General features: G+C 34.5%; 58 protein-coding genes and 2 riboswitches (2 of these 60 cut by a window edge). Of the genes, 48 read left to right on the top strand and 10 right to left on the bottom strand.

What is annotated here, in order from left to right:
• Together HP569_RS02665 and HP569_RS02660 are read right to left on the bottom strand one after the other, a co-directional pair.
• Positions 1–373: the start of a YqhG family protein gene (locus HP569_RS02665; protein WP_182199551.1), read on the bottom strand. Its footprint begins 443 nt before the window's first position; the window shows 373 of its 816 coding nt (coding positions 1–373); its start codon is at positions 371–373; the stop codon falls past the left edge of the window.
• Positions 351–2,015, bottom strand: a complete 1,665-nt coding sequence (locus HP569_RS02660; protein ID WP_182199549.1) for a DEAD/DEAH box helicase — start codon at positions 2,013–2,015, stop codon at positions 351–353. The genes HP569_RS02665 and HP569_RS02660 overlap by 23 nt, the downstream gene beginning before the upstream one ends.
• A gap of 145 nt (positions 2,016–2,160) precedes the next feature.
• A riboswitch (glycine riboswitch) is annotated at positions 2,161–2,250 on the top strand.
• A gap of 3 nt (positions 2,251–2,253) precedes the next feature.
• Positions 2,254–2,341, top strand: a riboswitch (glycine riboswitch).
• A gap of 149 nt (positions 2,342–2,490) precedes the next feature.
• On the opposite strand from HP569_RS02660, the gene gcvT reads away from it, so the two are divergent.
• The 3 genes from gcvT to gcvPB are packed head-to-tail and all read left to right on the top strand — an operon-like array spanning position 2,491 to position 6,414.
• Entirely contained in the window at positions 2,491–3,594 is a 1,104-nt protein-coding gene (gene gcvT / locus HP569_RS02655) for a glycine cleavage system aminomethyltransferase GcvT (RefSeq protein ID WP_182199548.1), read from the top strand.
• 17 nt (positions 3,595–3,611) lie between these two features.
• Positions 3,612–4,964 (top strand): aminomethyl-transferring glycine dehydrogenase subunit GcvPA, encoded by a 1,353-nt coding sequence (gcvPA, locus tag HP569_RS02650; protein ID WP_182199633.1) that lies wholly within the window; start codon positions 3,612–3,614, stop codon positions 4,962–4,964.
• Entirely contained in the window at positions 4,951–6,414 is a 1,464-nt protein-coding gene (gene gcvPB, locus HP569_RS02645; protein WP_182199546.1) for an aminomethyl-transferring glycine dehydrogenase subunit GcvPB, read from the top strand. The genes gcvPA and gcvPB overlap by 14 nt, the downstream gene beginning before the upstream one ends.
• A gap of 47 nt (positions 6,415–6,461) precedes the next feature.
• On the opposite strand, the gene HP569_RS02640 is transcribed toward gcvPB, so the two are convergent.
• The gene (locus HP569_RS02640; protein ID WP_182199543.1) at positions 6,462–6,857 is read right to left on the bottom strand and encodes a rhodanese-like domain-containing protein; all 396 of its coding nucleotides are present in this window, start codon (positions 6,855–6,857) and stop codon (positions 6,462–6,464) included.
• Positions 6,858–7,073: 216 nt separating this feature from the next.
• Between HP569_RS02640 and mntR the strand changes: the two genes are divergently transcribed.
• The 8 genes from mntR (at position 7,074) to HP569_RS02600 (ending at position 13,931) form a co-directional block, all read left to right on the top strand.
• The gene (gene mntR / locus HP569_RS02635; RefSeq protein WP_182199542.1) at positions 7,074–7,502 is read left to right on the top strand and encodes a transcriptional regulator MntR; all 429 of its coding nucleotides are present in this window, start codon (positions 7,074–7,076) and stop codon (positions 7,500–7,502) included.
• Positions 7,503–7,603: 101 nt separating this feature from the next.
• Positions 7,604–9,313 carry a DNA-binding protein gene (locus tag HP569_RS02630; protein WP_182199541.1) on the top strand — a complete coding sequence of 570 codons (1,710 nt, stop codon included), beginning with the start codon at positions 7,604–7,606 and terminating at the stop codon, positions 9,311–9,313.
• Between the two features lie 174 nt (positions 9,314–9,487).
• Entirely contained in the window at positions 9,488–9,883 is a 396-nt protein-coding gene (locus tag HP569_RS02625) for a VOC family protein (protein WP_182199538.1), read from the top strand.
• 295 nt (positions 9,884–10,178) lie between these two features.
• Complete coding sequence (locus HP569_RS02620) at positions 10,179–10,685, top strand: GrpB family protein (protein WP_182199536.1); 507 nt, start codon at positions 10,179–10,181, stop codon at positions 10,683–10,685.
• A 178-nt stretch (positions 10,686–10,863) separates the two neighbouring features.
• Positions 10,864–11,406: an MBL fold metallo-hydrolase gene (locus tag HP569_RS14390; protein ID WP_246366874.1), complete on the top strand. Its 543-nt coding sequence runs from the start codon at positions 10,864–10,866 to the stop codon at positions 11,404–11,406.
• A gap of 372 nt (positions 11,407–11,778) precedes the next feature.
• Positions 11,779–12,246: a GNAT family N-acetyltransferase gene (locus HP569_RS02610; RefSeq protein ID WP_182199535.1), complete on the top strand. Its 468-nt coding sequence runs from the start codon at positions 11,779–11,781 to the stop codon at positions 12,244–12,246.
• Positions 12,247–12,299: 53 nt separating this feature from the next.
• Positions 12,300–12,794: an LURP-one-related/scramblase family protein gene (locus tag HP569_RS02605; protein WP_182199533.1), complete on the top strand. Its 495-nt coding sequence runs from the start codon at positions 12,300–12,302 to the stop codon at positions 12,792–12,794.
• A gap of 246 nt (positions 12,795–13,040) precedes the next feature.
• Complete coding sequence (locus tag HP569_RS02600) at positions 13,041–13,931, top strand: patatin-like phospholipase family protein (RefSeq protein ID WP_182199531.1); 891 nt, start codon at positions 13,041–13,043, stop codon at positions 13,929–13,931.
• 24 nt (positions 13,932–13,955) lie between these two features.
• On the opposite strand, the gene HP569_RS02595 is transcribed toward HP569_RS02600, so the two are convergent.
• Positions 13,956–14,327 (bottom strand): SA1362 family protein, encoded by a 372-nt coding sequence (locus tag HP569_RS02595; protein ID WP_182199529.1) that lies wholly within the window; start codon positions 14,325–14,327, stop codon positions 13,956–13,958.
• A 208-nt stretch (positions 14,328–14,535) separates the two neighbouring features.
• Between HP569_RS02595 and HP569_RS02590 the strand changes: the two genes are divergently transcribed.
• The 11 genes from HP569_RS02590 (at position 14,536) to HP569_RS02540 (ending at position 22,089) form a co-directional block, all read left to right on the top strand.
• Positions 14,536–15,033: a YqhR family membrane protein gene (locus tag HP569_RS02590; RefSeq protein WP_182199528.1), complete on the top strand. Its 498-nt coding sequence runs from the start codon at positions 14,536–14,538 to the stop codon at positions 15,031–15,033.
• A gap of 112 nt (positions 15,034–15,145) precedes the next feature.
• Complete coding sequence (locus HP569_RS02585) at positions 15,146–16,207, top strand: M24 family metallopeptidase (RefSeq protein ID WP_182199526.1); 1,062 nt, start codon at positions 15,146–15,148, stop codon at positions 16,205–16,207.
• Between the two features lie 51 nt (positions 16,208–16,258).
• A complete protein-coding gene (gene efp / locus HP569_RS02580; RefSeq protein ID WP_182199524.1) occupies positions 16,259–16,816 on the top strand; it encodes an elongation factor P in 558 nt (185 codons plus the stop codon).
• 166 nt (positions 16,817–16,982) lie between these two features.
• The gene (gene spoIIIAA / locus HP569_RS02575; protein WP_182199632.1) at positions 16,983–17,978 is read left to right on the top strand and encodes a stage III sporulation protein AA; all 996 of its coding nucleotides are present in this window, start codon (positions 16,983–16,985) and stop codon (positions 17,976–17,978) included.
• The gene (gene spoIIIAB, locus HP569_RS02570; protein ID WP_182199522.1) at positions 17,902–18,414 is read left to right on the top strand and encodes a stage III sporulation protein SpoIIIAB; all 513 of its coding nucleotides are present in this window, start codon (positions 17,902–17,904) and stop codon (positions 18,412–18,414) included. The genes spoIIIAA and spoIIIAB overlap by 77 nt, the downstream gene beginning before the upstream one ends.
• Before the next feature lie 14 nt (positions 18,415–18,428).
• Entirely contained in the window at positions 18,429–18,635 is a 207-nt protein-coding gene (gene spoIIIAC, locus HP569_RS02565) for a stage III sporulation protein AC (protein ID WP_182199521.1), read from the top strand.
• A 7-nt stretch (positions 18,636–18,642) separates the two neighbouring features.
• Positions 18,643–19,032 (top strand): stage III sporulation protein AD, encoded by a 390-nt coding sequence (gene spoIIIAD / locus HP569_RS02560; protein ID WP_182199520.1) that lies wholly within the window; start codon positions 18,643–18,645, stop codon positions 19,030–19,032.
• A gap of 23 nt (positions 19,033–19,055) precedes the next feature.
• Positions 19,056–20,252: a stage III sporulation protein AE gene (gene spoIIIAE / locus HP569_RS02555; RefSeq protein WP_182199518.1), complete on the top strand. Its 1,197-nt coding sequence runs from the start codon at positions 19,056–19,058 to the stop codon at positions 20,250–20,252.
• Between the two features lie 19 nt (positions 20,253–20,271).
• Positions 20,272–20,883 carry a stage III sporulation protein AF gene (gene spoIIIAF, locus HP569_RS02550; protein WP_182199517.1) on the top strand — a complete coding sequence of 204 codons (612 nt, stop codon included), beginning with the start codon at positions 20,272–20,274 and terminating at the stop codon, positions 20,881–20,883.
• Positions 20,876–21,532: a stage III sporulation protein AG gene (gene spoIIIAG / locus HP569_RS02545; RefSeq protein ID WP_182199515.1), complete on the top strand. Its 657-nt coding sequence runs from the start codon at positions 20,876–20,878 to the stop codon at positions 21,530–21,532. Before spoIIIAF ends, spoIIIAG begins: the two co-directional genes overlap by 8 nt.
• Positions 21,532–22,089, top strand: a complete 558-nt coding sequence (locus HP569_RS02540; RefSeq protein WP_182199513.1) for a SpoIIIAH-like family protein — start codon at positions 21,532–21,534, stop codon at positions 22,087–22,089. The genes spoIIIAG and HP569_RS02540 overlap by 1 nt, the downstream gene beginning before the upstream one ends.
• 72 nt (positions 22,090–22,161) lie before the next feature.
• Here HP569_RS02540 and HP569_RS02535 read toward each other — a convergent pair whose 3' ends face one another.
• Positions 22,162–23,040, bottom strand: coding sequence for a vanadium-dependent haloperoxidase (locus HP569_RS02535; protein WP_182199512.1), 879 nt, complete (start codon positions 23,038–23,040; stop codon positions 22,162–22,164).
• A gap of 360 nt (positions 23,041–23,400) precedes the next feature.
• Here HP569_RS02535 and accB point away from each other — a divergent pair, with 360 nt between their 5' ends.
• The 23 genes from accB to HP569_RS02420 all read left to right on the top strand — a co-directional run bounded on the left by accB (position 23,401) and on the right by HP569_RS02420 (position 48,722).
• Positions 23,401–23,874 carry an acetyl-CoA carboxylase biotin carboxyl carrier protein gene (gene accB / locus HP569_RS02530; RefSeq protein ID WP_182199511.1) on the top strand — a complete coding sequence of 158 codons (474 nt, stop codon included), beginning with the start codon at positions 23,401–23,403 and terminating at the stop codon, positions 23,872–23,874.
• Between the two features lie 11 nt (positions 23,875–23,885).
• Complete coding sequence (gene accC, locus HP569_RS02525; RefSeq protein WP_182199510.1) at positions 23,886–25,241, top strand: acetyl-CoA carboxylase biotin carboxylase subunit; 1,356 nt, start codon at positions 23,886–23,888, stop codon at positions 25,239–25,241.
• Between the two features lie 45 nt (positions 25,242–25,286).
• A complete protein-coding gene (locus HP569_RS02520; RefSeq protein WP_182199509.1) occupies positions 25,287–25,682 on the top strand; it encodes an Asp23/Gls24 family envelope stress response protein in 396 nt (131 codons plus the stop codon).
• Positions 25,683–25,904: 222 nt separating this feature from the next.
• Positions 25,905–26,285, top strand: coding sequence for a transcription antitermination factor NusB (gene nusB / locus HP569_RS02515; protein WP_182199508.1), 381 nt, complete (start codon positions 25,905–25,907; stop codon positions 26,283–26,285).
• Positions 26,286–26,297: 12 nt separating this feature from the next.
• Positions 26,298–27,155 carry a bifunctional methylenetetrahydrofolate dehydrogenase/methenyltetrahydrofolate cyclohydrolase FolD gene (gene folD, locus HP569_RS02510; protein ID WP_182199507.1) on the top strand — a complete coding sequence of 286 codons (858 nt, stop codon included), beginning with the start codon at positions 26,298–26,300 and terminating at the stop codon, positions 27,153–27,155.
• A gap of 9 nt (positions 27,156–27,164) precedes the next feature.
• A complete protein-coding gene (xseA, locus tag HP569_RS02505) occupies positions 27,165–28,511 on the top strand; it encodes an exodeoxyribonuclease VII large subunit (RefSeq protein ID WP_182199506.1) in 1,347 nt (448 codons plus the stop codon).
• A gap of 1 nt (position 28,512) precedes the next feature.
• On the top strand, positions 28,513–28,740 hold the full coding sequence (locus HP569_RS02500; protein ID WP_182199504.1) for an exodeoxyribonuclease VII small subunit: 228 nt from the start codon (positions 28,513–28,515) through the stop codon (positions 28,738–28,740).
• The gene (locus HP569_RS02495) at positions 28,741–29,625 is read left to right on the top strand and encodes a polyprenyl synthetase family protein (RefSeq protein ID WP_182199502.1); all 885 of its coding nucleotides are present in this window, start codon (positions 28,741–28,743) and stop codon (positions 29,623–29,625) included. It abuts the gene before it with no gap.
• A gap of 684 nt (positions 29,626–30,309) precedes the next feature.
• Positions 30,310–30,894, top strand: a complete 585-nt coding sequence (locus HP569_RS02490; RefSeq protein ID WP_182199500.1) for a hypothetical protein — start codon at positions 30,310–30,312, stop codon at positions 30,892–30,894.
• A 62-nt stretch (positions 30,895–30,956) separates the two neighbouring features.
• Complete coding sequence (locus HP569_RS02485) at positions 30,957–31,781, top strand: TlyA family RNA methyltransferase (protein WP_182199499.1); 825 nt, start codon at positions 30,957–30,959, stop codon at positions 31,779–31,781.
• Between the two features lie 68 nt (positions 31,782–31,849).
• The gene (gene ahrC, locus HP569_RS02480) at positions 31,850–32,299 is read left to right on the top strand and encodes a transcriptional regulator AhrC/ArgR (RefSeq protein WP_182199497.1); all 450 of its coding nucleotides are present in this window, start codon (positions 31,850–31,852) and stop codon (positions 32,297–32,299) included.
• Positions 32,300–32,335: 36 nt separating this feature from the next.
• Complete coding sequence (recN, locus tag HP569_RS02475; protein ID WP_182199496.1) at positions 32,336–34,060, top strand: DNA repair protein RecN; 1,725 nt, start codon at positions 32,336–32,338, stop codon at positions 34,058–34,060.
• Positions 34,061–34,259: 199 nt separating this feature from the next.
• Positions 34,260–35,543, top strand: coding sequence for a SpoIVB peptidase (gene spoIVB, locus HP569_RS02470; protein ID WP_182199494.1), 1,284 nt, complete (start codon positions 34,260–34,262; stop codon positions 35,541–35,543).
• A 307-nt stretch (positions 35,544–35,850) separates the two neighbouring features.
• Positions 35,851–36,636, top strand: coding sequence for a sporulation transcription factor Spo0A (gene spo0A / locus HP569_RS02465; RefSeq protein ID WP_182199492.1), 786 nt, complete (start codon positions 35,851–35,853; stop codon positions 36,634–36,636).
• 126 nt (positions 36,637–36,762) lie between these two features.
• Entirely contained in the window at positions 36,763–37,359 is a 597-nt protein-coding gene (gene safA, locus HP569_RS02460) for a SafA/ExsA family spore coat assembly protein (RefSeq protein ID WP_182199491.1), read from the top strand.
• 209 nt (positions 37,360–37,568) lie between these two features.
• On the top strand, positions 37,569–38,924 hold the full coding sequence (locus HP569_RS02455; RefSeq protein WP_182199489.1) for an aspartate kinase: 1,356 nt from the start codon (positions 37,569–37,571) through the stop codon (positions 38,922–38,924).
• 266 nt (positions 38,925–39,190) lie between these two features.
• Complete coding sequence (locus HP569_RS02450) at positions 39,191–40,288, top strand: Leu/Phe/Val dehydrogenase (RefSeq protein ID WP_182199488.1); 1,098 nt, start codon at positions 39,191–39,193, stop codon at positions 40,286–40,288.
• Positions 40,289–40,399: 111 nt separating this feature from the next.
• Complete coding sequence (lpdA, locus tag HP569_RS02445; RefSeq protein ID WP_182199487.1) at positions 40,400–41,824, top strand: dihydrolipoyl dehydrogenase; 1,425 nt, start codon at positions 40,400–40,402, stop codon at positions 41,822–41,824.
• Positions 41,825–41,839: 15 nt separating this feature from the next.
• Entirely contained in the window at positions 41,840–42,832 is a 993-nt protein-coding gene (locus tag HP569_RS02440) for a thiamine pyrophosphate-dependent dehydrogenase E1 component subunit alpha (protein WP_182199485.1), read from the top strand.
• A gap of 13 nt (positions 42,833–42,845) precedes the next feature.
• Complete coding sequence (locus HP569_RS02435; protein WP_182199484.1) at positions 42,846–43,829, top strand: alpha-ketoacid dehydrogenase subunit beta; 984 nt, start codon at positions 42,846–42,848, stop codon at positions 43,827–43,829.
• Between the two features lie 19 nt (positions 43,830–43,848).
• The gene (locus HP569_RS02430; RefSeq protein WP_182199483.1) at positions 43,849–45,084 is read left to right on the top strand and encodes a dihydrolipoamide acetyltransferase family protein; all 1,236 of its coding nucleotides are present in this window, start codon (positions 43,849–43,851) and stop codon (positions 45,082–45,084) included.
• 158 nt (positions 45,085–45,242) lie between these two features.
• Positions 45,243–46,160, top strand: a complete 918-nt coding sequence (locus tag HP569_RS02425) for an aldo/keto reductase (protein WP_182199482.1) — start codon at positions 45,243–45,245, stop codon at positions 46,158–46,160.
• Between the two features lie 525 nt (positions 46,161–46,685).
• Positions 46,686–48,722, top strand: a complete 2,037-nt coding sequence (locus HP569_RS02420) for a methyl-accepting chemotaxis protein (protein ID WP_182199480.1) — start codon at positions 46,686–46,688, stop codon at positions 48,720–48,722.
• Positions 48,723–48,766: 44 nt separating this feature from the next.
• On the opposite strand, the gene HP569_RS02415 is transcribed toward HP569_RS02420, so the two are convergent.
• On the bottom strand, positions 48,767–49,591 hold the full coding sequence (locus HP569_RS02415; RefSeq protein WP_182199478.1) for an MBL fold metallo-hydrolase: 825 nt from the start codon (positions 49,589–49,591) through the stop codon (positions 48,767–48,769).
• Between the two features lie 223 nt (positions 49,592–49,814).
• Complete coding sequence (locus HP569_RS02410) at positions 49,815–52,469, bottom strand: EAL domain-containing protein (protein ID WP_182199476.1); 2,655 nt, start codon at positions 52,467–52,469, stop codon at positions 49,815–49,817.
• 201 nt (positions 52,470–52,670) lie between these two features.
• Between HP569_RS02410 and HP569_RS02405 the strand changes: the two genes are divergently transcribed.
• The gene (locus HP569_RS02405) at positions 52,671–53,177 is read left to right on the top strand and encodes a L,D-transpeptidase (RefSeq protein ID WP_182199475.1); all 507 of its coding nucleotides are present in this window, start codon (positions 52,671–52,673) and stop codon (positions 53,175–53,177) included.
• A gap of 28 nt (positions 53,178–53,205) precedes the next feature.
• Here the strand turns inward: HP569_RS02405 and prli42 are convergent, their stop codons facing one another.
• Positions 53,206–53,361 carry a stressosome-associated protein Prli42 gene (gene prli42, locus HP569_RS02400; protein ID WP_182199474.1) on the bottom strand — a complete coding sequence of 52 codons (156 nt, stop codon included), beginning with the start codon at positions 53,359–53,361 and terminating at the stop codon, positions 53,206–53,208.
• A gap of 142 nt (positions 53,362–53,503) precedes the next feature.
• Here prli42 and HP569_RS02395 point away from each other — a divergent pair, with 142 nt between their 5' ends.
• Together HP569_RS02395 and HP569_RS02390 are read left to right on the top strand one after the other, a co-directional pair.
• Positions 53,504–54,625 (top strand): M20/M25/M40 family metallo-hydrolase, encoded by a 1,122-nt coding sequence (locus HP569_RS02395; RefSeq protein ID WP_182199473.1) that lies wholly within the window; start codon positions 53,504–53,506, stop codon positions 54,623–54,625.
• Positions 54,626–54,724: 99 nt separating this feature from the next.
• On the top strand, positions 54,725–55,972 hold the full coding sequence (locus HP569_RS02390; protein WP_182199472.1) for a DNA polymerase IV: 1,248 nt from the start codon (positions 54,725–54,727) through the stop codon (positions 55,970–55,972).
• Between the two features lie 17 nt (positions 55,973–55,989).
• On the opposite strand, the gene rnz is transcribed toward HP569_RS02390, so the two are convergent.
• Together rnz and namA are read right to left on the bottom strand one after the other, a co-directional pair.
• Positions 55,990–56,910 (bottom strand): ribonuclease Z, encoded by a 921-nt coding sequence (rnz, locus tag HP569_RS02385; RefSeq protein WP_182199471.1) that lies wholly within the window; start codon positions 56,908–56,910, stop codon positions 55,990–55,992.
• A gap of 3 nt (positions 56,911–56,913) precedes the next feature.
• Positions 56,914–57,671 carry the 3' portion of an NADPH dehydrogenase NamA gene (namA, locus tag HP569_RS02380; RefSeq protein WP_182199470.1) on the bottom strand. Its footprint extends 259 nt past the window's final position, so 758 of the gene's 1,017 nt are visible here — the last part of the coding sequence; the start codon falls outside the window, past its right edge — the gene reads right to left on this strand; its stop codon occupies positions 56,914–56,916.

The following is a 57,671-nucleotide window of genomic DNA, read 5'->3' as shown; positions in this document are numbered from 1 at the left end:
TTAGTACCAGCCAAGGAATAAGTGGCGTATGTTCTGTAGTTGCTACAGTTTGATATAATTTAACGTATTTTCCCTTTGATGAAAGGATTCGAAATATTTGTTGTAAACGTGGACTACCAAAATGAACAAATTCATAGTTGTTTTTATCTTCCTCTTGCTTTTGATTGGGATCAACGGTGAGGTAAAGGCTAGAAGGTTCGCCCTCTAAGCCCATTTTTTTAACGTACTGCCAGTAAAACGGTCGATTCATTAACTGTTCATCTAGCTCTGCTGAGAGTTGAATTTTTAAATCTTGATCTGTTTGGTGTACAATCTCACATTGATTTTCTGTGAAAAAAGTATATAAAAAATCATGAAGATTCTTGATTCCCATATTCATTCTCCTGTTCTAATTGGGGTAAATGGTTTGTTATAATCGCAGACAAATTATCTAATTTAATTCTTGCTTCTCCTTCAGATTGTGATTGAAGAAAAATTTGTTCTAACTCTTTATCCATGTTAGTTAGTTCAAGGTCTGCTAATATTGCATCTAAATTTCCTATGATCCGTTCAAATAGACCGATTTTATTGTATAGTAACTGTAAAACGTGTGATTCAATTGTATTTCTAATTGCAAAATTATATATGTGAACATCTTTTTTTTGACCATAACGATGAATACGACCGATACGTTGTTCTAAACGCATCGGATTCCACGGTAGGTCATAATTAATCATGTAATTACAAAACTGTAGGTTTATTCCTTCGCCACCAGCTTCTGTAGCAATTAAAACTTGTGCTTTCTGTTCAAAGAGTTGTTTCATCCAATCTTTCTTACCGCGTTTGAAGCCACCACGAAAAGGAACAGAAGTAATTCCATGTTGTTGTAAGACCCATTGCAAATATATTTGTGTTGCTCGATATTCTGTGAAGATAATACATTTATCATTAATGGATTTTACTAATTCAACGACTTTATTCGCTTTAGCATGTTGAGGTAGTGTTTCAATCTTTTCTAATAATGAAGCATAACCTTGGTAATGCTCACTATCTTGCTTCGTATTTTTTTTAATTGATAAATAACAAGCTTCACGTGATGAGCATAACTCACGTAAATAAGTAATTTTTGTAAAAGAAGCTTTTTCTGATGTCAGTTCTTTTAAAGTTTCGTACGTTTCCATTTCTTCTTTTGAAAAATCTATCCAAACTGTCTCCACATGACGCTTTGTCCATTCTAATCCTGTATCTGTTCTTCGATTTCGAACCATCACTTGTTTGATAAGCTGTTTTAAATGTAAATCACTTTCAAGTGCTTTATTATTTTTCCCGAATTTTTCTGAGAAAGTTTTAAAATCACCTAAGTAACCTGGCTTTAAAATAGATACTAAATTAAAAATATCACTTAATTTGTTTTGAATAGGCGTAGCAGTTAACAGCAAACAGTATTTCTTTTTGATCGCCCGAATAAATTGATGACTCTTTGTTTGGTGATTCTTTAATTTATGTGCCTCATCTACTAAAACGAAATCATATTGTTGTTCAAGTATAATGCTACGGTGCGGTTCTCGCTTTGCTAAATCAATGGAGGTAATCATAATATTATCTTGGTCCCAAACGGGTCGTTTTCTTGAAGTTACGACAGGAATATAAAACTTTTGTGTGAGCTCTGTTGCCCATTGATTGACTAAAGAAGCGGGGACTAAAATTAACGCCTTTTTTACTAAACCACGAATCATATATTCTTTCAATAATAATCCCGCCTCAATTGTTTTCCCTAAACCAACTTCATCCGCTAAAATTGCACGTCCATTCATTTGTTCAACAACTTGTTTCACACAATCTAATTGATGTGATAAAAATGTCATGTGAGGTAATAAATCAGGTGTTACTAGTTTCTTCGCATCTTTTATTTGATTTGTTTCTGCTGCTTGATAAGATAATAAAAAAAGCTCCCAACTTGAAAGAGATTGTTCTTTCGCTATATTATCTTGTAATGCATTTAGAAAAGACTGATCTTGCATCAATTGAATATTCATTCTTTCAGCTCCTGAACATTATCTTCTGATTTTTTAAAGAGTTTAGTTTTATTACAAATATGTATGTTATAATATAGAAAATTTCAAATTACTTATCTAGCTGATTATTAGCTAGTATTCCCAATTAAAACAAAATTACAAGCGGATGATGATAAAAGGAGAGAGCACTTTAGTGCCGCCGAAGGAGCAAGCAATATGATGCGAATCTCTCAGGCAAAAAGACTTTTATTTAACGCAACTCTGGAGAATGTTTATAGTAGCTATAAACTACCCAAGAAGCATGCCTACTTTTTATTTGGGCGAAACTTTCTGGTAAAAGGACAGAGAAATCATTTAATTTAGATGATTTCTCTGTCCTTTTTTTAGTAGGGTCTTATCTTTCTGCTCAGCTTATGCATGGTTCTGAACAGAAAGGGAATAGACTTTAATATAAAAGAAAACTACAAAAGAATCATTAGGGGAGGGGCGTGATGGTATGAAAGATTTAAAGCAAACACCACTGTATCCGTTGTATCAAAAATATCAAGCAAAAGTGATCGATTTTGGTGGCTGGGCACTACCTGTTCAATTCGACGGAATAAAAAAGGAGCATAGCATTACCCGTAATGCTGTTGGGTTGTTCGATGTGTCTCACATGGGGGAAATTGTTGTTTCGGGTAAGGGAAGCTTGTCGTTTCTGCAGCAAATGTGTACTAATGATTTGTCGCTAATCAAGCCAAACAAAGCACAGTATACGTTCATGTGTTATCCAAATGGCGGAACAATAGATGATTTAATTATTTATCAATTAGAAGAGCAAAAATATCTATTAGTTGTGAATGCAGCTAATCACGAAAAAGATTTAAACTGGTTGTTGGAGCATAAGCAGGAAGATGTTGAGATTACAGATATGTCCAAACATTATGTGCAATTGGCTATTCAAGGACCTAAGGCACAGCAAGTATTACAGAAAATAACGGAAGAAGATCTGTCTGAAATTGGTTTCTTTTCATTTAAGCAAGACGTTGTATTTGAGGGTGTAAAAGATCAAGCGCTGGTTGCTAGAACTGGTTACACTGGTGAAGATGGTTTTGAAATTTATATACAGTCAACAAGTGGGACAGTTCTGTGGGAAAAGCTTTTAGAAAGTGGAGAACCAGATGGAATTTCCCCAATAGGTTTAGGGGCAAGGGACACATTACGTTTTGAAGCATGCTTACCGTTATATGGTAATGAATTGTCTGAAGCAATTACGCCGATTGAAGCAGGATTAGGTTTTGCTGTGAAGACGAATAAACCAAATGATTTTATCGGGAAGGACGTGTTACACAAGCAAAAAGAACAAGGGGTAACTCGTACATTAGTTGGCATCGAAATGATTGATAGAGGTATTCCACGACATGAGTATCCTGTTTATGATGGTGATACGTGTATTGGTTTTGTTACAAGTGGAACGAGTGCACCAACACTTGATAAGAATCTCGGTTTAGCATTGTTAGACAAAGACTTTTCAGAAGAGGGAACAATCGTAACCGTCAAAATAAGAAATAAGTATTTGCAAGCGAAAGTAATAAAAACACCTTTTTATAAAAAAGGTTAGGAGAAGGGGAGATGGGGATGAACTTTCGTTATTTACCAATGACAAAACAAGATGAGCAAGACATGTTACAAACTATAGGAATATCGAGCACGGAGGATTTATTTTCTGATATTCCAAAAGAGATTAGATTAACAAGGGAATTAAATCTTACTCCACCATATAGTGAGACGAAACTATTGAATGAATTAACACAATTAGCGAATAAAAATGTAACAACGAAATCACATGCCTCTTTTTTAGGTGCGGGTGTATATGATCATTATATTCCATCTGTTGTAGATCATATTATTTCAAGGTCAGAATTTTATACAGCCTACACGCCTTACCAACCAGAAATTTCTCAAGGAGAACTACAAGCAATTTTTGAATTCCAGACAATGATCTGTCAATTAACAGCGATGGATATAGCAAATTCATCGATGTATGATGGAGCGACAGCATTAGCTGAAGCAATGACAATTAGTTCAGCACAAACAAAGCGGAAAAAAGTACTTGTTTCTAAAGCGATTCATCCAGAATCACTTGAAGTAATGTATACGTATGCCAATGGTCACGATTTAGAGATAATCGAAATACCAGAGAAGAATGGCATGACTGACTCTGTTGAGTTGGCTAGCTTACTAGATGAAACAGTATCAAGTGTCATCGTGCAATATCCTAACTTCTTTGGTCAAATCGAACCATTAGCTGAAATAAATGAAATGATAAAAGACACAAAAACAATGTTTGTTGTTTCAAGTAACCCACTGTCATTAGGAATGCTTACCCCACCAGGAGATCTTGGTGCGGACTTCGTTGTAGGAGATACCCAAGTGTTTGGTATTCCAGCTCAGTATGGCGGGCCTCATTGTGGCTACTTTGCAACGAAGAAAAAATGGATGAGAAAAGTACCAGGAAGATTAGTTGGGCAAACTGTAGATGAGGATGGTCAACGCGGATTTGTTCTAACACTTCAAGCAAGGGAACAACACATTAGACGTGAAAAAGCAACATCCAACATTTGTTCCAATCAAGCTTTAAATGCTTTAGCATCTTCTGTAGCTATGAGTGCATTAGGTAAAAAGGGTCTAAAAGAAATGGCATATCAAAATATGCAAAAGACTCAATTTGCTAAACGAGCTTTTCAAAACAGTGGTGTCCCAATACTCTTTGATGGACCAATGTTCAATGAATTTGTTATCCAGCTAAAAGATTCGGTTTCAAATGTAAATCATAGATTGCTAGAAAAAGGTATGTTAGGTGGATTTGATCTAGGAAAGATAGATGCAAAATATGAAAAATGTATGTTAGTTGCAGTTACCGAAATGAGAACAAAAGAAGAAATCGAAAACTTTGTTAAGGAAGTAGGTGAAGCAAATGACAACCAATAATCATCCTCTATTATTTGAATTAAGCAAACAAGGTAGAGTGAGTTACTCTTTACCTGAATTGGATGTGGAAGAGACAGATTTAGATTCAATTGTAGATTCAACTTATTTAAGAAAAGAATCTCCTGAGTTGCCGGAAATTAGTGAATTGCAGTTGATACGACATTACACCAATTTATCAAAACGTAATTATGGTGTTGATTCTGGTTTTTATCCGTTAGGCTCTTGTACAATGAAATATAATCCAAAGCTCAACGAAGATGTTGCTAGGTTAGAAGGTTTAAGCTACATCCATCCTTACCAATCAACAGAAACTGTTCAAGGCGCATTGGCAATTATGTATGATTTGCAAACGTCATTTGAAGAAATTACTGGAATGCATCGTTTTACCCTTCAAACTGCAGCTGGTGCACATGGAGAATGGGCTGGCTTGATGATGATTAGAGCTTTTCATGAGAAAAATGGTGATCATCAACGAACAAAAGTTGTTATTCCTGATTCAGCACATGGAACAAACCCGGCATCAGCAGCGGTAGCAGGATTTGATCCAGTAACAGTACAAACAAATGAGCAAGGCTTAGTAGATTTAGATGATTTGCGACGCGTTGTAGGAAATGATACAGCGGCACTGATGCTTACTAATCCTAATACGTTAGGTCTGTTTGAGAAAGAAATTACCGAGATTGCAAAAATTGTACATGGATCAGGTGGAAAGCTTTATTACGATGGTGCAAATCTTAATGCAATCATGGGCTATACTAGACCTGGTGATATGGGATTTGATGTTGTTCATTTGAATTTGCATAAAACATTTACTGGTCCTCACGGTGGAGGCGGCCCAGGCTCTGGTCCAGTTGGGGTATCAAAAGAAATGGAAGAGTTTTTGCCTAGTCCAATCGTTAATAAGCGGGAAGATATGTATGTCTTAGAGCATGATCGTCCTAATTCAATTGGTAGAGTGAAACCTTATTTTGGGAACTTTGGCATCAATGTTCGTGCGTATACGTACATTCGCACGATGGGAGCAGAAGGATTGAAAAAAGCAAGTACGTATGCCGTTTTGAATGCAAATTATATTATGAGAAGGTTAGAATCTACTTTTGATCTTCCGTTTACACAGCATTGTAAACATGAATTTGTTTTATCAGGAAAAAAACAAAAGAAATTAGGAGTTCGCACATTAGATATTGCTAAACGTTTATTGGATTATGGGTATCACCCTCCAACGATCTATTTTCCGTTAAATGTGGCTGAAGCAATGATGATTGAACCGACAGAAACCGAGTCCAAAGAAACGTTAGATGCTTTTGTAGATGCATTATTATCGATTGATCAAGAAGCAAAGGAACAACCGGAGTTAGTACAAGAAGCACCACATACAACAGTAGTGAAACGAATGGACGAAACATTGGCAGCAAGAAAGCCAATAGTAAAATATGAATTCGAGTCTTAGAAAATAAATAAAACAGGTGTTTCTAATAATGAAACACCTGTTTTATATTAATAATTAGGTTTTTTTGACATTTTAATTTTACCTGTCCATTTTTTATAGCCGCCTTGTAAGTCAAACAAATCTTTGTAACCATGTTTGTTTAACAACATTGCAGCACGAGCTGATCTAGATCCACTCTGACAGTATAAATAAATTGGTTGATCTTTTCTTAATTCTTTCATGCGTTGCTTTAATTGAGTTACTGGAATATTTCGAGCACCTAGAATATGACCACCGTCAAATTCTTTAGGTTCGCGAACATCAATTAGCTGTGCTTTGCGATAGCCTTTACGAAACTCTTCTTCTGTAAGAGTTGTGAGTATCTTTCTTTGCTTAAGATATCTAAAGACAGTAAATAAAATAAACGCAACTAACAGACCTATAATTAAAAACCATTCGTTCATAAATACTTCCCCTTTTTGATCATTCTATATATAGTATATGACGATTATAACATTTTTTAAAAGAATTTCACTATATAAAGTAATATTTTAATATAATTGACTTTATTGAAGTGTATAGTTGAAATTTGGATTGAGTACTAATTCGCTTGTGCCATAAGAGAAACTGTTGTATGATTTTTAATAGGAACATGGAGCAATAAGAATTGGAGGATTACTATGCCAACACCAAGTATGGAAGATTATATAGAACAAATATATATATTAATTGAATCAAAAGGATACGCTAGAGTATCTGATATAGCTGAGGCACTTGACGTTCATCCGTCCTCCGTTACTAAAATGGTTCAGAAACTGGATAAAGATGAATATTTAAATTATGAAAAATATAGAGGGTTAATTTTAACAACACAAGGGAAGAAAATTGGCAAAAGATTAGTATATCGTCATGAATTACTTGAGCAGTTTTTAGAATTAATCGGCGTTGAAAAAGAAAATATTTATCAAGATGTTGAGGGAATTGAACACCATTTAAGCTGGAACTCAATTGATCGAATTGGTGACCTTGTTCAGTATTTAGAAAAGACTCCACAAGCAATTGAAGCACTCAAGCAATTACATAAAGAAGCGGATGAAACATTAAAATAGTTGTTTTTCAAAATACCGGGTAGCTACTCGGTTTTTTTATTGAAACTTTTTTCATAAGATGAACGTATATTTATTTAAGATAAAATAAAGGGGACATTAAAATGATTGGCGCATTAATAACAACAGGATTATCTTTTGTATTAGCATTAAGTTTTATCATTATTATATTTTTGAAACATAAACCAAAGGCAAATAAAGTGAAACAGAGTTTTATTTTGCTTTTAGTAATCTTTATATTGTTCTTCGTAAACATATATGTCATTATGCCAAGTATTATCGTACCGAATATGTTGGTATTAAACTTGATCACGGCAGCAATAACCTTACCATTGATCTACCTCTTGCTGACTGGTGGCAAAGCTACAATCAAGGCACGTTATAGTAGATTTTTTATCATTGTTGGATTACTAATCTTGGCTGTTCCTGCAACATACCTATATGGAATCTTTAGCTTAGATAACGTGCATGATTCCATTAAGACAGAAGAAAAAGATCAAGCAGAGCCATTAAGTAAGGATGATACTCCAATAGCTGTGGCTCCAGAATCTGCTCGAAATAAAATGCAAAAAGCGATGAGTGTTGTTCCAAATCCACAATTCTATGATTTAGGCAAGCTTCAAGTCCAAAAAATCAAAGAGGATATTGTATATGTCGCACCATTGGAATTTACAGGATTTTGGAAATTTGTTCGTGGCCAAGAAACAGAAGGCTATTTTACAATATCAGCTACTAATGTAAATGCTCAGCCAGAGTTCATTTCAAACAAAATGCAGTATACCAACTCTAGTTATTTCCACAAAAATGTACAACGAGTGATATATGATAAATATCCTCATTATGTACAAAGTGGAGAAGCGCAAATAGAAGTAGATGAAGATGGAAAAACATGGTATGTCCAAACGTTATATAAAACGTTGACAATCACAGATAAGCCGAATTTAAACGATTTAAAAGTAGCTGTAGTGGACCCGAATAGTGGAGAAGTCTCCCTGTATGATACAGAAGAAGCACCAGCGTTTATTGAAGGTTCAGTTAGTTCAGAAATAGCTTCTTTACAAAATGAATATTATGGAAAGTATGTGCATGGTTGGTTTAATAGTAAGTTTGGTAAAAAAGATGTGCGTATTCCTAATGAGTCAGGAACAGAAAAAAGTGTAACACCAGTATTCGGTGAAAATGGTGAAATGTATTATTTTACAGATATGACATCACCAAAAGAAAACATTGATTCAGCTCTAGGCTATACCATGATCCATGCAAGAACAGGTGAGCTAACTTATTTTAATGGCGAAATGAATAATGGAATTATGGATAGTGAAGGTGCCAAGCAAATTGTAAATAAAGAATTTCCTGAAAAGAATTGGGAAGGTTCGATGCCAATTTTATATAACATTGATGGGAATGCAACATGGGTAGTTAATGTGTTAGATCCAAATGGTTTGTTTAAGAAATATGCATACATTAATGCTGCTGATTCTGATTTTGTTGTGTTTGGTGAAACAGCAAATCAAACATTAAAAAATTATCGGATTGCGCTCCAACAGAACCCTGGCTTTGTAAATTCAAGTGATGGAGCAGAGATCGTAAAAGTTGAAGGCGAAATAGATCGTGTGCTAGTTTCAACAAGCGATAACATTCAAATTGTTCAATTTATATTAAAAAATGATCCAATCATTTATACTGTAAACACAACGATTGAACCTAAGGCTATCTTCTTAAATAAAGGAGATACAGTTAATATGGAAGTGAAAATTAGAGATGGTGCAACAGGATCAGTTGAAAGCATTGAAATTAAAGGTCTGACCGATTAAGGTAATACAAATAGTAACAGTGCTCCGTTGTGGAATTTAAGGATGATTCTACAACGGATTAATATTTATTTTAAAAGTTAACAGTACTACTTTGATAATCTTGGCTCTGATTGTGTAATCTGCCTATTTTATCGCAACATGTTTAAACTTTTGTGAAACGAGGGGGAACATTCTTTGGGGAAGGGATTACTTCATCATATAGAAATATATGTATCGGATCTAAATAGATCAGTTGAATTCTGGGGATGGCTTCTTGAAGAGCTTGGATATAGTACTTTTCAGAAATGGGACAGCGGACAAAGCTGGAAATTGGGAGCTACCTATATTGTCTTTGTGCAAACGGAGGAAAAGTTTCTTGATGTTCCATACCATAGATGTCGAGTCGGTTTAAATCATTTAGCTTTTCATGCTGACTCTCGTAGTCATGTCGATGGAATAACAAACAGATTGAAGGATAAAGGAATTACTATACTCTATACTAAGCAACACCCATTTGCTGGTGGAGATAATTATTACGCTGTTTTTTTTGAAGACCCAGACAGGATCAAAGTGGAACTAGTAGCACCTTGATGGCAGCGTAATAATGGAGTAAAAATTTTTTGGGAATAAGAAATGAGATGGATTAAGGACGCTATACCAAAAAGGTGATGCGTCTTTTTTGTATTTACGGAAAATAATTATAGAAAAATCGAAATAATTAATAAATCAGAACGATTCATGTGTTAGAATATTGTTGTAATGTGTAAATAATGGAAAATCAAATTTAGCTTTACATATCTAGAGTTTGATCATTAAAGAAATAACATAATTTAAACACGTCACGTGCCAGATACTTAAATAAAGTCATGGTAAGGAGGGCAATACAATGCTTGGATTACCAAGTGGTGAGGTATTTCTAATGCCTTGGACTAAAGAATGGTCAAAGGAGTTTTTACTAGAAAAAGAGAGTATTCAAAATAAAATAGGAAAATCTGTTGTGAATATTCATCATATTGGCAGCACAGCTGTAAAAGGATTAAGTGCCAAGCCAATTATTGATATCGCTATAGAGATTAAAGAGTTTGATGATGGTGAGTGTTGCGCTCATCATTTAGAATGTTTAGGTTACACTTACAAAGGAATTAATATCCTGCCAGATAGGCATTACTTTATTAAAGGAGAACCGAGGACACATCAAATTCATATGTATCAAGCTGGAAATAAGTACTTATTAGAACAATTAAGTTTTAGAGATTACTTACGTAGCAATGATAGTACAAGAATCGAATATCAAAAATTAAAAATTGAACTGTCAGAGATGAATAAGCAAAATAAACACAAGTATGCAGAGCAAAAAACTAATTTTGTTCAATCTGTTTTGGCAAGAACATAAAACTAACTTTTTCCAATTTCAATCAAGTAATGTTTATGAAAAAGTAAGAATTATAGTTCCAGAAATTAGTGATATTACTGAGAGATTTAAAAAAATTGTTAAACGATTGTTATATGGAACAAGACATATAGTCCTTATCCTACAAAAAGGGCAAAAATAATAAAAGGGGGTGTTCTCGTTGGAAATTGAATTCCTTGGAACTGGTGGTGCGATAACTATACCACGGCCGCTTTGTAATTGTAATGTTTGTCAAGAAGCAAGAAATAAAGGAGTACCATTTAGTAGAATGGGTCCAAGTATATTTATACATGGTCCTAACTTATTGATAGATACACCTGAAGATATATACCACCAAATCAATCGTTCTACTATTGATGATGTGAAAGGTGTTATATATTCTCATTGGCACCCAGATCATGTAATGGGACGAAGAATTATCGAATCGTTAAGTGCTGATTGGATTAACTACCCTCCTCGAAATAAGAAAATAGAAGTTTATATTCCAGAACAAGTCAATATTGATTTCAACACGTTTCTTGGTAGTAATGAACATTTAAGCTTTTTTGAATCACAAGGATTTGCTAACATAAATCAATTGAAAGATGGAGAATATTTATTTCTAAATAAAACAAAAATCTTTCCATTTAGATTGGCGGAGGATTATGTATATGCTTTTTTAATTGAAAATGAAAATAAAAAAGCGCTTGTGGCAACTGATTAATTAAATAATTGGAAACCTCATAAGGATCTGATAGGAGTTGATCTGGCTATATTACCAGTAGGTATATTTGAGTTTCATCCATTAAACGGCGAAAGATTATTACAAAAAGACCATCCTGTTTTTAGTGAAGAGGCAACCTTTAAAGAAACATTAGAAGTTGTCAAAACCCTTGATGCTAAGCGCGTGATTTTAACACACATCGAAGAACCAAATGGGTTAAGTTTTTATGATTTTAAAGAGTTAGAAAGAAATTTGAAAATGTCTGGTTTAAATATAGAGTTCGCCTATGATACGCAATTGATAAAAGTGTAACATGTGAACGAACGATTCTGAGCTAACAGATAATTCTTTAATATACTCGGAGGGATGTTCATGGATTACCAATTTAATAAATTATCTCAGGAGCAAGCAGATAATATTGCTTTCAACTGGAGATATGAAGGGGAATTCTCTTTTTATAATATGACAGCTGATGAGGAAGATCTGACTGAATTCTTAAATCCTGTACAACGTGGAGATAAATATTTTATAGTCACCAAGGACAGCGAAGAAGTTGGGTTCTTTTATTTTGAATATGAAGGCGATCTCATTGATGTTGGATTAGGAATAAAACCTGAATTAACTGGGTGTGGATTAGGTGTAGAATTTATAAAAGCTGGATTAGATTATGCCATATCCAAATATAATCCTAGAGAGATAACTCTTTCGGTTGCTACTTTTAATAAGAGGGCGATTAAGGTTTATAAAAAAGTAGGCTTTAAATCCATTGAAACCTTCATGCAAGATACAAATGGAAGTCGTTTTGAGTTCTTAAAAATGAGGTATAAATGCGCAAATTGAAATAACTATTGCGCTTAAGAATATGATTAAGAAAACGATAAGGGAGTGTGTATATGAATAAGCTATATATGAGGCAAAAAGTGTTTAGCTTGGGTGGAAAGTTTACAGTAAAGAATAAAAGTGACCAAGATAAATATATGATAGAGGGTAGTTTGTTTTCTGTTCCAAAAACTTTTACGATTATAGATGCTAATGAAAATGTAATTGGAAAAATAACGAAGAAGGTATTTAGTTTTCTACCTAAATTTTTCGTTGAGGTAGATGGAGAAGAAATGATTACGATTCAAAAAGAGTTTTCTTTTTTTAAAGCTCGCTATCGAATAGACGCTCGAAATATTGAAGTGCAAGGTGATTGGTGGGATAAAAACTTTGAGGTGATGAGTCGTGGTGAGGTGGTAGGTCAAGTGGTTGAAAAGTGGTTTGCGTGGGGAGATACTTATGAAGTAACTATATTTGATGAAACTCTTGAGCATATTATTATCTCTTTAGTTGTCGCAATTGACTTTGTTAAGCAACAAGATAATGCTGCAGCTGCTGCCAGTTCTTAGACCTGATAATAATAAGACGAGTTAAATTGTCGTGCTTATATGTCTATTTTAGAAAAACTTTTAATAAATGCTATAAGAAAATAGAAGAAAAAGCTATCAAATGATATCGAAATAAAAATAATGCTTGAGTCTTTTCAATGCTATTTAAATAAATAGCATTATATTTATTCTTTTTAAAAAGTAATATGATCTTCGTTGTTCTAAACGCATAATAATCCCGCTATATATAAATAGAGGGGCGATGTCATGAAAATTGATGGTGTTTTTTCTGGTGGTGGCGTAAAGGCGTTTGCCTACGTTGGTGCGTTAGAAGTATTAGAGGAAAAAGGATTTTCATTTGTTCGTGTTGCTGGATCATCAGCAGGTGCTATCGTCTCAGGAATGATAGCTGCTGGGTATTCTGTGAAAGAAATAAAAGAATTATTTATCAATTTAGATATGAATCAATTTATGGATCGTTCATTAGTAGAAAGATATGTCCCAATCTGGAAATGGGTATCGTTGTATTTTACAATGGGGTTGTATAAAGGTGATCGATTTGAAAACTGGCTTTATCAAGTTTTAGCAAAAAAAAATATTTATACTTTTCATGATTTACCGAAAGATAGCTTGCGCGTAGTGGTTGCCGATTTAACTCTGGGGAAAATAGTTGTCATACCAGACGATTTAGAACGTTTGTATAACCTTAGACCAGAAAGTTTTTTAGTAGCTAAAGCGATTCGTATGAGTGCAAGTTTGCCTTATTTTTTTAGACCGGAGAAAATCATGAATACCAACAGAGAAAAAAGTGTTGTGGTGGATGGTGCTGTACTAAGTACTCTACCTATCTGGATTTTTGATCAAGAAAAAGAAAAAAAGCAAAGGCCTGTATTAGGTATGAAATTAACTGCCTCGTATGATCAACTACCTGCAAAGAAAATAACTAATGCGTTAGATTTAACAAAAGATTTAATTGATACGATGCGAATTGCTCATGATGCAAGATATATTTCTACTAAGCATCAAGAAGATGTTCTATTTTTACCTGTTACTGATGTGACTGTCGCTGATTTGGATCTTTCTGCAAAAGACAAACAGCGTTTAATTGATTTTGGTAAAGTTAGAGCGACATCATTCTTAAAGCACTGGCCAAATTAATTAAACAGAATAAAGATCGGGCTATTAAAATGTAGCTCGATCTTTTCTTTTTCCTTTTTTACCATCGATGACTCGTAAATGAGGTGCATGTTTATGATCACGCGTTTTCTTTGACAGGTTATTCTTTTTACCTTTAACTTGATTGATTGCGGTAAATTGTTTTTTCCTATTCTTTGATTGTTTCACTGCTTTTTTATATTTTTTTAGTTCAGTTGTATTTTTACTTCTGAAGAAGAGGAAATAAATGACACCGTATATTAATACCGCTGATCCAATGATAGTTAAAATTGTTGTAAAAAAAGTGGTTGTGTTAGTCAGTAATTGACTAATTAAACCGATAGCAGCCAGGGTAACTAAAAGATAGAACCAAATTGGTTTTTTGTTGTGTCTAAACATGTGTTTCACCCTTTCTATTTATGAACTATAGCAAATTGATATTTTCTTCATTCTATCAAACCAAAACGAAAACATTTTAATCTATTTCTTAGTATAGCGTACTCTATGAATAATATACCAAAAAATCTAGTTGTTGCATTTCAAATTTTTATTTCAAGCATATTTTTTGAATTTCTTGTTCATTCTATAAGATAGAGGTGATCAAAAAATGGGAGCAAAAAAACAATTAGAACAAAATAAACGTGAAAAGCCTGCCTCAATGCTATCAAGAACGTTATCAACAGGTTTTTTTGGCGGGATATTTTGGAGTTTTATCGCATGGATTGCAAGTTATTTTCATTTCACAACTGTTTCCCCAACAACTTTTATCATTCGTTCTTGGTTGGATGCAGATTGGACGAATAGTTGGTTAGCCGATGTTCTTTCCATACTTGCGGTTTCAGTTATTTCACTATTAGTAGCCATGGTTTATTATGTATTACTTAGAAAAACAAGAGGATTATTGCCTAGTATTTTGTTTGGTTTAGCATTATGGGGAGGACTTTTTTATCTGCTCTTACCAATTTTTCCAAATGTTAAGCCTTTAACACAATTGGATAGTGATACGATCGTTACAACCATTTGTATCTTTATATTATATGGTCTATTTATCGGCTATTCCATTTCTTATGAGTATTTAGATAGTATTTCTAAAAAAAATATTTAATAAAACTCTAACACATTATTTGTAAAATAAACAAATTTCTATATTTATGATAAACTTAGACAAACATATATTTATAAAAATAAGTTTATTTATGATGGAGGCAATGAAAAGAATGGGGAAAATCGAAAAACTTAGATCGATGCTAGGTGAAAACAATTTAGATGCTTTACTAATTACAAATCCGTTTAATCGCAGATATATTTCTGGTTTTACTGGAACTGCTGGAATTGTCTTAATAACAGAAGAGAAGGAATTATTAATCACAGACTTTCGTTATACACAACAAGCGAATGATCAAGCAACAGCGTTTGAAATTGTTGAACACAAGCAGCCTATAGTGAAAGAAGTAGCTAGTCAATTTAAAACACTAGGTATTAATCGCGTTGGTTTTGAAAAAACAGATCTTACATATGCGATGTATGAGCAATATGCAAAGGAAGCAGAGGTAGAATGGGTTCCAACAGAAGGCCTTGTTGAAAAAATTCGCCTTATTAAGACAGAAGATGAGATTAGCATTTTAAAAGAAGCTGCTAAAATAGCAGATGATGCATTTAAACATATTCTTACTGTTATTAAACCAGGAGTGACAGAGATAGAGGTATCCAATGAATTAGAATTCTATATGCGAAAGCAAGGAGCAACTTCATCAAGTTTTGATATTATTGTTGCTTCTGGCTACCGCTCAGCACTTCCACATGGTGTTGCTTCTGAGAAGAAAATTGAAAATGGTGAGCTTGTAACAATGGACTTCGGTGCCTTGTATAATGGTTATTGCTCAGATATAACACGCACCGTAGCAGTCGGAGAAATATCAGATCAATTAAAAGAAATCTATGATACTGTCCTTCAAGCTCAATTAAAAGGTGTTAATGGAATTAAAGCCGGAATGACTGGTAAACAAGCTGATGCGCTAACAAGAGACTATATTACAGAAAAGGGTTATGGTGAATATTTCGGGCATTCCACTGGACATGGCCTTGGGTTAGAAGTTCACGAACAGCCTGCGCTTTCTTTTAAATCAGATCAAACGCTAGAAGAGGGAATGATTGTTACGGTTGAGCCTGGTATATATGTACCAAATGTTGGTGGCTGTAGAATTGAAGATGACATCATTGTAAAGAAAGATGGCAATGAGAGGTTGAATCATTCACCAAAAGAACTTATTATATTATAAGGCATAGGTAATACATTCTTTTAAAATAGAGAGAAACAGGGAGGAAATGAAATGATTTCAGTTAACGATTTTAAAACTGGTCTAACAATCGAAGTGGATAACTCGATTTGGCAAGTAGTAGATTTTCAACACGTAAAACCAGGCAAAGGTGCTGCTTTTGTTCGTTCTAAATTACGTAACCTTCGTAATGGTAATATTCAAGAAAAAACTTTTCGTGCAGGAGAAAAAGTAGGAAAAGCACACATTGATAACCGTAAAATGCAATATCTTTATGCTTCTGGTGATATGCATACCTTTATGGACACTGAAACATATGAGCAAACAGAATTGCAAGCAAGCCAAATTGAATATCAATTGAAGTTTTTAAAAGAAAACATGGAAGTTCAAATCATGAGTTATCAAGGAGAAACAATTGGTGTAGACTTACCAAATAATGTAGAATTAGAAGTAACAGAAACAGAACCAGGTATTAAAGGAGATACTGCAAGTGGTGGTTCAAAGCCGGCTACGTTAGAAACAGGTCTTATTGTACAAGTTCCGTTCTTCATTAACGTAGGCGATGTGTTACAAATCAGCACCAGTGATGGTAAGTATGTTTCAAGAGCATAAGTGAATAAGTTATTTAAAAAAGTTGTCTACTATATAGGCAACTTTTTTTGTTTGGAATTCGTTCTGGCGTTTTGTTGTGGATGTGGTTTGTTTATTTCAGTCATAATGCATGCAGACAAGCATACAATGTCAATAAAGCAATACTAGAAAAGGAAGCGTTCAAATGATAGAAGAAATCATGTCATTATTCACAGGACCTTTACGGAACAAAATAGAGAAGAAAATCGGTAATAGGTGGAGTATGTTACAAGAGATACGCATTCGTATGAATCAACCAGTAGAAATAATTTTTGATAGTCACACAGAATGGATGACAGATTTAATTGCAGATAAGCAGGATGCTACCTATTTAATTAATCAAATTTCGCAATTTTCGCTATACCGAATGGAAGAAGAGTTAAAAAAAGGCTATGTAACTATTCGAGGAGGACATCGAATTGGTTTAGCAGGGAAAGTGAATACAACGAATGGTTATGTAAAAGCAATAAAAGATATGACTTTTTTTAATATACGGATTGCTAAAGAAAAGATAGGAGCCGCTTCACCTTATATTAACGCGCTACATGAAGAAGGCTATTGCAATACGCTAATCATTGGTCCGCCACAGACTGGAAAAACGACATTGCTTCGTGATATCTCAAGATTAATTGGTTCTGGATGGAAGCATGCTTCACCTGTAAAAGTTGGAATTGTAGATGAACGCTCAGAAATTTCGGGTTGCCTAGATGGTGTGCCACAACATGATGTTGGAACCCGTACAGATGTTTTAGATGCTTGTCCTAAAGCTGAAGGAGTAATGATGCTTATTCGCTCCATGTCTCCTGATGTCATTGTTGTTGATGAAATTGGGAGCGCTGAAGATGTTCTTGCCATCCAAGAAGCATTGCGCGCAGGTGTCAAGTTGATGTGTAGTGCGCATGGCAATTCACTAGATGATATAAGAAAAAGACTATCGTTTCAACCACTGTTTCAGTCAAACATGTTTGATCGATTCATTGTTTTAAAAAAGTCAGATAAACCGGGAACTGTCTTTCAAATTTTAGATAGCAACGGAAATAACCTGATGAAAAAGAGGGTTGAAGAAAATGAAATGGGTAGGAGCGCTACTATTAGTCATAGCAACCACCTGGATAGGGTTCGAAATCGCATCTCATTTGAATAATAGGCCAAAGCAAATTAGGCAATTGAAAAGTGCATTACAAACGATGGAAGCGGAAATTGTATATAGTCATGCTCCATTAATAGATGCATTTTGGCACGTAGCTAATCAATCTCCTGAACCAATAGCAGGTTTTTTTCAAATGTTACATCAGCAGCTGAAACAGGGAGCCAGTGATTTAAATATTGCATGGGCAAAAGCGTTAGGTAATTTAATGAACAATAGTGCTCTGAGTTATGACGAGAAGGAAGTATTAAATCAATTTGGACAAACATTAGGCCAACACGATATTTCACAACAAAAAAAATACATTCAATTGGCATTAACACACCTAGATCGAATCCTGGAAGATGCTGTGGATGATCAACATCGTTACAGTAAGATGGTAAAAAGTCTAGGCTTTTTAGCAGGATTGTTTATTGTCTTACTTCTAATTTAGAAAGGGGAATAACGATGTACCAAGATGCTTCTATTTTATTTCAAATTGCAGGAATTGGGATAATTGTTGCAATGATTCACACGATTTTAAAACAAATGGGAAAAGAGGAATATGCACAATTTGCAAGTATTGTAGGTTTTATCATTGTGCTTCTTTTTGTTATAAACGGAATTTCTGATTTATTTCAAGAGATTAAGTCCGTATTTTTATATCGAGGATAGTTAAATCATGATGATTATTCAAATCGTATCCATAGGAATTGTTGCTAGTTTATTAGTACTTTTGATAAAAGAGCAGAAGCCAACCTTTGCATTATTCATTGTTATTTTCACCTCTATTATTATCTTTTTTATTGTTATGGATTACGTTTCTACAGTTTTTGGACTGATCCAATCGATTAGTAGCCGTGCGAACATAAATGATACGTATCTTCATACCATCTTACAAATTATCGGCATATCTTATATAGCGGAGTTTGGAGCACATATTACTAGAGATGCAGGCTTAGCATCAGTCGCTGCAAAAATTGAATTAGCAGGTAAACTATTTATTATTGTACTAGCTGTACCAATCATATCAGCTGTCATTGAAACAATAATAGGATTTTTACCGCAATAAGTAAAAAAAAGCGGGGAAAACAGATGAATAGTTGGTTCAAGAAAATACTACTTCTAATTGTTATATGTGGCATGTATTTCATGACAGATCAACTAGTGTTAGGTGTTTCAGATGACTCATCTAATAGTGATTCAAATATACCAAGTAGTCAATTATTAGAGAATGTCTCTTTACAGGATACAAGTGATTTTTGGGAGAATCTCAAAAATGATTATGGTGCCTACTTACCTAATATACAAGATGTTACCTTTCGAGAATTTTTACAAAATCAAAATATACTTTCTATAAAAGATTGGCTAAGCGCAATTTTTACTTATATTGGGTACGAAATAGTTGCTAGTGGAGATCTGTTGGGTACGCTCATTGTACTTTCTTTATGTTCTGTTGTTTTACAAATGATACAAAACTCGTTTGAATCCAGCACAGTTAGTAAGGTGTCAGATTTAGTTGTAGTCTTAGTGTTGTTTGTATTGGCAATGCAAAGTTTTCAAGTTGCATCTTCATACGTTACTGAAACAGTCATGCAAATGCGAGATTTTATGGTTGCCTTATTACCATTAATTTTAGGCTTGATGGCTTCATTTGGAAGTATAACAGCTGTAGCTTTCTTTCATCCAATTATCGTTGCCTGTATGCAGCTTACGGTAATGCTTGTCAATTACTTCATTATTCCACTTTTTTTCATCTCAGCTATTTTGCAAATGGTGAGTGTACTGAACGAATCATTTCAAGTTACAAAGTTAGCTGAGTTACTTAGAAACATCGGCTTAGGGTTGTTAGGAATATTATTGACTGTCTTTTTAAGTGTTGTTTCTGTTCAAGGAGCGACAACAGCAATACAAGATGGTGTGGCGATGAAGACAACTAAGTTTGTTACAGGTAATTTTATTCCAGTAGTGGGAAGGTTGTTTACGGATGCAGCAGATACAGTATTAAGTGCCTCGTTACTATTGAAGAATGCTGTTGGTCTTGTTGGGGTCATTATTTTAGTTGTTATTGTTCTTTTTCCTGCAATAAAGATTTTTATTATTTCATTCATCTATAAAATTTCTGTTGCGATACTGCAGCCATTAGGAAATGGTCCAGTTATCAAATGTCTAGACATTCTAAGTAAACATATTATATATTTATTTGCTGCACTATTAACTGTTTCTTTCATGTTTTTTTTAACTATCGTTATCATCGTAATTGCTAGCAATATAACATTAATGCTTCGTTAGTGGAGGGGACAATAACGAGATGGACTACTTTATTACTTGGATTACGAGACTTGTATTATTTTTATTTCTAGTACTAATTGTTGAGATGTTATTGCCGCAAACAATGATGCGAAAATATGTACATATTGTTTTGTCGTTCTTATTCTTACTCATGTTTTTACATCCTCTTTTTCAGCTTTTTAATGTTGATATTAATCAAGCTATTTCACGTTCGATGGATACTTTCGAACAATCTTTAAATAACAATCAATTAAAAAATGAGATTGAAAACAAAAAAAAAGAAATACAAGCCTCCCAAGATGCATATGTTGAAGAAGAGCTGATTGTCCAAATGATAAATCAAGTGAAAGAGGGGTTGATAGAAAAATATGATATGGAAATATCAAGTGTTCAGTTCCGTTCTGAAGAAAACATAGGAGCAGAAACGTTGGAAGAAGCTAGTATATACGTAGAAGTACAAGAAAACGTTACAAAAAGAGAAGTGAAGGAAGTAATAATTGGAAACGATCAAGTTCCAAAAAAAGATACGGAAGATGAAACACTGCGTAATGTAAGTATTTATCTAGCCGAACAATGGGAAGTGAAATTAGAGCAACTAAATGTTGTTAAGAAGGGAGAAAAAAATGAATAATCCTTTCAAAAAAATATTATCAAACTTAAAGTTAAAAACGGAAGACGGATCCAAACCAACGAAGACAGGTTATATGTTAATCATTGGATTAATTGGTGTCCTTGTTTTATTGGTAGGGAATATGTTTACGAACCAAGATGATACACAACCGAGTCAAATAAATCAAAAACCACAGTTGTTAGAAGGTGCAGCTGAAGAGGAAACTTTTTCTCAAAAGAAGTCCACCACCTCAAACGTAAATGAAGTAGAGAAGGAATATGAAACAGAACTCCAAGCTTTGCTTGAAAAAATAGATGGCGTTTCGGGCGTAGAAGTTATGGTTACTCTTGAGGCTACACAAGAGCAAGTTTATGAGAAAAATCTAATAGTAGGTACGCAGACAACAGAAGAAACCGATCAAAATGGTGGAGAAAGGCATATTGAGGATGCGACGGAAGAGCAACAAACCGTCATTGTTAGGCAAGGTGAGCAGGAAGTTCCTTTATTAATTCAAACCAAACGCCCAGAAGTTAGAGGAGTTTTAGTTGTTGCAAAAGGTGTGGAACATATGGAAGTGAAGCAATGGGTCTCTGAAGCTGTATCACGTGTATTAGGGGTTCCAGTTCATCGGATTTCGATTATGCCAAAAAATAATGGGGAGGAATCATAATGTTAAAAAAACAAACAGTATGGTTGTTAACAATGTTAAGTCTAATGATTGTATTAAGCGTGTACTATATGAACGCTAACGGTAATGGGGACTTTGCCTTTATTAACGAAGATATACTAAATGATGAAACAACAACAGGTAATGTTGATGAGGCTGATGTGGAAAAAGATTCAGAAGGAACAATTACTGAAAGTACAAATGAATCTAATGAATTGTTTACTATGATTCGTATGGATCTATCAGAAACAAGAAGTAATCGAGTAGAGCAGTTAAAAGATATTATTGCTTCTAGTTCGGCTTCAACAGAAGAAAAAAATAAAGCATATGATGAAATGGAGGAGATCGATCATATATCCTCAAAAGAATTAATTATAGAAGAGACATTAAAATCTGAAAAAGGATTTAATGATGTACTCGTAAGAACGAAAGACAATAGTGTCATCGTAACAGTAAACGCCGAAGAACTATCAAACGTCGAAGCAAATAACATCATGCAAATGGTATATGATGAATTCGGTAGAGTTAATGTAGAAGTCAAATTCCAACCGAATAAGTAAAACTAAATAATAATTGAAAATAGGCTTTTCATTATAATGAAAAGCCTATTTTTAAATTTATTAACTCATTTTTCAGATGAATATTTTAGGTTTTGGTACAGGTCTGATTTCACTCTTATTGTTAGAATAGGCAGTGTTTGAAGCACAGGATTCTTTGAAATCAAAAGGAATCGCTTGAGTATAAGGTGGCGGTAATAAATCAGCATGTAAATTAAGTCGGTTAAAATTGTCTATTAAAGAACCATCCTCTTCTCGTTGTTGATGTAGCTCATTAGTAATAACCTTACCAATTTGTCTACCTAAACGAAGCCCTTCATCATTATCTATTGGAAAATGAACACCCGCATATAATCTCGATTTCGCATTTTGTTCAGCTAACTCTTTAAGACGACGTGCTTCACTCGGGAAGAAGTAACTTAAAATTGTTTCAGCGCATCCAGATACTGCTGCATGCCCCGATACATAAGTTGGGAATCTTGGTGTGCAAAGAATAGGTTTTAGTTTTGGGTCGTATTGAATTGGACGAGCAACATCCGAAAGATATTTATAATACCATGCAACAACAAATGTATCATTCATGCCGGCTTGCACAGCAGCTAACACTCGGGCTGCTTTCGTTGGAGTAAGTCCATATGTGTCAATTAATCGATCAATAATAGGTGTCCATTGTTTTGTCGCTGGACCCGTCCCCCAGTAAGTAGCGATGTTAACTTGCTCTGTTGTAATGTTTTTCAATGTGGATTGTACGATGCTTAACTGTTTATTCCAATCAATACTTTCCGGCGAACTAATTTGAAACGAAAATTTACCATTAGGTCCATAAAATGAATCGCCGTCTCGCTTTAAATAATACATAGGCCATGAACTAGCTTGAGGGTCTACAGCATCATTTGGTGGATGGTTTTCTCCGCCATAAGCGATTTCTGACCATCTCAAGTAATTATCGGACATGATTTTCACCCTTTTCCATTTGTAGTACATATATATTAATACATGCAATTGTATGTCATTTTGAAATGGACACAAGTCTACTCTGGAAGAAAAAAATTAAAGAAATTTAGCTAGGATTCTAATAACCACTTAATCCCTACATATTTATTAGCATCATCCAATAACTAATTTTTTTATTAAAATTTAAAACGATAATCTGCCTGTGTTATGATTAAAATATTAAATATACGTCAATTTTAAAAATGAATAGTTGCAGTTTTTCGATGGATTACGTAAAATGTTAAGAGGAGTTATTAGTACCTGTTCATAATTCTTTATGAGAAGAGAGTTATATTTAATTTATAAGAAGAGGTGTTTGTTATGTTAAAAATAGAAGAAATTCAATCTTTAATAAAAACGATTGATGCATCGTCAATTAATGAATTTACATATGAAATAGACGGTGCAAAACTTGAGTTGAAAAAACAAGTAGAACAGCAGGTAGTTCAACCGACGCAACCTGTATACACAGCACAGCCTACTGTTGCACAGCAAACAACTGTTTCTGCTTCTGAAGAAACCAAAGAAGATGAACCAATACAAGCTGTGTCTGGTGACTATGAGATTACTTCGCCGATGGTTGGTACGTTTTATAGTTCGTCTTCACCAGAGCAAGATGCGTTTGTAACTGAAGGGGATAAAGTTAATCCGAACACAGTAGTTTGTATTGTAGAAGCAATGAAATTATTTAACGAAATCGAAGCAGAGGTTTCTGGTGAAATTGTAGAGATTCTTGTTGATAATGGAGAACTAGTTGAATTTGGTCAACCGTTATTCCGAGTGAAGACTAAATAAGGGGAGAGAACATGATTAAAAAACTATTAATTGCTAATCGTGGAGAAATTGCTGTTCGAATCATTCGAGCTTGTAAAGAGCTTGGGATAGAAACAGTGGCAATTTTTTCTGAAGCAGATCAAGAAGCTTTACACGTCCAATTGGCTGACGAATCTTACTGTGTTGGACCACGGTTTAGTAAAGACAGTTATTTAAACTTTACCAATATTATGAGTGTTGCTACGCTAACAGAGGTAGATGCGATACACCCGGGATATGGTTTTCTAGCGGAAAACGCCGACTTTGCTGAGATATGTGCAAAATGTAATATAACTTTTGTAGGCCCTAGCGCATATGCTATTCAAAAAATGGGAACAAAAGATGTTGCAAGAGAAACAATGAAGCAAGCAGGTGTACCAATCGTCCCTGGCTCTGACGGTATTATAGAAAGTGAAGATCAAGCCATTGAAATTGCTGAGAAGATCGGATATCCAATGATTATTAAGGCTACTGCTGGTGGTGGCGGAAAAGGGATCCGAATTGCACGTGATGAGCAAGAATTAATTAAAGGCTTACGCGTTACACAACAAGAAGCAGAAAAGGCTTTTGGTAATCCAGGTGTGTATCTTGAAAAATTCATTGAGGATTTCTCTCATGTGGAAATCCAAGTAATAGCTGATAATCATGGAAATGTGATACACTTAGGCGAGAGGGATTGTTCTATTCAACGTCGATTGCAAAAGTTGATTGAAGAAACACCCTCACCGGCAATCACTGATTCTATCCGTGAGCAAATGGGAGAAGCAGCTGTTCAGGCAGCTAAAGCTGTTAATTATTCAGGCGCCGGAACAGTTGAATTTATCTTTGACAAAACAGATCAAAGCTTTTATTTTATGGAAATGAATACTCGTATTCAAGTGGAACATCCAATTACTGAAATGGTTACTGGTGTAGATTTGATCAAGGAACAGATCAATATCGCTAACAATCAAACACTGTCATTGTCACAGGAAGAAGTAACATTTCAAGGTTACGCTATAGAATGTCGTATCAATGCTGAAGACCCTTGTAAAGACTTCATGCCATCACCTGGAAAGATTGATATGTATCTTCCGCCAGGTGGATTCGGTGTACGTGTTGATTCTGCTGCTTATCCAGGCTATTCTATATCTCCATATTATGATTCAATGATTGCAAAATTAATTACTTATGGGCCAACACGAGAAGAAGCAATAAAGCGTATGAAGCGCGCATTAAGTGAGTTTGTAATTGAAGGTATTTCTACTACGATTCCTTTTCATTACAAAATGATGGAGCACCCTGTTTTCAATAATGGTGATTTTAATACGAAATTTCTTGAAAAGTATACTATAATAGAAGATGAATAAAATTTATTGCGAATTTTATTACTAACTCAAAAGGAGTGAACCTTAATGAGTGAAAATCATTTATTAAATGTAAGTGAAGATGGTCGTTTAGGAAAAGTTGAAATTGCACCGGTAGTTATAGAAGTAATAGCGGGCATAGCAACTAATGAGGTGGAAGGTGTTTCTTCTACTCGTGGAAATTTTGCGACAGGCGTAGTAGAAAAATTCGGAAAAAAATCACACGGCAAAGGAATTAAAGTCGAATTAACCGATATAGGTGTTATGATTGACGTTTTTGTTGTATTAGATTATGGCAAAACTATTCCTACTGTAGCAAAGAAAATCCAAGAAAATATTCGTCAGGCATTAAAGAATATGACAGCACTAGAAATTGAGGAAATCAATGTCCATGTTGTAGGTGTTCGCCTAGAAACGAAAGAAGAAACAAACGAAGAAGAGTGATTTTATGGAAGAGACCTTGAGGAGATTAATTCTCTAGCAAGGTCTTTTCCTGTTTACTATGTAAAAAATAAATATTTTTTGTTCACGTCATAAATGTAATACGTTATACTAAAACAATGTTTTAAAAAAGAAACAATCTATGGCTTTTTATGCCCTAATTCGTTATGATGTAGATAAAATATTAATAGCATAAGTGTGTGAATGTTAACAAGGAGAATGAAGATGAAACGAAGAAACGCAAGAGAAAAAGCTTTTCAAATACTTTTCTCATTAGATAATGAAAGTTTTGATCCAAAAGTATCAATGACTCAATTATTGGAAGATGATCTACCCTCAGACTTTTTAGAAGCAATTATATTTGGTGTTTTTCAAAACAAGACAGACATTGATCATAAAATAGAGGATCATCTAGAAAAATGGAGTTTGAATCGCTTGGCAAACGTGGAAAAGACATTACTTCGGATTGCAACGTACGAAATGTTTTATGATGTAGATACACCACATGGCGTAGCAATTAATGAAGCGATTGAATTGGCGCATGTTTATGGAGATGAGAAATCAGGTAAATTTATTAATGGTGTACTTTCAAAAATGACTAAATAGGGGGAATGTGTTGTGGTAGCAGAGATCATTTATGGAAAAGACTTGGCGAACGGCTTGCGTTCAGACATGAAGGAAGAGGTTTATGATTTGAGGCAGAGTGGAATTGTGCCAAAGTTAACAGTTGTTTTAATAGGTGAAGATCCAGCCTCTAAATCTTATGTTAAAGGGAAGCAAAAGGCGGCTGATTATGTTGGTGTTGACTCCGATTTAATAGAACTACCTTCAGAGACCACGGAAAAAGCATTATTAGAATTAATCGAAAAGCTTAACCAAGATGATACAGTTAATGGCATACTTGTTCAACTACCATTACCAAAACACATTGATGAACAGAAAATTATTGAAGCGATAACCCCAAGTAAAGATGTGGATGGTTTTCACCCCATTAGTGTTGGAAGAATGCTAACTGGAAAGGAAACCTTCTTACCATGTACACCTCTTGGTATTATCACCATGTTAAAGTCAAAGAATATTTCCTTAGAAGGAAAACACGCAGTAGTTATTGGAAGAAGTAATCTTGTAGGTAAACCTGTAGGGCAATTACTTCTAAATGAAAATGCGACTGTTACTTACTGTCATTCAAGAACAAAGAATATGGATGAATTAGTCAAGATTGCAGATATTTTAATTGTGGCTGTAGGAAAAGAATCGTTTATTCACGGAGACCAAATCAAAAAAGGTGCGGTTGTGATAGATGTAGGTGTCAACCGAAACGAACATGGCAAATTAGTTGGAGATGTTGATTTTGAGTCAGCTAAAAATAAAGCATCTTATATCACCCCTGTTCCTGGTGGAGTTGGCCCAATGACAATCACAATGCTAATGCATAATACGATTCAATCAGCGAAATTAGCCGATGCTAGAAGGTAGTGAATAAGTATGCAAGATAATTACTTAACTGTAACGGCATTAACAAAATATATAAAACGAAAATTTGAGTTGGATAAACACCTTAATGACATTTGGTTGAAAGGTGAAATTTCAAACTTCAAACATCATAGCAGAGGACATATGTACCTTACCATTAAAGATGTTTACTCTCGTGTTAATGCTGTGATGTTTGCTGGTAACAATCGGGCGCTTAAGTTTATGCCAGAGAATGGCATGCAAGTATTAATAAAAGGCCAAATTAATGTTTATGAGCCACAGGGACAATACCAATTGTATATTCAGCAAATGGAACCTGATGGGGTAGGTGCATTGCATGTAGCTTTTGAACAACTGAAAGAAAAATTAAGTAAAGAAGGCTTATTTGCACCATCTTTGAAAAAAAACTTACCAATGTATCCGCAACACATTGGTATTGTAACGTCTCCAACAGGTGCAGCAATTAGAGATATACTATCGACTATTAATCGTCGTTTTCCAGCAACCTCAGTTACCGTTTTTCCAGCGCTTGTCCAAGGCGAGCAAGCTCCAGCCTCCATCGTTTCATCTATCAAACAAGCAAATGAATCCAATCTACAATTAGATGTCTTAATTGTTGGGCGTGGTGGTGGTTCTATAGAGGAACTGTGGGCTTTTAATGATGAACAAGTAGCAAGAGCAATTGTAAACTCCGATTTGCCTGTTATTTCAGGAGTTGGTCATGAAACAGATGTTACCATTGCAGATTTTGTAGCAGACGTTCGAGCAGCAACCCCAACAGGAGCAGCTGAATTGGCCGTCCCATCCAAAAATGATGTACAGCAGCAAATCCACAATGCTACACAATCCATTAGGCAAATGCTAACTTACCGCATAGAAGAATCTAACAGTAAACTGGATCGACTACAAAAAAGTTATGCATTTCGATACCCAGCTCAACTTATTAAGCAAAAAGAACAAGAGCTTGATAAAAAAATAGATCAGCTTGCTAAAGCAGTAGACACCATATACCGACATAGCAGTAAGCAGTTAGAACACAATATGCTCAGATTAAGAAATCAACATCCAAATAAACAAATAGATGGAACCAAAAATAATTTGACACAATTGTCTAGACGAAACGAACAAGCGATGTTTCGTTTGCTTGAAAAACACAAACAAAAATTTGTCGCTGAGCTTGATAAACTTAACCTGCTGAGTCCTCTGCACACAATGAAAAGAGGATACTCAATCGCATATAAAGGAAATGGCTCTATTATTAAGCAAACAAGTGATGTGAAGGTAAACGATCCTGTTACATTAAAAGTTCAAGATGGATTACTAAACTGTTACGTGTCCGATATAGAGGAGGAGAAATAGTATGTCTGAAAAAGAATTGACTTTTGAAGAAGCAATGAAACAGTTAGAAGGAATTGTCGAAAAGTTAGAAGAGGGTGAAGTTCCTTTAGAAAAAGCGATTCAATATTATCAAGAGGGAATGCGTTACTCTAAAATATGTAATGACAAATTAATAAACGTAGAAAAGCAAATGACACAAATTATCAATGAGCAGGGGGAAACCAAGCCATTTGAAGTGGAGGATGAATAGATGGACCAAGAATTGACAGCATTTATTACTGAAAAAGAAAAACTAATAACAGATGAGCTAATTCGAAAAGTCTCTGACTTGTCAATTCCTAACCGATTAAAGGAATCAATGATCTATTCTTTAGAAGCTGGTGGAAAAAGAATCCGCCCTTTATTAATGATAGCAAGTTGTGAGGCGTATGGTGGCTCACACCAACAGGTATTACATACAGCGTTGGCATTAGAAATGATACATACTTATTCTTTAATACATGATGATCTTCCCTCTATGGATAATGATGATATAAGAAGAGGAAAACCAACAAACCATCGTAAGTTTGATGAAGCAACAGCTATACTAGCTGGTGATGCATTGCTCACTTATAGCTTTGAGTTAATAGCAACAGATCAGCAGCTTACGGAACAACAAAAAATTTATATCATCCAACGTTTAGCTGAAGCAAGTGGACCAAAAGGAATGGTTGCTGGTCAATCTTTAGATATAGAAGCTGAAAATAAAACGATCCTGCTTGAGGATTTAGAGAGAATTCATCAGTTGAAAACGGGTGAATTACTATGCTTTGCTATAGAAATTGGCGCCTATATTGGTGGGGCAAATAATGCACAGTTACAAGCAATCAAGAAGTTTGCTGCATATCTTGGGTTAATTTTTCAGGTGCAAGATGACATTCTAGATGTAACAGGTAATGTAGAACAAATCGGTAAGCCGGTAGGAAGTGATGAACAGAATTCTAAAAGTACCTACCCTAAGTTATTAGGTCTAGAAGGTGCAATAGAGAAAAAACAACTTTACGTTGAAAAAGCAAAAAAATTACTTCAAGAAGCAAGTGCTTCTCATGGATTATTGGATCAATTCTTAATTTATATTAGTAATCGAATTTCATAATTTTTTTAATTGAAACGAATCTAGAAATATGTTAATATAGCAATACAATGGGAATGGTGCAGTATTCTAGTCGGTTCTCCGTTTCTGAAGGCGGGCCTAAAAATCCGCTAAAGGGCACATCGATGAAGTTCCTTGTGTCGGCTTGAGGCGCCCAGCCTTGGGTCGATGCTGGGAGTTAAGGTTGCAGGGCGATCCACAAAGGCATGTGGGCGTTGACCCTGCTTCCGCGGAGGCCCATCTCTGTGGTAACTTTAAGCCAAAGCTATTACCATGGACTGGGGTATGAACCTACACAATAGGAGCAAGGGAATCTTATTTGTAGCGTAGCCTGCCTTGAGTGGTGTTCGAGGGGATTATAGTTGTAGATACAATACTGGGTGGCCACTGGTATTCGTATTTTTATCTATATGAAATCGGGACTGCAAAAGAGGCTAGGGAGCGGTTAAGAGCTGTTGAGGAAATCTCCTAGACTGTTCCATCGGACGTTTAAAAGGGATTATAGTACGGACTAAGTGGCAATCCAGTCTAGCTGTTGGTAACAACGCTAAAATTCGTTTAAAGGGGAACCGCCAGAATGGCAACATTCGGTACGAATTTGGGAAAACCTACTGGACCTAAGCCGTAGTTTTTACCTTTTAGGCGACCATTCCACATACATATTTAACTATAATGAGGTATACATGAATGGTGAAAACCGAATCGCAAATGAAAAAGTCGATAAAATTTAGTATAAGTATTGCCGTTATCACATTTGTGTTAGCGGCTATTTTTTCAGTCATCTCATCATCAATACTTGGTGGTGTTGCGTGGCTTGTAGGTTTATTTATTGTTTTAATTATTGTTTTAATTGGTGTCATTTTTGATATGCTTGGTATTGCTGCAACTGCTGCAGATGAAGTTCCTTTTCATGCAATGGCTGCGGAAAAAATACCTGGTTCTAAACAAGCAATTCAAATTGTAAGAAATGCAGATAAATTTGCCAGTTTTTGTAATGATGTGATTGGAGATATTTCTGGTGTCATTAGTGGTACAGCCTCAGCAATTGTTGTCCTTCAATTAGCAAATGGTTTTGGTTATGAAGAAGGATCCTCTGTTCAACTTACTATTTCCGTTGTAATGACTAGTTTAGTTGCCGCGTTAACTGTTGGCGGTAAAGCTTTAGGGAAATATTTTGGTATACATTCATCAACGAAAATTATATTTTTTGCTGGGAAAATTATTGGAATAATGGAAGATAGGTTTAAAATTAAAGTTTTTAACAAAAAATAAACATAATAAAACAATAATATATAGTTTGAAAATAATTTGAGTTAAAAAGGGAAATAAATTATATGGCAAATAAAGTGAGATTAGATACATTACTAGTAGAACGTGGGTTAATCGAAACAAGAGAAAAAGCGAAACGAACAATTATGGCCGGATTAGTTTTTTCTGATGGGAACCGTCTGGACAAGCCTGGTGTAAAAGTGAATGCTGATTTACCTATTCAAGTGAAAGGAAAGGCTATCCCTTATGTAGGTAGAGGCGGTTTGAAATTAGAGAAAGCAATACACGATTTTCAAATCAACCTTCAAGATCGTACAATGGTCGATATCGGCTCTTCTACAGGTGGGTTTACTGATTGTGCGCTACAAAACGGAGCTGGAAAGTGTTATGCCGTAGATGTCGGTTACAATCAATTAGATTGGAAACTAAGAAATGACCCACGCGTTATTGTCATGGAAAGAACCAATTTTAGATATGCAACTATAGATTTATTTGAAAATGGCCTTCCAGATTTCGCAAGTATTGATGTATCTTTTATATCTTTACGATTAATTTTACCTGTTTTAAAGACGATATTAGCTCCAGAGAGTGATATTGTAGCTTTAATAAAGCCACAATTTGAAGCTGGAAGAGAGCAAGTAGGTAAAAAAGGAATTGTAAGAGATAAAAAAATTCACAAGCAAGTCGTTTCAGATTTGCTTACTTTTGCAAATGATCTTGATTTTAATATAGAAAACATTACTTACTCACCAATCACAGGTGGCGATGGAAACATTGAATTTCTAGTTCATCTAACTTGGAATAAAAATGAACAAACAAATATTGACGATCAGCAACTTGATAACATGGTTGAACAAGTCATCGATGAGGCACATCATGTACATGAATAAATTCGAACTAACCGAAATCGATTGGTTCTTTCACGTGATTAAGCTGATATAATACGGGAGGTTTAACAATGACAAAGGGCCAACGTCATATAAAAATTCGTGAATTAATTACTGAGAACGAAATAGAAACACAAGATGAACTGGTGGATGCATTGCATGAACTAGGCTACAACGTAACACAGGCTACGGTTTCAAGAGACATCAAAGAGCTTCATTTGGTGAAAGTTCCCTTATCTGATGGTAGATATAAATATAGTCTACCCGCAGATCAACGCTTTAATCCATTAGAAAAATTAAAAAGACTGATGCGTGATGCATTTATTCGTATGGACGAGGCAAATAACTTGTTAGTGTTAAAAACTCTACCAGGTAATGCCAATGCATTAGGAGCTTTAATTGATAATTTGGACTGGGAAGAAATTTTAGGAACGATTTGTGGTGATGATACGATACTGATTATATGCAAAGATAACACCAGTGCATCAGAAACACAGAAGCGATTTTTAGATATGTTATAGAAGTTACAAATCTAATCAAAATGAGAGGTGTAACGAGTGTTAACTGAACTTTCAATTAAAGATTTTGCCATTATTGAGGAATTAACAATCACGTTTAACAAAGGGTTAACTGTATTAACTGGAGAGACAGGTGCAGGAAAGTCAATCATTATAGACGCGATTGAGTTACTTGCAGGAGGAAGAGGCTCAGTGGAATTTGTCCGTCATGGTGCGAAGAAAGCAAGCTTAGAAGGTTTATTTTCCATTGATGACTTAACCCACCCAGTTTATTCTATTGGCGAAGCATTTGGAATCGATATAGATTCAGATGGTATGGTTGTATTGTCTCGAACGATTAGCTCAAATGGCAAAAGTATTTGTCGCGTGAACGGACATTTAGTGACCTTAGCAATATTAAAAGAATTTGGTAAAGCCTTAATTGATATTCATACGCAACATGAAACACAATCATTAATGGATGTTGATCGACATATTGAGTTATTAGATCTGTATAATCAATCTCAAATGCAAGATGCTAAGAAAGAGTATGTAACACTTTATCGGAAATTATTAACTGTGCAAAAGCGATTTAAACAACTTAATGAAAATGAACAAGAGATGGCTCAGCGCCTTGATTTGTTAAATTTTCAATTGAATGAATTACAACAAGCGAACTTAATTCCAGGTGAAGATGGACAACTACGTGAAGAACGAGAAAAATTATTGAATTATGAAAAGATTTTTACTGGTATCCGAGATGCATATGAGTCACTAAGTGGAGAACAGCGAGCAATTGATTGGCTAAGCATGGCACTATCAGGTTTAGAATCGGTCAGTGAGTATGATGCTTCTTTTCAAGAGAAAAAAGAATCCTTTACAAATTATTTTTATTTAATTGAAGAAATATCAATAGATCTTAGAAATTATTTAGATCAAATGGAATATGACTCCGAGAGGTTAAACGAATTAGAATCTAGGTTAAATGAGATTAATCGCCTGCAAAAGAAATATGGATCAACAGTGGATGATATGCTTGAATATGCATCTGAAATAGAAGATGAAATAGAGGAATTAAAAGATAAAGATTCATCCATTGAGAAATTAGATCAAGAACTGCAAGAATTAGGTAAAGATGTATTGATTGAAGCAGCACACTTACATGATCTAAGGAAAAAATCAGCTGATCATCTAAAGCAGTCGATCCACAAAGAACTAAAGGATTTATATTTAGAAAAAGCAACGTTTGATATTGATATTTCTATAAAAAATGGAAAGATGGGTAACGTCGAACTTGATGGTAAGCCAGTTCAATTAAGTGAAAATGGTTATGATCATGTTCAGTTTTTAATATCAACCAATCCTGGTGAACCTGTTAAAGAGTTGAGTAAAGTAGCTTCTGGTGGGGAATTATCTCGTATCATGCTTGCATTAAAGAAAATATTCGCAAAACATCAAGGCGTAACAAGTGTAATTTTTGATGAGGTAGATACTGGTGTAAGTGGTAGAGTTGCACAAGCAATTGCCGAGAAAATGCATAACGTATCGATTGGTTCGCAAGTCTTGTGTATCACGCATTTACCTCAGGTAGCAGCAATGGCAGATACACACATTCTAATTAAAAAACAAGCTAAAGCCAATCGTACTATTACATCTTTAGAAGCCCTTAGTACAGAAAATAGAATTATTGAGATCGGAAGAATGATTACGGGAACAGAATTAACAGCTACATCGAAAGAACATGCTCGCGAACTAATTGATCAAGCAAAAAAAACAAAGTACTAATATACCATTATTTCCAAACGCTAAACCATGTAGTCGACGTGCTACGTGGTTTTTCTTATTTTAAAACTATATTTATTATGTAAATAAGGAAATGATCCCCGTTTTTTCTCATCTTTGCAGGGTTTAAAAACATAACAGAAAGGTCACATTAGAAATACAGAAAAAATAAAAATGGGTCAAGGAGCGAGGAGCGTGAATAATGAGAAAAAGCAACATACGTGCAGTCGTAGGAATATTACTCCTTGTTACTTTCCTAAGTATGCCTTTTATAAAGCCAATTCAAGATTTTGTTTCCATTCCAAACAGCATGACCGTTTTTCAACATAAAAATGAGACAATTAACCTTCCTGAAATAAAAAATGTGCAGCAAAGTGTGACTCAAAGCGAACCTGTTCTTAAGGCAGTTGATGCCTCTACGTTTGAATCGGTAGACAACGGCCAAAGTTCGATTATTTATGAATTTGCCAATTTTCCAATTAAAAAAATGGATGTTGATGTATTAAATGAATATAAGGTTATTCCTGGAGGCCAATCTGTTGGAGTTAAGTTGCAAACGCTAGGAGTGTTAGTGGTTGGACATCATTTAATTGAAACAAAAGATGGAAATATCTCACCAGGTGAGGATGCTGATTTACAAGTAGGAGATGTGATTTTAAAGATAAACAATCATGAGGTTAAGCAAATGGAAGAAATAACTCCATTTGTAAAAGAAGCTGGTGAAAAAGATAAACCATTGCAGCTTTTGATTAAAAGAGGAAATGAAACAATCAAGAAAAAGCTAATTCCCGCATTAGATAAAAATGAGCAAGCATATCGAATCGGTTTGTACATTCGAGATTCAGCTGCGGGTATTGGTACCATGACATTTTATGATCCAAAAACAAAAAAATATGGAGCATTAGGACATGTTATTTCTGATATGGATACAAAAAAGCCAATACAAATCCACGAAGGAACAATCGTAAAATCTTCCATTACAAATATTCAAAAAGGGAATAATGGTGTTCCAGGTGAAAAGCAAGCATCTTTTGATCGAAGTAATAAACCATTAGGGTCTATAGCAAAGAACAGCCCGTTTGGTGTATTTGGTACATTGGATCAAGAACTTGAAGATAGTAGTTGGAACGATCCATTACCAATAGCGTTATCTCACCAAGTAGAAGAAGGAGCTGCGCAAATTTTAACTGTTGTAGATGGTGAAAAAGTGGAAGCATTTGATATAGAAATTATCAATAGCGTAGAACAAAAAAATCCGGCTACAAAAGGAATGATTATTAAAATTACTGACGAATCACTTCTGAATAAAACTGGTGGAATTGTTCAAGGGATGAGCGGAAGTCCAATCATCCAAAATGGAAGAATTATCGGTGCTGTAACTCATGTATTCGTCAATGATCCGACAAGTGGATATGGTATCCATATTGAATGGATGTTACAAGAGGCAGGGATAGATATTTATAAAGACCAGAAAAAAGCGAGTTAAAAATAAATGATAAATATTGCAAAACGGACACTGTTCTGAAGTTTAAGAACAAAGTCCGTTTATTTTTATACAATTTTTTAAAAAGGGAATTGTGTATATTTTAATTTAAATCACGTCTCAATTCATTGCAATTATCAACTAAAATAACACATATATTAATTTGTCGAAAAAAAAGGAATGTAGTCGAATTCGTTAGAAAATAAGAGTAAATCGAAAAAAACTAAAGTTTTTTTAATAATTTGAAGGAAAAAAATAACTTGTGTCGAAAGTTATTAACTGAGATTAAATAGTAATAGGGAGGATAAAAATGGTTGAAAAAATTAAAGTTTGTTTGGTGGACGACAATCAAGAATTAGTTGAATTAATGGAAGATTATTTCTCGAGTCAATCTGATATTGAAGTAATTGGACGAGCATACAATGGGAAAGATGGTTTAAACTTAATTCAAGATAAAGAACCGGATATTGTTGTATTAGACATAATTATGCCGCATATAGATGGTTTAGCTGTGCTTGGGAAATTGAAAGAGTTAAATTTAAGTAAAAAACCAAATGTAATTATGCTTACTGCTTTTGGACAAGAAGAAGTGATGAAAAAGGCGGTAAATTTAGGGGCTTCATATTTTATTTTAAAACCTTTTGATTTAGACAGTTTGGCTGAACAAATTAGGCAAGTTTATGGTCTACCAGCTTCAGAACCAACAATTACTAAAGAAAGAACAGTCAAAGAGTACGATAAATTTGATTTAGAGGCAAGCATTACTCATATCATTCATGAAATAGGTGTACCTGCACACATTAAGGGATATATGTATCTAAGAGAAGCAATTACAATGGTATACAACGACATTGAGCTGTTAGGATCGATAACTAAAGTGTTGTATCCAGACATTGCAAAGAAATTTAATACAACCGCCTCTCGCGTAGAACGAGCTATTAGACATGCCATTGAGGTTGCATGGAGCAGAGGAAATATTGATTCCATCTCTGCACTATTTGGGTATACAATTAATGTTTCTAAAGCGAAGCCAACGAATAGTGAATTTATTGCTATGGTTGCTGATCGATTAAGATTAGAGCACCGAGTCTCTTAATGAAATAAGTTTATAAATAGCACACCCTTTTTTAATATAACGATGTTAAAAAAGGGTGTGCTATATCTATATTTATGTATAAACCTCCTTTTCTGTGAGAACTTAAACAAAAAGGAGGTAATCAAAATGAAAAAAATACTATGTATTGCCGTTTTATTAGGTGGCTTTCTCTTGCCTATGTCTGTATCAGCAAGTACAAGCTATACAGTCCAGCCTGGAGATACAATGTGGAAAATTGCAGTGAGATATCAAATTGGTGTTACTGAAATCATTGAGGCGAATCCTCAGGTTGAAAATCCTGATTTAATTTATCCAAAGCAGCAATTAACGATTCCTACTATTGATGCGATAAAAAGAACAGAACATTTAGTTATACAATTGACTAATCAAGAAAGGGCTAAATATGGTTTGCCTGCATTAAGGCCTAATTGGGAATTATCACGTGTAGCCAGATATAAATCTACAGATATGAAAGAAAATAACTATTTTTCACATCAAAGCCCAACATATGGGTCACCATTTACGATGATGCAAAATTTTGAAATTTCTTACACTAGAGCGGCAGAAAATATTGCGAGAGGGCAACAAACACCACAGCAGGTTGTGAAAGCTTGGATGAATAGTCCAGGTCACAGAAAAAATATTTTAGGTGACTTTTCACACATAGGTGTTGGTTACGTATCAAACGGTAAATATTGGACGCAAATGTTTATAAAGAAATAACTAAAAGCCTTGATTTATTTAATCAAGGCTTTTTAAATGGTATATAATCGGTTATTTCGGTAAAAAAAGTCACCTGGTCAGTCTTAAAACAAGTGAACAGGCAAATGCGTTAAGATAATCACGAATAATCAGAATTTTATTATCACATTTTTTTAAAAAGTGTGATAATATTTTAATATTATAGAAATTAAAAATGGAGAGGTTATGTAATGAAAGTATCGAAATTCGGAGGAAGTTCAGTAGCAAGTGCTGAACAATTAAAGAAAGTTGCTTCAATTATTCAAGATGATTCAGAAAGGAAAGTTATAGTTGTATCAGCACCAGGTAAACGCACCTCAGATGATGTGAAAGTAACAGATTTATTAATAAACTTAGGAGAAGCTTATGTAAAAGGAGCATCATATGAATCACAACTAGAGCTTGTGCTAGACAGATTCCGCTCTATTTTAAGTGAACTTGAATTAACAGACAAAGTAATTAGTGAAATAAAAGCTGATTTTGAAACTGTTATATCTAGTGATTATTCTACCCCTTTTAAGTTAGAAGCGATTAAATCGATTGGAGAAGACTCTCTTGCTAAAGTGTTGAGTGAGTATCTTGCTAAATTAGGTTTAAATGCAACATATCTAAATCCGAAAGATGCAGGAATTATACTAAGTGATGAACCAGGAAGTGCACAAATTCTAGATGAAAGTTTTCAATTGTTATATAAATTACATGAGCGTGAAGATATAGTTGTTATCCCTGGATTTTTCGGTTATACAAAAGAAGGGAAATTAGTTACTTTTTCTCGAGGTGGATCTGACATCACAGGTTCAATTGTAGCAGCAGGAGTGAAAGCTGATTTATATGAAAATTTCACAGATGTTGATTCTGTTTACTGTGTAAATCCAACTATTGTTGATAATCCTAAGGAAATTACTTCATTAACGTATAAAGAGATGAGAGAGTTGTCTTATGCTGGCTTTTCTGTTTTCCATGATGAAGCATTAATTCCAGCATTTAAAGCTAAAATTCCTGTATGTATTAAAAATACAAATAATCCTGATGGTCTTGGGACAATCATTGTCTCTGAAAAAGAAGTTAGAGGAAACCCTGTTGTAGGTATTGCATCAGACACAGGATTTCTAAGTTTGTATGTAAGTAAATATTTGATGAATAGAGAACTAGGGTTTGGTCGTCGTTTGCTACATATTTTAGAAGACGAGGATATATCCTATGAACACACACCATCAGGTATAGATGACTTGTCTGTTATTATAAGAAAAAGCCAGTTACCACTTGAGAAAGAAGCAAAAGTAATTGAGCGAATAAATCAAGAACTAGACCCTGATTTAGTCTACACAGAAAGAGATTTGGCTTTGATTATGATAGTAGGAGAAGACATGAATAGCACAATTGGTGTCGCATCGAAAGCAACAGAAGCTTTTTCCCGTGCAAACGTGAATCTTGAAATGATTAATCAGGGATCTTCTGAAGTATCTCTAATGTTTGGTGTCAAAGAAGAAGGGGTGGAACGCGCAGTTCGATCCTTGTATGAAGCTTTTTTTGTTGAAGAAGAATAAATTAATAAATGTATGATTAGAAAATTGATTTGGCAGGCACACACAAAACGTATATGTGAAATGTGCCTGCCTTTTTTAAAACACAGAATTATTACCTGGTAATATAACTTGATAAAAACACTATAAATAGCTATGATGGAAATATGAAAGAAACAAATGAAAGTATTTTTTTATAACTACAGAGCTATTTCAAATCGCTTATAGAATTTTAAAATGTTTTTTTATTAGCGTGGAAGTGCTCCTTTCTTTATACAGGAGGTACAACAATGGAAATTTTAAAATATATGGAAAACTATGACTATGAACAATTAGTCATATGTCAAGATAAGCCATCAGGGTTAAAAGCAATTATTGCAATTCATGATACAACATTAGGACCAGCTCTTGGTGGAACAAGAATGTGGAATTATGATTCTGAAGGTGAAGCAATTGAGGACGCTCTTCGCTTAGCAAGAGGTATGACATACAAAAATGCTGCTGCAGGTTTAAACTTAGGTGGTGGGAAAACTGTTATTATTGGTGATCCTAAAACAGATAAGAATGAAGCGATGTTTCGTGCATTTGGACGTTATATTCAGGGGCTTAATGGTCGATATATAACAGCTGAGGACGTAGGAACTACAGTGTCAGATATGGATATTATTCACGAAGAAACGAATTATGTTGCTGGTATTTCACCTGCTTTTGGTTCTTCGGGAAATCCATCACCAGTAACTGCGTATGGTGTCTACAAAGGAATCAAGGCAGCAGCAAAAGAGCAATTTGGTACAGACTTTTTAGAAAATAAGAAAATATTAATTCAAGGAATTGGTAATGTTGCCTTCACTTTATGCGAATATCTCCATCAGGAAGGTGCTCAGTTAATAGTAACAGACATAAATAAAGATGCTGTAAAAGCTGCGGTTGATGCATATGGTGCCAAAGCGGTAGATCCGGCAGATATATATGATCAAGATTGTGATATCTATGCACCTTGTGCGTTAGGTGCTACTATTAATGACGCTACTATCCCAAGGTTGAAAGCAAAAGTTATTGCTGGAGCTGCTAACAATCAATTAAAAGATACGATACATGGAGATATGTTACATGAACGAGGAATACTATATGCGCCTGATTTCGTTATAAATGCTGGTGGAGTTATTAATATTGCAGATGAATTAAATGGCTATAATAAAGACAGAGCATTAAAGAAAGTAAATATGATTTATGATAATTTGTTAGAAGTGTTTGCAATCGCAAAACGAGATAATATTCCTACCTATGTTGCAGCGGAAAGAATGGCTGAAGAAAGAATAGAACATATAAGAGGTGCACGCAAACAATTTTTACAGAATGAGCATCATGCGATTAGCAGATTAAAATAAATATGAGAGTGAAGTATAAATTACAATCAAAAATTAATATGTTTTAAGAGCGAATCACCAAAGTATGAATAGCAATTTATTTTTTTAACCTTATTTAGAGGAGGGATTTTTATGTCTAAAAATTATGACCTAGTCATAATAGGTGGTGGTACAGGAGGCTATGTTGCGGCAATTCGTGCATCACAATTAGGTTTAAAAACAGCTATTGTAGAAAAAGGAAAATTAGGAGGTACGTGTCTACATCAAGGCTGTATTCCATCGAAATCCTTATTAAAAAGTGCGGAAATCTATCGACAATCGTTAGAAGCGGAAGAATATGGAATTGATATAAATGATGTAAGTATTAATTTCTTGAAGGTTCAGGATAGAAAACAAGCCATAGTGGATCACTTATACCAAGGGATTATTAGCTTAATGAAAAAGGGTAAAATTGATATCTATGAAGGTGTAGGCAGAATGTTAGGGCCATCCATTTTTTCACCAAGTGCAGGAACTGTATCGGTAGAAATGAATGATGGTTCAGATAATGAAATGCTCATTAGTAAAAATGTAGTTATAGCAACGGGTTCTAAAGCTAGAACATTAAAAGGACTGGAGATAGATAGGGATCTCATTCTAACTTCGGATGAAGCATTGGAACTTCAACAATTACCAAATTCTATGCTGATTGTTGGTGCAGGAGTAATTGGGGTTGAATGGGCATCCATGCTAGCTGATTTTGGTGTGAATATCACTTTGATTGAAACAGCTAAACAAATTTTACCTACTGAAGATCGTGCTGTTGCAAAAGAAATGCAACGTCTATTAAAGAAAAAAGGGATTACTGTTTATACAGATGCCCATTTACAAGTAGATACACTTGAAAAGAATGAGATAGTAAAGGTTCAAGTGAAACAAAAAGAGCAATTAATTGATTTACAAGCGGATAAAGTATTAGTGTCAATTGGACGATCACCGGTTGTAAATAACATTGGAATTGAAAATACTGCTATTGAAATTGATGAAGCTGGGTTTATTAAAGTAAATGAACATTATCAAACGAAAGAATCACATATTTATGCGATTGGAGATTGTATTGGTGGGATGCAACTTGCTCATGTAGCTTCACACGAAGGAAAGCATGCAGTTGAACATATCTCAGATTTAGATCCAACACCAATAAACTACCAAACAGTTCCTTCCTGTGTTTACTCTAACCCGGAGGTTGCGCATGTAGGTTATACAGAGAACGAAGCGAAAGAATTAGGTTATCAAATTAAGAAAGGTACAATCCGATTTGGCGCTATAGGTAAAGCCTTAATTAATGGGAAATCTGATGGATTTGTAAAAATTATTTCTGACCAACAGACAGATGATTTATTAGGTGTTCATATTATTGGTGGTAATGCAACGGAATTAATTGCTGAAGCTGGACTTGCAAAGGTGTTAGATGCCATTCCTTGGGAGATTGGAGAGACTATTCATCCGCATCCTTCCATGGCAGAAGCATTAGCTGAAGCGGCATTAGATATTAATAAAATGAAAATTTATGGATAAAAAGGAGGAAAATATATGAGTGAAAATAAACATCAAAAACTAGGATTATCAAATCAAGACCTTATAGAAATGTATCGCGTAATGTTGTTAGCGCGTCGAATAGATGAACGAATGTGGCTACTAAACCGATCAGGTAAAATTCCCTTTGTGGTGTCCTGTCAAGGTCAAGAAGCACTTCAAGTTGCAGCATCGTTTGCATTAAACCGGTCTGAAGATTATGTTGCGCCTTATTATCGTGATGTTGGCGTTGTACTCTCTTTCGGGATGACAGCAAAAGAGCTGATGTTGCAAGCATTCGCAAAAGCAGAAGATCCTAACTCAGGTGGAAGACAGATGCCAGGACATTTTGGCCAAAAGAAAAACCGGATGTTAAGTGGCTCATCACCTGTAACGACACAAGTTCCTCATGCAGTGGGAATTGCCTTAGCTGCAAAAATGGAAAATAAATCAATCGTTAGTTTTGTAACACTCGGAGAAGGTTCCTCCAATCAAGGAGACTTCCATGAAGGATTAAACTTTGCAGCTGTCCAAAAGTTACCTGTTATTACAATGGTTGAAAATAATAAATATGCTATATCAGTACCATTAGAGAAGCAAGTTGCATGTGAAAAGATTTCCGATCGTGCAATCGGCTATGGGATGCCAGGAATAACTGTAGATGGTAATGATCCATTAGCCGTGTATGAAGCAGTGAAACAAGCAGCAGATAGAGCAAGAAATGGAGAAGGACCATCATTGATTGAGGCTGTTTCCTATCGATTAACCCCACACTCTAGTGATGATGATGACAGAAGCTATCGAAAAAGAGAAGAAGTTGAGCAAGCAAAGGAAAAGGACGGTTTCCATACGTTTGCAGCGTATTTGAGAGAGCAAAATATATTAACAGATGAAAAGTTAGAACAAATGGAGCAAGAGATAAAAGAAGAAATAAATGAGGCAACAGATTATGCAGAAAGTGCACCGTATGCCAGTCCAGAATCAATTTATGACTTCGTATATGGAAACTAAGGGAGGGAAAATGATGCCAATATTATCCTATATACAAGCAGTTACGCAAGCAATGAAAGAAGAAATGGAACGTGATGAAAAGGTTTTTGTTTTAGGTGAAGATGTAGGTGTTCGTGGTGGTGTATTTCGAGCCACTGAAGGATTATATGAGCAATTTGGAGAATCAAGAGTAATCGATACACCATTAGCGGAATCAGCTATTGCTGGTGTTGGAATAGGGGCTGCTATGTATGGTATGCGCCCGGTAGCTGAAATGCAGTTTGCTGATTTTATATTACCTGCAGTAAACCAAATCATATCAGAAGCAGCTAAAATGCGTTATCGATCCAATAATGATTGGACATGTCCGATTACCATACGTGCTCCCTACGGTGGAGGGGTACATGGGGCACTTTATCATTCCCAATCGATTGAGGCAATTTTCGCCAATCAACCAGGGTTGAAAATTGTGATGCCATCCTCACCGTATGATGTAAAAGGATTATTAAAAGCTGCAATACGAGATGAAGATCCTGTTTTGTTTTTAGAGCATAAACGAGCTTATCGTTCGATAAAAGAAGAGGTTCCGGATACCGATTATACATTACCTATTGGCAAAGCAGACATCAAACGAGAAGGTTCTGATATTACTATAATCACTTATGGTTTGTGCGTACAGTGGGCAATACAGGCAGCAGAAAAATTAGCTTCAGAAGGAATAGATGTGCATATTTTAGATCTACGTACGATTTATCCGCTAGATCAAGAGGCGATTAAACAAGCAGCATCAAAAACGGGTAAAGTCTTGCTAATTACAGAAGACAATAAAGAGGGCAGTATAATCGGTGAGGTAGCAGCTATTATAAGTGAGCATTGTTTGTTTGATTTAGATGCACCAGTGAAGCGTTTAGCTGGTCCAGATGTTCCTGCAATGCCATATGCACCACCACTAGAAAAAGAGTTTATGATTAATCAAGATAAAATTGAAGCAGCAATACGTGATTTAGCTGAATTTTAAAGGAACAAGAGGTGATAGTATGGTTCTTGAAAATATAAAAATGCCACAGCTTGGTGAAAGTGTTACAGAAGGTACAATTAGTAATTGGCTAGTTCAACCTGGGGATCATGTGAATAAATATGATCCAATTGCAGAAGTTCTAACTGATAAAGTAAATGCAGAAGTACCATCGTCTTTTACCGGAATTATAAAAGAGATTATTGCTGAAGAGGATGAAACAATTGCTGTTGGTGAGCTCATGTGTACAATCGAAACGGAACAGAAAGAAGAAGTTCGCTCTACTGATCAATTCGATAATAAAACAATAGAAAAAGATAGTGCACAATCTGTTGAGCTAGATCAAACAGATATGAAAAAAAGATATTCACCAGCTGTCTTACGGTTAGCGCAAGAAAATGACATTGACCTTTCAGAAGTAAAAGGAAATGGACGCGCCGGTAGAATTACGAGAAAAGATATAGAAAAAGTTATAGCAGATAAAGGATCAGGGTTAGAAACTGCACCAAAACCGGCCACTAAACCTAAAAAGCCAACAAATACTATAGAAGCACAAAATGGGGATAAAGAAATACCAGTTACAGGAATAAGGAAAGCAATAGCGAGTAATATGGTCCGATCAACTACGGAAATTCCTCACGCGTGGATGATGATCGAAGTAGATGTTACTAACTTAGTCAAGTATCGCAATGCAGAAAAAGATTTGTTTAAAGAAACAGAAGGATATAATTTATCTTACTTTGCTTTTTTCTTAAACGCGATTGCAAAAGCATTGAAAAAATTTCCTGAATTAAATAGTTCTTGGGCTGGTGATAAAATTATTCAACATAAAGACATTAATTTGTCGATTGCAGTAGCTCATGGAAAAGAATTATTTGTTCCTGTTATTAAAAATGTAGATGAGAAAAGCATCAAAGGTATAGCAAAAGAGATTGCTCAACTATCTCAAAAAGCTAGAAATGGAAGTTTGACACAAGAGGACATGAAAGGTGGAACTTTCACTGTTAATAACACTGGCTCATTTGGTTCTGTTCAGTCGATGGGAGTCATTAATTACCCTCAAGCAGCGATTATACAAGTAGAATCAATCGTTAAACGTCCTGTTATTATTGATGATATGTTCGCCGCAAGAGATATGGTTAATCTCTGTTTATCGCTTGACCACCGTGTATTAGATGGCGTGATTTCTGGCCAATTCATGTCACACATTAAAGAAATATTAGAGAATATTTCAGGTGATACTACGCCAATTTACTAATTTATTTTGAAACTCTAAAAAAGTCTAAAAGATCAAAAATAATATCTTTTAGACTTTTTGCTTTACATATAATATATTTCGTAAATGACATAATAAAATGATAGAATTAATTTAGTAAGTTATTTTTTAGAAACAAAATACTAGGTGAGGTGATTGAAATGAAAAAAATACAGCTAGGTAAGAGTGATCTAGAAGTTGGAGAAATTTCATTAGGTTGTATGCGAATGAATTCGCTTACTAAAAATGAAGCTAATCATGTGATTACTAATGCAATAGAATTAGGTGTTAATTTGTTTGATCACGCAGATATTTATGGAGCTGGAGAATCGGAGGAAGTTTTTGCTGAAGCTATGAAAACAAGTCCGATCAAGCGTGAAGATATTTATTTACAATCAAAATGCGGGATAAGAAAAGGATTTTTTGATTTTTCAAAAGAACACATTTTATCGTCTGTGGAAGGTAGTTTAAAGCGACTAAATACAGATTACTTAGATGTGTTGCTTTTACATCGCCCAGATGCATTAATGGAGCCAGAAGAAGTTGCTGAAGCTTTTGATGAATTAAAAGAAAGTGGGAAAGTTCGTCATTTTGGTGTAAGTAATCAAAATCCATATCAAATTGAATTGTTGAATAAATATTTGTCAGATGATTTAATAGTAAACCAAATGCAATTAAGTATTATGCATACACCAATGATTGATGCCGGTTTAAATGTAAATATGCAGCATGAAAAAGCAGTTGATCGTGATAATGGTGTAATAGAGTATTGTCGTTTAAATGATATTACGATTCAAGCTTGGTCACCGTTCCAATACGGCATGATTGAAGGTCCTTTTATAGGCGACAAAGACTTCCCACAAGTGAATAATACATTAAATGAATTAGCAGAGAAAAAAGGTGTGACAGCAACTACAATTGCGATTGCATGGATTTTAAGACATCCAGCTAATATACAACCAGTCGTGGGAACAATGAATACAGAGCGATTAAAGCAAATTGCAAAAGCTTCGCAAGTTGAACTGACACGTGAAGAGTGGTATGAACTTTATCGGTCTGCAGGAAATACGTTACCATAAATAATAATAAAGATTTTTAACTTTAATAAGAGGCTGGGACAAAACTAAAAGATGATTATAAAAATACGAACTTTTATTCTAAAAAGAAGAATTAAAGTTCGTATTTTTATTTAAAGTAACCATTTAGCTGTGGAAATACACGACACTCCTGCAGGAACAGCACGAGCTGAAGATCCACTCCGTAAAGCGGTTTTTTCTTTACGGAGTTAGCTGAAGCCGTGCCTGCGGAAAGAGAGTGTATGTCCACAGCGACGTTTGTTCTTCTACATCAATAATAAATGTTCGGATTTTCTCTTGATATAGGTTGTTTTGTCCCAGCCTCTTATTTTTTCATTACAATTATTTTAAGTTTGGCAATTACTTATATAAAACAGTAGGAAAGTAATTTTTTTACTAGTTAATAAGACTTAAAATACGTAGAACTTATAATATTTCACAAAATTGTTATTATATTAACATGTTAATTCATGTATACTTTTCTTTGGTGCAAAAAAATACTATATTTAACAAAAAGGCAGGAAAAAAATGTACAAAAAATTAAAAAGTAAATGGCATAACAGGGGGATTAGAAGTACACTCATTACATATTTTAGTATAATTGCTCTTATTCCTATTTTTATTATAGGCTTAATCACTTATTATCAATCCGCTTCTGCTTTAGAGCATGAAGTAAGTCAAAAGGTAACAGATTTCGCAGCTGTTCATATGGAAAAATTAGATAGAATGATGTATGAAAGAACACGAGACATACAACTATTAGCAAATGATATTGCGGTTATGGAAAATAACGAATTAGACACAGAAACACTTGCTAATTTATTTGATAGGAAAGTGAAAGAAATGAAATATTTCTCATCTTTTTCTTTTGTGAATAAAAACAAAAGCTTAGTCGGCTTTTCCAACAATTTAACGAGTAATTATCAAACGAAATACCAACAGACAAAACAAGAAAATAGTGGGTTAAATTATTCAGATGTGTTTTATAATGATGCACTAGACCAGCATGTTATTGCGATCTCTACAGATGTTAAGAAAAATAATGAAAAAATTGGAACATTAGAAGGAACTTTCGACGTTTCGCATATTTGGGAAGAGGTTAATGCAATTTCTTCTGAGAGTATGGTCGTTGAATTAATTAACCAAAGCGGAGAAAAGGTTGCTGATACGGTTACCAGTGCGAGTGTAACAAATGAAGCAGAAGAACAAACTTCTGAAGTATCAACACGTTTACTAAATAAAATTCAAGAGATTAAACCTGGTGCCTCTTCTTTCTATTCTGGTAAAGATAACAATAACCAACAAGCAATTATCGGTTATGCGAAGAGTGGCGGTTATTTAGATTACTCGGGATATGACTGGACATTAGTTGTGACAGAGCCAAAGGCAAATGCATTATCTGCAATTGATTCCATTAGAAATATCATATTAATTATTGCTATATCAACTTTTATTAGCGTAATTATTTTATCAATTTTTCTATCTAGAATGATTGCAAAACCATTAATTAAATTAAGGAATCAGGCAACAACTATCGCGGAAGGTGATCTCACAAATTCACTAGAAGTCCAAGGTAATGGAGAAATAAAACAGTTATCGAAAGCAATGAATCAAATGGTTAACCATCTAAGAGAAGCTATTTTCTATACAAAGAAAGCATCTGATCGAGTAAATAATCAAAGTATAGAATTGAAGAATGTTACGTTGAAATTAAAAGATGGTAGTGACCAACTTACAGCAACAACAAATGAATTAGCTAATGGAGCTGATGAACAGGCAAATTCGTCTGCTCAAATTGCTTCAACTGTACAGTTCTTTGATGATAAGGTCGAGCAAGTAAAGAAAAATGCGGAAGAACTGCAAACATCTTCATCAGCGGTTTCGGGTTTAGCTAATAAAGGAAATGAACAAGTCAAGCATTCTATTCAGCAAATGAATACGATCAATAATAATGTAGACAACGCAGTGGATAATGTAAAAGAATTAGAAAAGCAATCCAAATCAGTAGCTCAATTAACGACGGTAATTAACAAAATAACAGAACAAACAAATTTATTGGCTTTAAATGCCGCAATTGAATCTGCAAGAGCAGGGGAAGCTGGTAAAGGATTTACAGTAGTAGCAAATGAAATAAAAAAATTAGCAGAACAAGTTAGTTTATCAGCAGTTGATATTGCTAAAGTAATGGAAAATATGCAGAAGGAAACAAATCGATTACAATCATCACTAGCTCATACCCAAGAACAAGCTGTAATTGGTGTGAAAGATATCCAAGAGTCTGCTTCCTACTTTTCAACCATAACTAATAAGGTGGAAGATATGAATCAACATATTCATACAGTGACAGAGAATTTACAGTCAATAAGATCGAATAGTAAAGAAATGAATATAGAAATAGAACAAATTGCAAGTGTATCACAAGAAAACGCAGCAAATATGGAAGAAACAAGTGCTTCTATTCAACACCAAAAAGATGCGGTAGAGTATTTAGCAAATCAGTCAAGTACATTAGAAGACCTCTCTAAAGAATTAAATAATATAATAACTAAATTTAAAATTGATTAAGTAATCAAAATGAATGAAGCGTGTATGTAATGAAAATACGCACTTCATTCATTTTTTTTATTGTTTGGAATGGCAAGCTCATCAAAATTTTGATATAAATGTTCTAATCCTTCTTGAATTGCATCTCCTTCTATCGGTAATCCGTGACCAGCTAATAATAGCTTAGGACGTAGTTGTATAAGTTGTTGAATTGACTGCTTTGCTTTATCCCAGTCCTCTGTAAAGAATGCTGGTGGACCGTGAATTTTGCTTATAGGAAATACAATTGATAAGGCTGATTCAGGATTTTCGGTTGCAATTGCATCACCAGCGATTAAAATTCGTTCTTCTTCATGAAAAAGTGAGATATGACCTGGAGTATGACCAGGTGTATGAATAATACGCCAACCATCAATTAATGTAGAAGCTGTTTCATCTGTTATTGGACGTAACCACTTCGTTAACCGAATAGCTTTTTTAGGAAATAATGGTGAAATTAACGAAATCATTCCTCCTCCAACTGTGGGATCAACAGGAGGATATGAGGTCGATCCATCTAAAAAGGGTATTTCCTGTGGATGTGCATAGATCGGAATATCCCAATGCTTCGCAAGAGCCTTAGCGGATCCGGCGTGGTCAAAATGTCCATGTGTAAGAATAATTGCTTCAGGTGGTAGGTTAGGGAAATGTCTTTCAGCTGCTACAAGAATGCGTTCATGGTATCGTGCAATTCCTGTGTCAATCATAAACCACGATTCATTCGAGGGATTACTAATCATATAGACATTAGACACAAGTGTACGATACATCGCCACATGATCTGAAACTTTTTTTACCTTGGCGTGATCAAAATTTTCTTCATCATTTCTAAGAAGTTCATCAATATCCATAAATATATTCATCTCCTTTATCATGGGCTATTAATAAGCATAGCATGGCACAATGTAAACTGTTTTATACAATAGCGCAAAGTAGAATCGTGTATGTAATAAATTCTACTTTGCGCTATTTTAATTAGGAGAGGTATACTTTAAAATTTTTGTCTTTCAAATTAATTCAGTAATCTAAGTAGCATAAAAAAGATTGCCTGATTTTATAGCATGAAACAGTAATTTAATTTGTATTTTTAACATTTTTCTTGATACGATCAAAAAATAAGAAAGGACTTTTATCCAAAAATGAAGTGTATTCAATTTTTTCTTTATTTTTCTCTAGTACAGCCATTTTGTTCAAATACTTAGCAAGGTGATCTTTTTGTTGTTCATCTATATCATAAAAATGTATTCCATAATAAAAGATGTTACCACCAGCTTCTTCCTTCCAAACAAATTTTCCACGGAAAACAAATGTTTCATTCATTAATCTAAAGGTGAACTTAAATTGTAATTGAGATTGGATTGGTAGGTCGAGATAAGACATTAACTTTATTCCTTCTAAACTAATATTTTCAATTAAAACGCTAGTACCTGCTAGCTCAATTTCTTTTTTATTAACTTTAGTAATGTGCATCTCACCAATAATTGATGAGTGAAAAGCAAAACGATGGTATTTTCTTCTTTCCTTTTCTGGTCTCTTTTTCGAAGAAGGTCTAGGCAATGCAAGAAAGCCTGTATTACTCATTGCTTCATAAGTTTTTAACGGTACTGGTTTGCTGAAAATAAATCCTTGGATCAAATTACAGTCCTTCTGTTTAAAAAACTTGTATTGTTCATAGGTTTCTATCCCTTCCGCCACTACTTCTATATTAAGTTCTTTTGCTAAATTTAATATGCTAGTAATAATAGCTTGGTTTGTTGAATCAGCTTTAGAGACATGTTGTGTGAATGTTTTGTCAATTTTTATTGTGTCGCATTTAAACTCGAGCAAAAATTCTAAGAAGGAGTAACCAACACCAAAATCATCAACCGTTATTTTAATGCCAAGTTCTTTTAATTGATTTAAAACTTGTAATATACTGTTATTATCTTCTGTTACTAAATGTTTGTTAATTTCCAAATTAATATATTTTGCTGGTATTTGATGTGTTTCTAAAGTGTTTTTTAAAAAATCATAAAATCCTTTTTCGTAAAAGCGAGCAGGTGTAATGTTTATTGCAATCGGCCTTAAAGTGATATTCTCATTTTTCCACGTTGCAAGTTGTTGTATCACTTGTTTAATTACCCAATCACCAATTTGATTAATCAGATGGTTATCAATGGCTAGCGGGATAAAATCATGTGGAGAAACGATCCCCCAATCTTCATGATTCCAACGTATTAAAGCTTCTGCACCTTCAATCACGCCAGTCTTACTATGAATGACTGGTTGATAATAAAGTTCAAATTCATTGTTTTGAAGTGCTTTTCGCATATCTCTTTCTAAAATAAATTGTTTATAAGATGAAATAGTTTCTTTGTTGGATAAGGTTTGATAGTTATTTTTACCTAATTTTTTTGCTTTTTGCATAGCCTTATGAGCTTGTTCAAGTAAGGATATGGAGTTATCTGCATCATCAGGGAAGAAACTAACCCCGATACTTACTGTAACAATTAGTTCGTATATGTTTACTGTAAAAGGATCTTGCATAGAATCAATGATTTGATTTGACAAATCATACGCCTGTTCTTTATATGTTAGATTATCCATAATTAAAATAAAGTCATTGCTATTAAACCGAGAAATAAAATGAAATCCGGCATGATGCTTTAGCTTTTGAGCAAGAGTTTTGATTACTTCATCTCCAGTTTGATATCCAAGTGCTTGATTTATTGCTGATAATCGATCTATATCAAAATAAAGCAAGCCAAATGGTTTCTTCTTCTTAATTAACTTCTCTAATTTAGTCATTGCATAATGTTGATTTGGAAGTGTTGTTAGTCGGTCGTGTGTAGCTAAGTAATTCAGCTCATCTTGTAGCTGTTTTTCTTTCGTGATATCAACTAACACACCAAATAATTTACTTAACTGATCATTTTCATTGAAGTAAGGAATTGTTTGATCATATACCCATTTAACCTTTCCAGTAGGTAATTGTATTCGATACTGTTGATAGATCGTTTGTTTGTTTCTTAATAATTGTTGGTTTTGGAATACTTTTTCTTTATCTTCAGGGTGTATAATACTTTCCCAAACAGAGTCGTTTGAATAAATATCATTTAAATCCATCTCAAATATTTCCTCGGTTTTTTTGGATATGAAATTAATTGAATTTGTTTCAAAATCCTTCATCCAAATGGCAGCATTTATATGATTCAAGATATGTTCATATGTATGTAATGTATTTTTTAACTGAACTTCCAATAATTTTTTATCTGTCTGATCCAGAATTACACCAATTATTTTGTATGGTTGATTGTGCATCCATAATACTTCTCCTTGAGCTTGTATATATCGAATCTCATTTGTATTTCCATGATAAATTCTAAATGTGATAGAGAAGTCTGTACCGTTACAAGCTTTTTCGAATGTATTATAAGTCTCCTCATAATCTTCTGCATGAATTAGTTTAAATAGTGTATCCAGCGAAATTTTATTTATTGAGGGTAACCCTGACAATTCGATAAATGAGTCCGAACAAAGAAATTGATCTTTGTCAATATAATATTCCCATGCACCAGACTGGGCAATTTTTTCGAAATGATTTCTTTGCCGTTCATATATAGATAGCTTTCTATTTAGTTCATCAAACAAGTGTGAATCCGTAGACGAAGTCATCTCTTTATAATAAATCTCTTTATCAGAACGTTTAAACAGATTTTTTATAAAGTTACGAGACTGATTCTCTTTCATTGAATGATCACCTTGGCTTTCATGGAGTTTATTTTATTTCAGTATACTACGAAATGAAATGACTTTGTTATTGTTTGTAGATTAATGTTTCATTTTATCTAATCAGCCGGATTTCTGCGCTTTCCCAGGAAATAATCAAAGTAAATAAACATAAATGGGTCGTGAATATGCATACTAAGATTAAAAAGGAATGAACAAAAAATGAAATTATTCTCCCTTATTATATTGTTTTTATCACCATTATGGCCTATAGGTGAAAACCCAACAGACCAGTCTCCATTTGTTATTGTGAATAAAGCGACATTACAATTAGCTTTTATTAATGAAGGAGAAGTAAAGGAAGTCTTTCCTGTTGCTACTGGTTTAACAAAAGACCTGACACCGGAAGGCATGTTTAATATAATTGTTAAGGCGGAGCAACCATATTATCGCAAAAAGAATATTCCAGGTGGAGATCCAAAAAATCCATTAGGAGCAAGATGGATTGGTTTTGATGCAAAAGATACAAATGGTAGGGTATATGGGGTACACGGAACAAACAAACCAGAGACGATAGGCCACAGAGTTTCCGCAGGGTGTATACGTATGAAGAATGAGAATGTGATTGCATTATTTAATGAAGTACCAATAGGAACAAAAATCTGGATTGTTGATACAACAGATAGTTTTGAAAAATTGGCGAAGTTAAAAGGAGCGATAAAAAAATAAAACCAGTCATTAATCGACTGGTTGGATGTTATGAATTAATTAAAAAAGATAACCCTGCAGTAAATGTAGAAAGCACCATTGCTGCAATCATAAGGTAAACAATTATTTTATTGCGTCGTTGACGTTTTGATTGTTTTTTTGGTTTGTTGCCTGTTTGTTTATTTTGATTAGTTGATTTAGCCATTAAATCTGCCTCCTTTATCCTATAAGTATTTTATCGTGAATTTGTAAAAGGTACAACCCTGATTTATAAGTTAGAATTGACAATTTTAAAACGATTAGATAACGTACATAATAGAGTTCGGATCGAAATAAGGAGTGTTCACATGAAAATTAATGAAGAAAGATTATTAAAAGAGTTTCTAGAATTGGTTCAAATAGATTCAGAAACAACAGATGAAGCAAAAATTGCTAGTGTATTGAAGCGAAAATTTTCTGATTTAGGTGTAGATGTTTATGAAGATGACAGTGCTGAGATAACTGGTCATGGTGCGGGGAATTTAATTTGCACGTTAAAAGGTGATCTAACTATTGAGTCTATTTATTTTACATCACATATGGATACAGTAGTACCGGGACGTGGAGTGAAACCTCAAGTAACAGATGGTTATATTACTTCGGATGGAACAACAATTTTAGGTGCAGATGATAAAGCTGGTCTGGCTGCAATATTAGAATCTATTCGTGTTATTAAGGAAAATAAAGTAAAACATGGTGATATTCAATATATTATTACTGTCGGAGAAGAATCAGGGTTAGTCGGTGCAAAAGCACTAAAGAAAGATAAAATCCATGCTTCATTTGGTTATGCAATCGATAGTGATGGAGATGTTGGCGATATCGTTGTAGCTGCACCAACTCAAGCCAAGGTAAATGCTATTGTTAAAGGAAAAACTGCACATGCTGGTGTTGCTCCTGAGAAGGGTGTCTCAGCAATTACAATCGCTTCTAAAGCAATCTCCAATATGCCATTAGGAAGAATTGATAAAGAAACAACCGCTAATATTGGTCGCTTTGAGGGCGGACAAAAGACAAACATTGTATGCGATCACGTAGAAATATTAGCAGAGGCACGCTCATTAGTTCCTGAAAAAATGGAAGCACAGGTCAATGCGATGAAAAAAGCGTTTGAAGATGCTGCGCGTGAACTGGGTGGCGAAGTGGAAATAGAAACAGCTGTTATGTATCCGGGTTATAAACAACAGTCAGGTGATAAAGTTGTAGAAGTAGCAAAAAGAGCTGCAAGTAAAATCGGTCGAGATAGCAAGTTAAAACAAAGCGGTGGTGGAAGTGATGCGAATGTCATTTCTAGTTTAGGTATTCCAACAGTGAACTTAGCCGTAGGTTATGAAGATATTCACACGACTTCTGAAAAAATGCCCGTTGGAGAACTGAACAAAATTACGGAACTAATTATTGCCATTGTAGAGGAAACGGCGACATTATAATATTTATTTTTAACCAAAATAAGTAATAATAATAGAGTTATTGCTTGCTCTATGCTATATTAGAGTTAATAGAACGCACGTTCCTAAAGGAAGAGATATATGTCTAAATGGTATCCGAAAAATGGCAAGGTTATTTTTCATGTTGATATGAATAGCTTTTACGCATCCGTAGAAGCAGCACACAATCCAGCATTAAAGGGAAAGCCTTTAGCTATTGCGGGCAATCCAGAAGAACGACGCGGTATTGTAGTGACGAGTAGCTATGAAGCTAGGGCAAAAGGTGTAAAAACGACAATGCCGCTTTGGGAGGCGAAACGATTATGTCCTGAATTAATTGTCATGCGCCCAAACTTCGAGCGTTATCGAAATGCTTCTAGTGAAATGTTTAAAATGTTAGCAGAAATCACACCTTATGTACAACCTGTATCTATTGATGAAGGATATATGGATATTTCATCTTGTGAATCACTCGGTTCCCCTTTAGAAATTGCAAAAACGATCCAAAGCCGTATAGCAACGGAATTAGGTATTCCATGTAGCATTGGAATTGCTCCAAATAAATTTTTAGCAAAAATGGCTTCAGATATGAAAAAACCGATGGGGATAACGGTTTTAAGACTTCGTGATTTGTCTGATAAACTGTGGCCACTTCCTGTTGAAGAGATGTATGGGATCGGTTCAAAGACAGCCGAAAAGCTGTATAAATTAGATATAAAAACAATAAAAGATTTGGTTGAAGCAGATGTATATGTGTTAAAACGTGTACTTGGAATTAATGGTGAGCGACTACAAAATCGCGCAAAAGGGATTGATCCGAGTATTGTTGATCCCGATGCAATTTACGATTTTAAGAGTATTGGCAACTCAGAGACATTACCTGAAGATACTGTAAATGACCAGGAAATAAGTCAGTTACTAAGAAAGCTAGCGCGTAAAGTTTCTGCCAGACTAAAACGAAAAAAAGTAGTAGGACAACATATTCAACTGACGATTCGTTTTCATGATCGAAAAACGATTACTAGAAGCAAGAAATTAGTAGAGTTAATTGAAGAAGAAACAACTATATTTAAATATGCGTTAAGTTTATTAGATGAACATTGGAATGGTAAACCTATCAGATTGTTAGGTATTACTGTCCAAGATTTACATGATAAGCAAGAAATTGTTCAGCAATTGGATTTGTTTACTTATGAAAAAGAAGCTTCTAAAGAAAAGCTATACCAAGCAATGGAAAAGCTAACAGAGAAATATGGTACAGATACGTTTACAAAAATGAATAATTCTGAAGATAAGACACAACCAAGTACAAGCTTTCAAAAAGATTATTTGGATGATTATAAAAAATAGCGAGCAGCTAAGCCTCGCTATTTTTTAATTTCATATTCAAAAAAATCATGTGCTATATGGACATTTGGAAAAATCGTTTCTGCTTCTATCCGCAGTTGCTCAGCTTTTTCACCAGTATAACGGGAGGATATATGTGTCAGTAATAATTGTTTGACTTCCGCTTGATTCGCTAGATGTGCCGCTTGTTCGGTTGTCGTATGAAAGTAATCGTGTGCTAATGTTGTTTCATCTTTGGCAAACGTAGCTTCATGAACGAGTACATCACTATTTCGAGCAAATTCAACAAAGCGCTCATCATATCTCGTATCACCAAAAATACTAATTACACTTCCACGCTTGTCTGGCCCGAGCACATCTTTTCTATGAACGACGTGGCCATCTGGCAAAATGGTTACATCGTTTTCTTTTATTTGTTGATAGATTGGACCAGGACTAATCCCCATTTCTTGTAGTTTTCCGACTAGTAATTCACCTGGTTGATCTTTTTGTTCGATTCGGTAACCATAGCTTGGAATACCATGTTGTAGTTGCTTTGCATAAACAATAAAATCACTATCATCAAGAATAATCCCATCAGCGACTTCTTTAAAATGAAGTGGATACCTTAAATGTGTTTCACTAATTTCTAAGCTAGTTTTAACAAAAGCTTCTATTCCCTTTGGACCATATATGTTGACTGGAGTCGTACCATCTTGAAAGGAGCGGCTACTTAGAAAGCCAGGTAAACCATAAATATGATCACCATGTAAATGTGTAATAAATATGTTTTCAATTTTTCTTGGTTTAATCGTTGTTTGTAAGATTTGATGCTGCGTGGATTCACCACAATCAAATAACCATGTTGCTCCTTTTTCTTGTAATAGGTCTAAAAGGATCGCTGAAACATTTCTTTCTTTAGAAGGCACGCCCGCACCAGTTCCTAAAAATGTTAACTTCATTTATTACCAACCCCGCTCATATGATTTAGGTGCACCTAAATCAAACTGTAATTCATCTGCTGCTTTCTTTGCCCAGTAAGGGTTTCGTAATAATTCACGACCAAGGAAGATTAAATCAGCTCGTTCATTTTGTAATATTTCTTCTGCTTGGATACTTGATGTTATTAGTCCTACAGCACCTGTTAGAATACCAACTTCTTTCTTTATTTCCTCTGCCTTTCGTACTTGATAGCCAGGATAGGGTTGAATGGATGCGGGAACAACACCACCAGTACTACAATCAATTAAAGAAATCCCTTGTTTTTTTAATTGTTCTGCATAGTAAATGAAGTCTTCCATTTGATTACCATTGTCGTGGTACTCATCTGCTGAAATTCGTACGAAAATTGGCTTATCCCAGACGATTTTTATCGCTTCTACAATTTCTGATAAAAAGCGGTAGCGATTCTCTTTTGGTCCACCATAGTGATCTGTTCGTTTATTTGTTAATGGTGATAAAAATTGATTAATCAAATAACCATGAGCTGCATGAATTTCTATTACATCAAATTCTGCTTGATTGGCACGTTTTGCAGCAGCTTTAAAAGCTTGAATCGTTTCGTTTATTTGATCGATTGACATGGCGTTAGGTGTTTTATAATTTTCATTAAAGGCAATCGCACTGGGGGCAAAAATAGCAGTAGGTAAATTTGCTTTTCTTCCAGCATGGGCTAACTGTATACTACTCTTTGCTCCGTGCGCGTGGATTCGATTGCTTACTT

This window comes from Paraliobacillus salinarum (assembly GCF_014083865.1).
In the GTDB taxonomy this organism is placed as follows: Bacteria; Bacillota; Bacilli; order Bacillales; family Amphibacillaceae; genus Paraliobacillus; species Paraliobacillus salinarum.
This window is presented reverse-complemented; position numbering and strand designations above follow the sequence as displayed.

Excerpts from the sequence above, each read along its gene's own strand:
- HP569_RS02660 (WP_182199549.1), bottom strand. The coding sequence starts at position 2,015 with ATGAATATTCAATTGATGCAAGATCAGTCTTTTCTAAATGCATTACAA.
- gcvT (WP_182199548.1), top strand. The coding sequence starts at position 2,491 with ATGAAAGATTTAAAGCAAACACCACTGTATCCGTTGTATCAAAAATAT.
- gcvPA (WP_182199633.1), top strand. The coding sequence starts at position 3,612 with ATGAACTTTCGTTATTTACCAATGACAAAACAAGATGAGCAAGACATG.
- gcvPB (WP_182199546.1), top strand. The coding sequence starts at position 4,951 with ATGACAACCAATAATCATCCTCTATTATTTGAATTAAGCAAACAAGGT.
- HP569_RS02640 (WP_182199543.1), bottom strand. The coding sequence starts at position 6,857 with ATGAACGAATGGTTTTTAATTATAGGTCTGTTAGTTGCGTTTATTTTA.
- mntR (WP_182199542.1), top strand. The coding sequence starts at position 7,074 with ATGCCAACACCAAGTATGGAAGATTATATAGAACAAATATATATATTA.
- HP569_RS02630 (WP_182199541.1), top strand. The coding sequence starts at position 7,604 with ATGATTGGCGCATTAATAACAACAGGATTATCTTTTGTATTAGCATTA.
- HP569_RS02620 (WP_182199536.1), top strand. The coding sequence starts at position 10,179 with ATGCTTGGATTACCAAGTGGTGAGGTATTTCTAATGCCTTGGACTAAA.
- HP569_RS02610 (WP_182199535.1), top strand. The coding sequence starts at position 11,779 with ATGGATTACCAATTTAATAAATTATCTCAGGAGCAAGCAGATAATATT.
- HP569_RS02605 (WP_182199533.1), top strand. The coding sequence starts at position 12,300 with ATGAATAAGCTATATATGAGGCAAAAAGTGTTTAGCTTGGGTGGAAAG.
- HP569_RS02600 (WP_182199531.1), top strand. The coding sequence starts at position 13,041 with ATGAAAATTGATGGTGTTTTTTCTGGTGGTGGCGTAAAGGCGTTTGCC.
- HP569_RS02595 (WP_182199529.1), bottom strand. The coding sequence starts at position 14,327 with ATGTTTAGACACAACAAAAAACCAATTTGGTTCTATCTTTTAGTTACC.
- HP569_RS02590 (WP_182199528.1), top strand. The coding sequence starts at position 14,536 with ATGGGAGCAAAAAAACAATTAGAACAAAATAAACGTGAAAAGCCTGCC.
- HP569_RS02585 (WP_182199526.1), top strand. The coding sequence starts at position 15,146 with ATGGGGAAAATCGAAAAACTTAGATCGATGCTAGGTGAAAACAATTTA.
- efp (WP_182199524.1), top strand. The coding sequence starts at position 16,259 with ATGATTTCAGTTAACGATTTTAAAACTGGTCTAACAATCGAAGTGGAT.
- spoIIIAB (WP_182199522.1), top strand. The coding sequence starts at position 17,902 with ATGAAATGGGTAGGAGCGCTACTATTAGTCATAGCAACCACCTGGATA.
- spoIIIAC (WP_182199521.1), top strand. The coding sequence starts at position 18,429 with ATGTACCAAGATGCTTCTATTTTATTTCAAATTGCAGGAATTGGGATA.
- spoIIIAD (WP_182199520.1), top strand. The coding sequence starts at position 18,643 with ATGATGATTATTCAAATCGTATCCATAGGAATTGTTGCTAGTTTATTA.
- spoIIIAE (WP_182199518.1), top strand. The coding sequence starts at position 19,056 with ATGAATAGTTGGTTCAAGAAAATACTACTTCTAATTGTTATATGTGGC.
- spoIIIAF (WP_182199517.1), top strand. The coding sequence starts at position 20,272 with ATGGACTACTTTATTACTTGGATTACGAGACTTGTATTATTTTTATTT.
- spoIIIAG (WP_182199515.1), top strand. The coding sequence starts at position 20,876 with ATGAATAATCCTTTCAAAAAAATATTATCAAACTTAAAGTTAAAAACG.
- HP569_RS02540 (WP_182199513.1), top strand. The coding sequence starts at position 21,532 with ATGTTAAAAAAACAAACAGTATGGTTGTTAACAATGTTAAGTCTAATG.
- HP569_RS02535 (WP_182199512.1), bottom strand. The coding sequence starts at position 23,040 with ATGTCCGATAATTACTTGAGATGGTCAGAAATCGCTTATGGCGGAGAA.
- accB (WP_182199511.1), top strand. The coding sequence starts at position 23,401 with ATGTTAAAAATAGAAGAAATTCAATCTTTAATAAAAACGATTGATGCA.
- accC (WP_182199510.1), top strand. The coding sequence starts at position 23,886 with ATGATTAAAAAACTATTAATTGCTAATCGTGGAGAAATTGCTGTTCGA.
- HP569_RS02520 (WP_182199509.1), top strand. The coding sequence starts at position 25,287 with ATGAGTGAAAATCATTTATTAAATGTAAGTGAAGATGGTCGTTTAGGA.
- nusB (WP_182199508.1), top strand. The coding sequence starts at position 25,905 with ATGAAACGAAGAAACGCAAGAGAAAAAGCTTTTCAAATACTTTTCTCA.
- xseA (WP_182199506.1), top strand. The coding sequence starts at position 27,165 with ATGCAAGATAATTACTTAACTGTAACGGCATTAACAAAATATATAAAA.
- HP569_RS02500 (WP_182199504.1), top strand. The coding sequence starts at position 28,513 with ATGTCTGAAAAAGAATTGACTTTTGAAGAAGCAATGAAACAGTTAGAA.
- HP569_RS02495 (WP_182199502.1), top strand. The coding sequence starts at position 28,741 with ATGGACCAAGAATTGACAGCATTTATTACTGAAAAAGAAAAACTAATA.
- HP569_RS02490 (WP_182199500.1), top strand. The coding sequence starts at position 30,310 with ATGGTGAAAACCGAATCGCAAATGAAAAAGTCGATAAAATTTAGTATA.
- HP569_RS02485 (WP_182199499.1), top strand. The coding sequence starts at position 30,957 with ATGGCAAATAAAGTGAGATTAGATACATTACTAGTAGAACGTGGGTTA.
- ahrC (WP_182199497.1), top strand. The coding sequence starts at position 31,850 with ATGACAAAGGGCCAACGTCATATAAAAATTCGTGAATTAATTACTGAG.
- spoIVB (WP_182199494.1), top strand. The coding sequence starts at position 34,260 with ATGAGAAAAAGCAACATACGTGCAGTCGTAGGAATATTACTCCTTGTT.
- spo0A (WP_182199492.1), top strand. The coding sequence starts at position 35,851 with ATGGTTGAAAAAATTAAAGTTTGTTTGGTGGACGACAATCAAGAATTA.
- safA (WP_182199491.1), top strand. The coding sequence starts at position 36,763 with ATGAAAAAAATACTATGTATTGCCGTTTTATTAGGTGGCTTTCTCTTG.
- HP569_RS02455 (WP_182199489.1), top strand. The coding sequence starts at position 37,569 with ATGAAAGTATCGAAATTCGGAGGAAGTTCAGTAGCAAGTGCTGAACAA.
- HP569_RS02450 (WP_182199488.1), top strand. The coding sequence starts at position 39,191 with ATGGAAATTTTAAAATATATGGAAAACTATGACTATGAACAATTAGTC.
- lpdA (WP_182199487.1), top strand. The coding sequence starts at position 40,400 with ATGTCTAAAAATTATGACCTAGTCATAATAGGTGGTGGTACAGGAGGC.
- HP569_RS02440 (WP_182199485.1), top strand. The coding sequence starts at position 41,840 with ATGAGTGAAAATAAACATCAAAAACTAGGATTATCAAATCAAGACCTT.
- HP569_RS02435 (WP_182199484.1), top strand. The coding sequence starts at position 42,846 with ATGCCAATATTATCCTATATACAAGCAGTTACGCAAGCAATGAAAGAA.
- HP569_RS02430 (WP_182199483.1), top strand. The coding sequence starts at position 43,849 with ATGGTTCTTGAAAATATAAAAATGCCACAGCTTGGTGAAAGTGTTACA.
- HP569_RS02425 (WP_182199482.1), top strand. The coding sequence starts at position 45,243 with ATGAAAAAAATACAGCTAGGTAAGAGTGATCTAGAAGTTGGAGAAATT.
- HP569_RS02420 (WP_182199480.1), top strand. The coding sequence starts at position 46,686 with ATGTACAAAAAATTAAAAAGTAAATGGCATAACAGGGGGATTAGAAGT.
- HP569_RS02415 (WP_182199478.1), bottom strand. The coding sequence starts at position 49,591 with ATGGATATTGATGAACTTCTTAGAAATGATGAAGAAAATTTTGATCAC.
- HP569_RS02410 (WP_182199476.1), bottom strand. The coding sequence starts at position 52,469 with ATGAAAGAGAATCAGTCTCGTAACTTTATAAAAAATCTGTTTAAACGT.
- HP569_RS02405 (WP_182199475.1), top strand. The coding sequence starts at position 52,671 with ATGAAATTATTCTCCCTTATTATATTGTTTTTATCACCATTATGGCCT.
- prli42 (WP_182199474.1), bottom strand. The coding sequence starts at position 53,361 with ATGGCTAAATCAACTAATCAAAATAAACAAACAGGCAACAAACCAAAA.
- HP569_RS02395 (WP_182199473.1), top strand. The coding sequence starts at position 53,504 with ATGAAAATTAATGAAGAAAGATTATTAAAAGAGTTTCTAGAATTGGTT.
- HP569_RS02390 (WP_182199472.1), top strand. The coding sequence starts at position 54,725 with ATGTCTAAATGGTATCCGAAAAATGGCAAGGTTATTTTTCATGTTGAT.
- rnz (WP_182199471.1), bottom strand. The coding sequence starts at position 56,910 with ATGAAGTTAACATTTTTAGGAACTGGTGCGGGCGTGCCTTCTAAAGAA.